This window comes from Aeromonas sp. s13 (assembly GCF_040907905.1).
Lineage (GTDB): Bacteria > Pseudomonadota > Gammaproteobacteria > Enterobacterales > Aeromonadaceae > Aeromonas > Aeromonas veronii.
Window position 1 is genome coordinate 1 of record NZ_JBFOCS010000026.1, and the last position, 45760, is coordinate 45760.

The 45760-nt window shown below is 59.4% G+C and carries 41 protein-coding genes and 1 riboswitch; of the genes, 13 read left to right on the forward strand and 28 right to left on the reverse strand.

Annotated elements, in window-relative coordinates:
- Positions 1-151: 151 nt before the first annotated feature.
- Positions 152-1426: an amino acid permease gene (locus tag AB5Y82_RS03365; RefSeq protein ID WP_368173652.1), complete on the reverse strand. Its 1275-nt coding sequence runs from the start codon at positions 1424-1426 to the stop codon at positions 152-154.
- A 471-nt stretch (positions 1427-1897) separates the two neighbouring features.
- Entirely contained in the window at positions 1898-2788 is an 891-nt protein-coding gene (locus AB5Y82_RS03370) for a diguanylate cyclase (protein WP_368173653.1), read from the reverse strand.
- Between the two features lie 348 nt (positions 2789-3136).
- Here AB5Y82_RS03370 and AB5Y82_RS03375 point away from each other — a divergent pair, with 348 nt between their 5' ends.
- From AB5Y82_RS03375 to AB5Y82_RS03395, 5 genes are all read left to right on the forward strand, one after another.
- Positions 3137-3454, forward strand: a complete 318-nt coding sequence (locus tag AB5Y82_RS03375) for a hypothetical protein (RefSeq protein ID WP_368173654.1) — start codon at positions 3137-3139, stop codon at positions 3452-3454.
- A 23-nt stretch (positions 3455-3477) separates the two neighbouring features.
- The gene (locus AB5Y82_RS03380; protein ID WP_368173655.1) at positions 3478-4113 is read left to right on the forward strand and encodes a Vat family streptogramin A O-acetyltransferase; all 636 of its coding nucleotides are present in this window, start codon (positions 3478-3480) and stop codon (positions 4111-4113) included.
- A 28-nt stretch (positions 4114-4141) separates the two neighbouring features.
- Positions 4142-4567, forward strand: coding sequence for a GNAT family N-acetyltransferase (locus AB5Y82_RS03385; RefSeq protein ID WP_368173656.1), 426 nt, complete (start codon positions 4142-4144; stop codon positions 4565-4567).
- Between the two features lie 512 nt (positions 4568-5079).
- Entirely contained in the window at positions 5080-5667 is a 588-nt protein-coding gene (locus tag AB5Y82_RS03390) for a hypothetical protein (RefSeq protein ID WP_368173657.1), read from the forward strand.
- Positions 5668-5810: 143 nt separating this feature from the next.
- Positions 5811-6923, forward strand: a complete 1113-nt coding sequence (locus AB5Y82_RS03395) for a PIN domain-containing protein (RefSeq protein WP_368173658.1) — start codon at positions 5811-5813, stop codon at positions 6921-6923.
- Between the two features lie 186 nt (positions 6924-7109).
- On the opposite strand, the gene thiH is transcribed toward AB5Y82_RS03395, so the two are convergent.
- From thiH to AB5Y82_RS03440, 9 genes are all read right to left on the reverse strand, one after another.
- Positions 7110-8339, reverse strand: coding sequence for a 2-iminoacetate synthase ThiH (gene thiH, locus AB5Y82_RS03400; protein ID WP_216995396.1), 1230 nt, complete (start codon positions 8337-8339; stop codon positions 7110-7112).
- Positions 8340-8356: 17 nt separating this feature from the next.
- The gene (locus AB5Y82_RS03405) at positions 8357-9124 is read right to left on the reverse strand and encodes a thiazole synthase (RefSeq protein ID WP_368173659.1); all 768 of its coding nucleotides are present in this window, start codon (positions 9122-9124) and stop codon (positions 8357-8359) included.
- Between the two features lie 85 nt (positions 9125-9209).
- Positions 9210-9416, reverse strand: a complete 207-nt coding sequence (thiS, locus tag AB5Y82_RS03410) for a sulfur carrier protein ThiS (protein ID WP_139735910.1) — start codon at positions 9414-9416, stop codon at positions 9210-9212.
- Positions 9413-10207, reverse strand: coding sequence for a ThiF family adenylyltransferase (locus AB5Y82_RS03415; protein WP_368173660.1), 795 nt, complete (start codon positions 10205-10207; stop codon positions 9413-9415). Before AB5Y82_RS03415 ends, thiS begins: the two co-directional genes overlap by 4 nt.
- Positions 10197-11804 carry a thiamine phosphate synthase gene (gene thiE, locus AB5Y82_RS03420; protein ID WP_368173661.1) on the reverse strand — a complete coding sequence of 536 codons (1608 nt, stop codon included), beginning with the start codon at positions 11802-11804 and terminating at the stop codon, positions 10197-10199. Before thiE ends, AB5Y82_RS03415 begins: the two co-directional genes overlap by 11 nt.
- Entirely contained in the window at positions 11801-13792 is a 1992-nt protein-coding gene (gene thiC, locus AB5Y82_RS03425; protein WP_368173662.1) for a phosphomethylpyrimidine synthase ThiC, read from the reverse strand. Before thiC ends, thiE begins: the two co-directional genes overlap by 4 nt.
- 280 nt (positions 13793-14072) lie before the next feature.
- A riboswitch (TPP riboswitch) is annotated at positions 14073-14185 on the reverse strand.
- Between the two features lie 252 nt (positions 14186-14437).
- Positions 14438-15901: an aerolysin AerA gene (aerA, locus tag AB5Y82_RS03430; RefSeq protein ID WP_162838993.1), complete on the reverse strand. Its 1464-nt coding sequence runs from the start codon at positions 15899-15901 to the stop codon at positions 14438-14440.
- 260 nt (positions 15902-16161) lie between these two features.
- A complete protein-coding gene (locus AB5Y82_RS03435; protein WP_201943963.1) occupies positions 16162-16647 on the reverse strand; it encodes a hypothetical protein in 486 nt (161 codons plus the stop codon).
- Between the two features lie 86 nt (positions 16648-16733).
- Positions 16734-17156 carry a hypothetical protein gene (locus tag AB5Y82_RS03440; protein ID WP_005340092.1) on the reverse strand — a complete coding sequence of 141 codons (423 nt, stop codon included), beginning with the start codon at positions 17154-17156 and terminating at the stop codon, positions 16734-16736.
- 88 nt (positions 17157-17244) lie between these two features.
- Here AB5Y82_RS03440 and AB5Y82_RS03445 point away from each other — a divergent pair, with 88 nt between their 5' ends.
- Positions 17245-17913, forward strand: coding sequence for a response regulator transcription factor (locus AB5Y82_RS03445; RefSeq protein ID WP_111900303.1), 669 nt, complete (start codon positions 17245-17247; stop codon positions 17911-17913).
- Positions 17910-19154, forward strand: a complete 1245-nt coding sequence (locus AB5Y82_RS03450) for a sensor histidine kinase (RefSeq protein ID WP_368173663.1) — start codon at positions 17910-17912, stop codon at positions 19152-19154. The genes AB5Y82_RS03445 and AB5Y82_RS03450 overlap by 4 nt, the downstream gene beginning before the upstream one ends.
- Positions 19155-19249: 95 nt before the next feature.
- Here the strand turns inward: AB5Y82_RS03450 and rimK are convergent, their stop codons facing one another.
- Entirely contained in the window at positions 19250-20146 is an 897-nt protein-coding gene (gene rimK / locus AB5Y82_RS03455) for a 30S ribosomal protein S6--L-glutamate ligase (RefSeq protein ID WP_005340088.1), read from the reverse strand.
- Between the two features lie 231 nt (positions 20147-20377).
- Positions 20378-24073 (reverse strand): methionine synthase, encoded by a 3696-nt coding sequence (metH, locus tag AB5Y82_RS03460; protein WP_368173668.1) that lies wholly within the window; start codon positions 24071-24073, stop codon positions 20378-20380.
- 216 nt (positions 24074-24289) lie between these two features.
- Between metH and AB5Y82_RS03465 the strand changes: the two genes are divergently transcribed.
- Together AB5Y82_RS03465 and AB5Y82_RS03470 are read left to right on the forward strand one after the other, a co-directional pair.
- The gene (locus AB5Y82_RS03465) at positions 24290-25567 is read left to right on the forward strand and encodes a sodium:proton antiporter (protein ID WP_021231596.1); all 1278 of its coding nucleotides are present in this window, start codon (positions 24290-24292) and stop codon (positions 25565-25567) included.
- A 505-nt stretch (positions 25568-26072) separates the two neighbouring features.
- Positions 26073-26249 (forward strand): hypothetical protein, encoded by a 177-nt coding sequence (locus tag AB5Y82_RS03470; RefSeq protein ID WP_005340085.1) that lies wholly within the window; start codon positions 26073-26075, stop codon positions 26247-26249.
- Between the two features lie 153 nt (positions 26250-26402).
- On the opposite strand, the gene AB5Y82_RS03475 is transcribed toward AB5Y82_RS03470, so the two are convergent.
- The gene (locus AB5Y82_RS03475) at positions 26403-26900 is read right to left on the reverse strand and encodes a GNAT family N-acetyltransferase (RefSeq protein ID WP_064338887.1); all 498 of its coding nucleotides are present in this window, start codon (positions 26898-26900) and stop codon (positions 26403-26405) included.
- A gap of 128 nt (positions 26901-27028) precedes the next feature.
- Positions 27029-27850: an HDOD domain-containing protein gene (locus tag AB5Y82_RS03480; protein ID WP_019446506.1), complete on the reverse strand. Its 822-nt coding sequence runs from the start codon at positions 27848-27850 to the stop codon at positions 27029-27031.
- Between the two features lie 169 nt (positions 27851-28019).
- Here AB5Y82_RS03480 and AB5Y82_RS03485 point away from each other — a divergent pair, with 169 nt between their 5' ends.
- On the forward strand, positions 28020-28286 hold the full coding sequence (locus tag AB5Y82_RS03485; protein ID WP_005348674.1) for a hypothetical protein: 267 nt from the start codon (positions 28020-28022) through the stop codon (positions 28284-28286).
- 73 nt (positions 28287-28359) lie between these two features.
- Here the strand turns inward: AB5Y82_RS03485 and aphA are convergent, their stop codons facing one another.
- Complete coding sequence (gene aphA, locus AB5Y82_RS03490; protein WP_368173664.1) at positions 28360-29079, reverse strand: acid phosphatase AphA; 720 nt, start codon at positions 29077-29079, stop codon at positions 28360-28362.
- Positions 29080-29185: 106 nt separating this feature from the next.
- The gene (locus AB5Y82_RS03495; RefSeq protein ID WP_139440820.1) at positions 29186-29860 is read right to left on the reverse strand and encodes an adenine nucleotide alpha hydrolase; all 675 of its coding nucleotides are present in this window, start codon (positions 29858-29860) and stop codon (positions 29186-29188) included.
- Positions 29861-30026: 166 nt separating this feature from the next.
- On the opposite strand from AB5Y82_RS03495, the gene AB5Y82_RS03500 reads away from it, so the two are divergent.
- The 3 genes from AB5Y82_RS03500 (at position 30027) to AB5Y82_RS03510 (ending at position 32569) form a co-directional block, all read left to right on the forward strand.
- Positions 30027-31346: an MFS transporter gene (locus AB5Y82_RS03500; RefSeq protein ID WP_005348661.1), complete on the forward strand. Its 1320-nt coding sequence runs from the start codon at positions 30027-30029 to the stop codon at positions 31344-31346.
- A gap of 137 nt (positions 31347-31483) precedes the next feature.
- Positions 31484-32206 (forward strand): MarC family NAAT transporter, encoded by a 723-nt coding sequence (locus AB5Y82_RS03505; protein WP_005348656.1) that lies wholly within the window; start codon positions 31484-31486, stop codon positions 32204-32206.
- Between the two features lie 159 nt (positions 32207-32365).
- The gene (locus AB5Y82_RS03510) at positions 32366-32569 is read left to right on the forward strand and encodes a hypothetical protein (protein WP_005340062.1); all 204 of its coding nucleotides are present in this window, start codon (positions 32366-32368) and stop codon (positions 32567-32569) included.
- 132 nt (positions 32570-32701) lie between these two features.
- Here the strand turns inward: AB5Y82_RS03510 and tldD are convergent, their stop codons facing one another.
- From tldD to AB5Y82_RS03565, 11 genes are all read right to left on the reverse strand, one after another.
- Positions 32702-34150 carry a metalloprotease TldD gene (gene tldD, locus AB5Y82_RS03515; RefSeq protein ID WP_042052567.1) on the reverse strand — a complete coding sequence of 483 codons (1449 nt, stop codon included), beginning with the start codon at positions 34148-34150 and terminating at the stop codon, positions 32702-32704.
- A 178-nt stretch (positions 34151-34328) separates the two neighbouring features.
- Entirely contained in the window at positions 34329-35135 is an 807-nt protein-coding gene (locus AB5Y82_RS03520; protein ID WP_335841747.1) for a carbon-nitrogen hydrolase family protein, read from the reverse strand.
- 19 nt (positions 35136-35154) lie between these two features.
- On the reverse strand, positions 35155-35742 hold the full coding sequence (locus AB5Y82_RS03525) for a nucleotidyltransferase domain-containing protein (protein ID WP_335841746.1): 588 nt from the start codon (positions 35740-35742) through the stop codon (positions 35155-35157).
- Complete coding sequence (locus tag AB5Y82_RS03530; RefSeq protein WP_335841745.1) at positions 35739-36071, reverse strand: Dabb family protein; 333 nt, start codon at positions 36069-36071, stop codon at positions 35739-35741. Before AB5Y82_RS03530 ends, AB5Y82_RS03525 begins: the two co-directional genes overlap by 4 nt.
- A gap of 34 nt (positions 36072-36105) precedes the next feature.
- Positions 36106-39999 (reverse strand): YhdP family protein, encoded by a 3894-nt coding sequence (locus AB5Y82_RS03535; RefSeq protein ID WP_368173665.1) that lies wholly within the window; start codon positions 39997-39999, stop codon positions 36106-36108.
- Entirely contained in the window at positions 40000-41469 is a 1470-nt protein-coding gene (gene rng, locus AB5Y82_RS03540; RefSeq protein WP_005340056.1) for a ribonuclease G, read from the reverse strand. It lies immediately after the preceding gene.
- A 95-nt stretch (positions 41470-41564) separates the two neighbouring features.
- Positions 41565-42152 (reverse strand): nucleoside triphosphate pyrophosphatase, encoded by a 588-nt coding sequence (locus AB5Y82_RS03545; protein ID WP_368173666.1) that lies wholly within the window; start codon positions 42150-42152, stop codon positions 41565-41567.
- 2 nt (positions 42153-42154) lie between these two features.
- Positions 42155-42640, reverse strand: coding sequence for a rod shape-determining protein MreD (gene mreD / locus AB5Y82_RS03550; protein ID WP_005340054.1), 486 nt, complete (start codon positions 42638-42640; stop codon positions 42155-42157).
- Positions 42640-43530, reverse strand: coding sequence for a rod shape-determining protein MreC (gene mreC / locus AB5Y82_RS03555; RefSeq protein WP_005340053.1), 891 nt, complete (start codon positions 43528-43530; stop codon positions 42640-42642). Before mreC ends, mreD begins: the two co-directional genes overlap by 1 nt.
- 42 nt (positions 43531-43572) lie before the next feature.
- Entirely contained in the window at positions 43573-44613 is a 1041-nt protein-coding gene (locus AB5Y82_RS03560; RefSeq protein WP_005340051.1) for a rod shape-determining protein, read from the reverse strand.
- Positions 44614-44817: 204 nt separating this feature from the next.
- A partial coding sequence (locus AB5Y82_RS03565) for a DUF6701 domain-containing protein (protein WP_368173667.1) occupies positions 44818-45760 on the reverse strand: 943 nt, incomplete at its 5' end.

A 45760-nucleotide genomic window follows, 5' to 3' on the forward strand; every position in this document is an offset into this window, starting at 1 on the left:
AGTAATCGCGCTGTGTCCGTTTCACACCTTGTCCCATCGGGTTCTCCATTTATTGGGGGGAAAGGTGTAAACCATATTCAGGACGGGACAACGCACAGAAAAAGGGCGACCAGATGGTCGCCCTTTTTGATTTGTGCGGGATACCGCCCGGTCAAAGCAGATCGTAGATAAGGGCCGAGATGGCAAGCAGCCCCATCACCAACACAAAAAGGGTACTCGGCCCGCGATAACGCTTGAGTGCGGGCAAGCGATAGATGGAGCAGGCCGGCAGCAGAAACAGGATCACCGCGATCAGCGGGCCACTGACGCGCTCGATGATGTCGAGCACGTTGGGGTTCAGATAGGTGATGACGGCGGTCACCATAAACAGGATCACCGATGACACCCGGGCGATGGTCGACTCCTTGAGGGAGAACCCCAGCCCCTGACAGGCACCGCTCACCATGCTCACCGTCCCCTCGCTCACCCCCATGGAGGTGCCGAGGAAGGATTTGGACATGGCCAGAATGGCGATGAGCGGCCCCACATAGGCGATCAGCGGGTTGGAGAACTTGTTCGCCAGCGCCGATAGCACCGAGATATTGTCGGTGCGGGCCAGCGCCATCTCCGCCTGACTCAGACTCATCACGCAGCTCACCACGAAAAAGAGCACGCTGCCGCAAATCAGCATGCTGCTGTACTTGATGATCCGCTTGGCACGCAGGTCGGCACTCTCCTGACAGCGCTTCTTCTGCGCCGCGCTGAAGGAGGAAATAATAGGCGCATGGCTGAAGGAGAAGACCATCACCGGCACGATCAGCCAGAGGGATTTCCAGAACGCCGGATCACGCCAGTCCACTGCTTGGCTCTCGCTGAAATAGGAGAGGCTCCACTGGGGCAGCAAATAGATGGAGAGGCCAATCAGAAAGGCAACCATCGGCAGTGCCAGCACGCTGATGGCCGACACCACGATCTGTTTGCCGGCCAGCAGCACCAGATGCAGGCCCAGCATCACCCCCAGCACCAGCAAGCCGCGCGGAAGCTCGGCATCCCCCAGCTGGTGAACAACGAAGCTCTGGATCGCGTTGGTGATGGAGATGCTGTAGACCAGAATGATGGGGTAGAAGGCCATCAGATAGACCAGCATCAGCAGTTTGCCCGCCTTGGCACCGAAGTGCTCCTCCACCACATGGGTGATATCCCCTTCCCGATGGGAGCTGGAGAGCACAAAGCGGCTCAATGCCCGGTGGGAATAATAAGATAGCGGAAAAGCCAGCAATAAAATAAACAGCAAAATAACCGGAGAATTACTGCCAACTGTAATAGGGAGAAATAACGTACCGGCACCGACAGCTGTAGCATATAGGCCCATGGTCCATACCGAATCGCTTTTCTCCCATTTCAATTTTGAAACAGGGTTACTCTTTTCAGCAATAGAAACACTCATTGCAATATATACCTTATTAGTCTGTCATCATTATTTTTATTGGCCCGAATAACAGGCTGGAGATATGTCGTTGCATATCGCCATGCACATGAAAAAACAACGCCGCCAGCGGCCAACAGGGCCACCGGAGAGAAACGGAGCTGCCACGCTACCATCGTTGAAATCGCTATCCGGGTCAAGGTTAATAATTCATGACTGTTTGAATCGGAATGTTTCAAAAGACAACAGGATGTATCACATTCGTCACCCAAAACCAGATTCACGCCTGTTTGATAACATACCGATAAAACCTCATGCTGTTGCCCAACAACACAAATAAGACCAGCGATCAGGCCGATAATATTAACACCTTAAGCTGTGGAATATGAGTTAAATAATACGGCCAACTTTTCTACTAATTGACAGTGATGTCAGCCAATTTATTCAGAGTAAAAGCGCAGGCTATTTCCGACAGCGACCGGAGCGGCACTTTCAACCTGCCGAGCAGTGCGCCACCCGGTTGCGGCCTGCCCGCTTGGCCCGATAGAGCCACTCGTCGGCCCGGGCCAGCGCCTGATTGATCTCCTCCTCCGGCTGCACCAGGGTTGTGCCCAGACTGACCGTGATGGCGACCGGATCGGCAGGCAGCGCTTCGACGGCGGCACGGATCTGCTCCGCCATCTGCAGCAAACCGGCTTCATCGATCCGCGGCAGCAGGATCAGAAACTCCTCGCCACCACTGCGCACAAAGAGGTCATCCGCCCGCAACAGGGCATCGATACAACTACTGAAGCGCTGCAAGGCCCGATCTCCCTGCTGATGGCCGTAGTGATCGTTGATCTGCTTGAAGTGATCGATGTCGAGCATGATAAGACCACAGGGCGCATCTCCTGCCCGCAACGGCTGGCAGTGCTCGAAGAAGAAACGGCGGTTATGGAGGCCAGTCAGCTGGTCGGTTTCACTCTGGCGCAGCAGTCGCTGCTGCAACTCGTACTGGCGGGTGATATTGCGGGTCACCCAGGCCACCGCCCGCTTGCCGTCATAGAGGGAGGGCAGCGGCGCAATCTTGCCCTCAAAACGCTGTATCCCTTGCGGCCCGGCGGCGGCATTAATCCCCCCCACCTCGGCGGCGGAGAGCTCATACTCCACCACCCGCACCTGACCGCTCGCCAGCGACTCGGCCACCTGCGCCTTGACCCACATGGCCATCTCGGGTGGCAGCACATCGGCCAGCTGCTTTCCCGCCAGCGGATTGCCGTCGTGATAGGATTGCTGCTCCATGCCGCCGATATATTCCACGTAATAGCCATCTTCACTGAGGATAAAGACGGGATCTGGCAGCTGGGCCATCACTTCATAAAGCTGGGTTACCGAAAGCGCCACGAAGACTCCTGTACTTCAACGTCAAACAGGGGGGAGATATTCTGCCTCAAGAGGACTCACTCGCCCTCATCGTCAGCGCAGAAAAATCTGCGGCCACAGCCAACAATCCTTTACATCTAGCAGCCTGCCAGCCTCTCGGCCACCACAGGTGGCCAGCGCGTTGCTACTCCCACCACTGCGCTCGCTCACGGCGGCGAAAGCCCCCTCCCCCGGTCGTGCATATCCCATTGTTTCAACTCACAAGTTCATTTACGCTGGCCGTCCTGAGTCCAGTTTTCACCTCATCAGCCATCAGGGAGCCAGCCACCCGCAACCGCAGGGGCTGTACCACGGAAAAGGAATCACCAGATGAAAAACGCCATAGTTACCGCCCGCTTCGACGCCATCAGCACCGAAGGGGAACAGCTCACCCTCAAGATCGCCATCAAGGCCCCCGAGCCGGATCCCAAGTCCGCCAGCGGTGACTGGCGCTGCAAGGTGAAGCTGGCGGGGCTGAGCGACAAGACCTTTATCTACGGCATCGACAGCCTGCAGGCACTGAGCCTCGCCATCAAGTTTGTCGAAACCGAACTGCGCGCTTTCTCCGATGCGGGCTGGCAGTTCTATCTGCCGGGCTGCCCCGATCACTCCATCGACATGAGCGCCTGCTACTTCCCGGCGCTCTAGCCCGGCCCATCCAAGGAGACCAGATGCACGGACCCGATCCCGCCAATCCCCACCCCATGAACGGATTTCCCCAGGTGTGCTTTATCAAGAACACCATCAAGGGGCCCAATATCGAGGTGGGTGACTACACCTATTACGACGACCCGGAAGATTCGGCAGGCTTCGAGCGCAACGTTCTCTACCACTTCCCCTTCATCGGCGACAAGCTGATCATCGGCAAGTTCTGCGCCATCGCCCGCGGGGTGAAGTTCATCATGAACGGCGCCAACCACCAGACCTCCGGCTTCTCCACCTACCCCTTCTTTATCTTCGGCAACGGCTGGGAGAGCGCCGCCCCCGCCCCGGGCAGCCTCCCCTACAAGGGCGATACCGTCATCGGCAACGATGTCTGGATTGGCTATGACGCCCTGATCATGCCGGGGGTAAAAGTCGGCAACGGCGCCATTATCGCCGCCCGCTCTGTGGTCAGCGGTGACGTGCCCGCCTACGCCGTGGTCGGCGGCTATCCCGCCAAGGTGATCCGCTACCGCTTCGACGACGACACCATCGCCCGTCTCAACGCCATCGCCTGGTGGGACTGGCCGGTGGAGCAGATCAGCCGCAACCTGCCGCTTATCAGTGGCGGCGAAATAGCCGCGCTGGAAGCGGCAGCCCCATAGAGACAACCACCATCAAGCAGGAAGCACTATGCAACTAACCCCACCCCAACCGCCTCAGGACGATGATGTTGAAGCGCTGCGCATTGGCCTGACGGGCTACAACGTAAGCCAGGCAGGCCCTCAGCTGTACGAACTTCGGCGCGAGCGGATCGCCAGCTTTATCAAGGATAAAGAGGGCAAGGTACACGGCGGCATCATCGCCGACATCAAGTGGGGCTGGCTGCACGTCGACTGGCTCTGGATCGACGAAAGCATCCGCCGCGACGGCTGGGGCGGCCGCCTGCTCGGCGCCATGGAGCAGTACGCCCAAAGCAAAGGCATCACCAACTACCATCTGGAAACTACCAGTTTTCAGGCCCTCCCCTTCTATCAGAAGCAGGGTTACGAAGTCTTTGGCCAGCTGCCCGATATGCCGCCGGGGCATATCAGTTACTTCCTGAGGAAGATGATGTGATGAGTTACTAAAATCATCACATCATACGCTTCAGAGCCCAGAAACAAGTGGGCGGAAAATGTCGGAATCGACGATGAGCCCCTCATCACGTCCTGTGTGAAAGCCGGAAACGACACCATCATAAACATAAGCTCCGCACCCCCATCACCAGTGATGCTCCTATATACACGATCGTCGGCAACCCCATCAGGCCGATCAGCTACCGCTTCGATGACGGCACGATAGTCCGTCTCAATACTCTCGCCTAGTAAAATTGGTCAATGGCGCAGATTAATCTGAAGCTGATTAGCGACGGGAATATTACTACGTTGTGGAAAAAACATACAGAAACTCATTGCGACATAAATGATACAAACCCAGAGGCTCTGTCATTAGACTGCCCTAATAGAAATTAAAGTGCGGGGCATCACACCTTTAAACCAACAGGCTTCATACAAAACCCAATTAGGGTTAGACTGCCTTACCCATTAAAATAGGTATACCCGTAGTCACTTAAGAGTGAGGCTAATTCAATGAAATGGTGGGAAAAAACGGTTGAATACACATTTGTCTTAGAGGCAGCCCAAAAGGGCATATTTAACCTTTTTATGCCTTTAGATGGTGATGTTGAGTCAATCGGCGACACGGTTGTATGTACAAATTCTAAATACTTTATTCTGGAGTTTAAAAAAACTCTCTCTGACCTTTCTGGAGAATACAAGAAATATGAGGGAGGTAAAGCAGGTTTCTCTAAGGCTGCGAATGAACTAAAAGACATGCCAGCTTATCAAGCTCATTTTTTGATAGGAGGAAAAATAGGGACAAAAAGGCATTTAGAAATTCAAGTTAGTCATTATTTTGAGCATGCTATCACAGATGGTATCTTTAGTAATACCTTTCAGAAAGGAGTATCTCTTAAGGAAATGAAAGAATATTCAGAGAAATTAACAACACTAAAAACATTAGGAACAGAGACTGATACTAATGGTAGCTCATCTGGTGGATTTTATTATGAAAGTGTTCTAGCCATTTCAATGTCTGGCAAAACGGCGACGTTGATCCCTCTTAAATATTTCAAAAACTTCAATCTCACTAAAAAATATACTTTAAGTCCTAACTGACCATGAATTTACATCAATCTACAACATTACAGATATTGGCCACACTATAATATACCTTATATAACTCAATTAGCCTGACTACAACCTAAAATAAAAATATGTAAATGTAGTATGGCACCTAACAAAAATAATTTGGTGACACAATGTTTGACAATATAATTTTGGATACCAACATACTTCACAAAGATTATAACCTTAGGTCTAACGACCTGAAGAAAATTGTTAAAATTGCAGGGATATACAAAACAAATATCTGCATCCCTCAAATCGTAATCGATGAGTGTCTTGGTCAATATGCCAAAGAGTTCAATAAAACACTAAGAGAACTCAGTGATATTCAAGCCAAGTTATCAAGAATACTCCTCGACAAAAAAGCTAACAAAGTTGCATTTGATAAATTACTTTCCTCAATAAAGAAAAGGGAGTCAGAATATAAAATATGGCTTGAGAGCTTTATAAAAGATAAGAGGATAGATATTATCCCATACAGTTCAGCATCGCATCAAGATATTGTTAATGCCATTTATTCCTTGAGACATCCATTCACTGAAAATGGTAAAGAACAAGGATATAAAGATTACATGCTAGCTTTATCTGTAATGGAAAAATACCCAAATTCAAAAAGTATAATTTATACAAAAAACATAAAGGATTTTGCAGGAACGAAACAAGAAAAATCGATAATTGTTGGATTACATCCTGACTTTTCGTTCGATAACTGTAAAGTAACTGATAACTTGCCATTATTAATTCAAGCTTTGCATAAAAATAATAACAACTTATCAAAATCAAATATTTCCGAGATACAAATTGAAACATTTATAGAGCTATTGGTTGAGGATTTATTAGAAAACATTCTTTATAAGGATGAAGTATATGGGGAGCTGACATTTGCTCCTGTCATAAATAAAAACACTTTATATCATCAGGTACTTGATGAACTGATTATAGAAAGTGACAGTGAAAATGATTTATTTTCAATGTCAGGAAAACTATCAATAGATTTCACGTGCAACTTTGAAATTGATAATTATGACATGATGATGTTTGACGAAAACTTCGTTTTTTACGACATTGTCGAAAAGATGGTATCAAAAAAACATAAGGATGACGAAGAATGGAAAATTAACCTATACGACATTAGATACAAGGCAACCTTCGAGTTCACTTATGATTTATTTGATGCTGGCAAGTCGCCTCTAGATAAATACGATGAATATTCCCTAATAATAAATAGACTAACCGTGGATGTTTGAATACACTCTTGTTGACACCATGTAAGCATGGTGTTGCGAGGTGCAATAAATAACATCTCATATGTTGGGCTTCTCTACGCTCAGCACCAACCTACCACAACAGATGTATGTTGCGAAGCCCAACATTTACCGCGAATAGCTATTGTGTTCCGGCATCACTTGCGTATGGCAAAGGGAAATCACCCTCTATCTCCCCAAAAACGGCTCCCAATCCTTGAACACTGGCTGCAACCCGGCCTGTCGCACGGCGGCGGCCACTTCCCCCACCGGGCGGTCGTCGTGGATGGCAAACTGCTCCAGCTCCTCTGCATCCCCCTCGGCATAGCCACCCGGCTGGGTGCGCGACTCGGCGGACATCTGGGTAATGCCAAGGCGCACCGCACCGTTGCGAAAGGTGGCCGACTCGCGGGTGGAGAGGGACAAATCCAGCGTCGGCGAGAAGAGGCGCCAGGCGCAGATAAGCTGGGCCAGCTGGCGATCCGACATGACCACGGCAGGCTCCAGCCCACCGGTGCAGGGGCGCAGGCGCGGGAAGGAGAGCGAGTAGCGGCTCTGCCAGTGGTGGCGCTCAAGCCAGCTCAGGTGCTCGGCGACAAAGTAGCTGTCGGCGCGCCAATCCGAGGAGAGGCCGATGAGCGCCCCCAGCCCGATTTTGTCGATACCGGCGCGGCCGAGCCGATCCGGGGTGGCGAGGCGCCATGCGATGTCCCGCTTGTTGCCGCGCAGATGGTGGCGGGCGTAGGTGGGGGCGTGGTAGGTCTCCTGATAAACCATGACGGCATCGAGGCCGAGGCTTTTCAGCTCGGCATATTCGGCCTGCGAGAGGGGCTGTACCTCCATCCCAACCGTGCTGAAGTGGCGGCGGATGATGGGCATCACCTCGCGAAAATAGGCGAGCCCCACCTTGTGCTCGTGCTCGCCAGTCACCAGCAGCACGCTGTCAAAACCGCGCGCCTTGATGGCCAGACACTCGCGCTCAATCTCCTCTGCATTCAGGGTCTTGCGCTTGAGGCGGTTGCTCATGGAGAAGCCGCAGTAGGTGCAGTCATTGGCGCACAGATTCGACAAATAGAGCGGCACATAGAAGCCGATGGTGTTGCCAAAGCGCTGGCGGGTCAGCCGCTCGGCCTCGGCCGCCATCTGCGGCAGATACGCCTCGGCAGCAGGGGAGATCAGCGCCATAAAATCGGCCAGGGTGCGGCGGGGTGAACCCAGCGCCCGTTCGACATCGGCGGCGCTCTTGGCGCGGATCTGCATGCCGATATCGTCCCAATCCAGCTCCTGCCATCGGTCGAGAAAGGTAGGCTCCTTAGCCCTCACCCCCGGCGCCCTCACCCCCAGCCCCTCTCCCAGAGGGAGAGGGGGGCTATCACTCGGACGCACCTGAGGTTGTGCAAAAGGCTCGAAGTCACTCATCGCACCAGCATCATGACTCATAACGCCCCCAGAAAATCGGTGAGCGGGCTGGAGGCTTGGGCCTGCAGGGCGCGGGCGCCGAGGCCTGCCTCATAGGCGCTGCGACCGGCAGTGCAGGCCAGCGCAAAGGCGCGGCCCATGGCGACCGGATCGCCGCTCACCGCGATGGCAGTGTTGACCAGCACGGCGTCGGCGCCCAGCTCAAAGGCAGCGGCGGCGTGGCTCGGCGCACCTATGCCTGCATCCACCACCACAGGCACATTGGCCTGCTCGACGATGATGGAGAGAAACTCCCGGGTCACCAGCCCCTGATTGGAACCGATGGGCGCGCCCAGCGGCATCACGGCGGCGCAGCCCACCTCTTCCAGCCGCTTGCAGAGCACGGGGTCGGCGCCGCAGTAGGGCAGCACCACAAAGCCCTCTTTCACCAGCTGCTCGGCGGCTTTCAGCGTCTCGATGGGGTCTGGCAGCAGATAGCGCGGGTCGGGGTGGATCTCCAGCTTCAGCCAGTTCGTCCCCAGCGCCTCGCGGGCGAGGTGGGCGGCAAACACCGCCTCGGCGGCAGTCTTGGCGCCGGAGGTGTTGGGCAAGAGCTTGACCCCGAGTTGCAGCAAGGGGCTCAGGATATCGTCGTGGGCCTTGCCCGGTTCGAGCCGCTTGATGGCCATGGTGACCAGTTGGGAGCCGCTCGCCTCGATGGCGGCGACCATCAGATCAGGGCGGGCAAACTTGCCGGTGCCGGTAAAGAGGCGCGATGAGAAGGTGTGATCGGCAATTTTCAGCATGTCAGCCTCCGGCCACTGCGGTAAGAAGAGGTGAGGCCCCGCCGCAAGGCAGAACGCTCGAATATGGGACTGTGAGCATCATGGGTCAGCCTCCCGCTATGGCGGTGAAGAGGTGAATTTCGTCCCCGTCATTAAGACGGGTCTCGGCCCAGCGGCCACGGGGCAGCACGGCGCCGTTAAGGGCCACCGCTACCCCTTGAGGATTAACGTCTTGCGCCGCCAGCAGATCGGCCACACTCTGCCCTGCCGCCAGCGGCTGGGCTTTATCGTTGAGTCGAATGGTGAGGGTCATGGGGTGATCTCCTTATCGTCTGTCGGGCATCGGCGCTGTCCGCAAACCGGGCAATCGGGATCGGGGGCCAGCGTGAGGGTCTGCCACTGATGGGTCAACGCATCGAAACGGCGCAATGTGCCAGCGACCGGGCTTGCCATCCCGAGCAGCAGTTTCAGTGCCTCCAGCGCCTGCAAAGAGCCCATCACCCCGACCAGTGGGCCGGTGACGCCGCTGGTCTCGCAGCGCTCGGCGATCTTGGTATCCAGCGGGTAGAGGCAGGCGTAGCAGGCATGATCCGCACCTGTGCGCACCATCAGTTGCCCCTGCCACCCCACTGCGGCGGCGGAGATCCAGGGCTTGCCCTGAGCCACGCAGGCAGCGTTGATGGCATGGCGGGTGGCGAGGTTGTCGCAGCAGTCGATCACCAGATCTACCTCGGCCACAAACTCCGGCAGGCTGGCGGCATCGAGCCGCTGGTTGATGGCGATCAGCTCCACCAGCGGGTTATGGGCCGCCAACCGCTCACGGGCCAGCTCCGCCTTGGAGTGGTTGACCGCCTCGCTATCGAACAGGATTTGGCGCGGCAAGTTGCTGGAATCGACCGTATCGCCATCGGCCAGCCACAAGGTGCCCACCCCGGCCCCGGCCAGATAGAGGGCCAGCGGCGAGCCGAGCCCGCCCAAGCCCACGATCAGCACGGATTTATCCTTGAGCCGCGCCTGACCGGCCTCCCCCACTTCCGCCAGCATCAGCTGGCGGCCGTATCGCAGATACTCTTTGTCACTAAGAGAAGCGGCATCAGAGCGCATGTTCAGCCTCCCGTATAACGGTGGCCGAACGCGGCTCATCCCCCGCCCCCACGGCGGCAAGCAGCCGCTCGGTCGCCCCCTGCCAGTCGTCGCTGGCGGTAATGGCCGAAACCAGCGCGATACTGCCGACCCCGCTTGCCTTGACCGCCGCCACCCGCTCCTCGCTGATGCCGCCGATGGCCACCGTCGGCCACTCCGCCATCAGGGCGCGGTAGCGGTGCAGCCGCACCAGCCCCTGCGGGCGCGAAGGCATCGCCTTGGTATTGGTCGGGAAGATATGACCCAGCGCAATATAGGAGGGGGCCAGCTCGCGGGCCCGCATCAGCTCGAAGTAGCCGTGGGTGGAGATGCCAAGGCGCAGCCCGGCCGCCTGAATGGCGGCGAGATCGGCGGTCTCCATATCCTCCTGCCCCAGATGCACGCCCCAGGCGCCCGCCTCGATGGCCTGCTGCCAGTAGTCGTTGATAAAAAGCCGCGCCCCATGACGGCGACCGAGCTCTACCGCATCGCGAATGGCCGGTGCCACCTGAGCGGCGGGCAGATTCTTGATCCGCAGCTGAATGGTCTTGACCCCCTGCCCCAGCAGGCGGCGCAGCCACTTGACCGAGTTCACCACCGGATAGAGGCCCAGATGCTGTTCGGTTGCGGCAAAAGGGCCATCCGGCAGGCGGGCGCTGCTTGTCTCATAAAGTCCGAAACGACGGTCGAGGGCAGACCCTGCCAGCACGGCACGGGGGAAGTGAGCAAGATCGGCTGGCCAGCCAAGATGGGCGATGGGGCCCGGGCCTGCGCCCACCCCCTGCGCCGCCGCCAGCCCCTGTTGCAGGTAGGCACGCGCGAGGGTGATGGCGTCTTCCACCGGATAATCCTGCGCCACCACGGCGGCGATGGCGCTGGCGTAGCAGCAACCGGTGCCGTGACCGTGGCGGGTATCGAGGCGCGGCGCCGCCAGCCAGAATTCGCGGGTCTCGTCCTGGTAGTAGTCGAGGCAGAGCTCACCGCTCCAACCCAGATGGCCGCCCTTGACCAGCACGGCGCGAGCGCCTAGTTCGCGCAGCCGCTGGGCGGCGAAGCGCACCAGCACAGGGCTGGTCGCAGGAATGCCGGTCAGGGCTTCCAGTTCGGGGCCGTTGGGGGTGATGAGCGACAGACGTGGCAACAGCTGCTCGCGCACTGCCTCCAGCATATTGGGCTCCGCCATCGGGGTACCGGTGCTGGCGATGGCCACCGGGTCGTAGACCACGAAGGGGGCCGGGGTGGCCGCCAGTCGACGGGCCAGCACCTCGACGTGAAGCCGGGTCGGCAGCAGACCGATCTTGATGGCGGCGGGCGGCAGATCGACGCCAAGGGCGTCGATCTGGGCGGTGAAGGTCTGCATCAGCACGGGGTCAACCATCTTCACCGCCACCGAGTTCTGGGCTGTGATGGCGGAGATGACCGAGCAGCCGTGCACGCCAAGGTCGTGCAATGTGTGCAAGTCGGCCTGAATGCCGGCGCCACCGCCGGAGTCTGAACCGGCGATGGTCCAGACAACTGGGCGAGAGTCCGTCGCGGGCGACAGATCTGCGGGGCTGACAGCCCCGCTTGCGCTGCTCACGCCTCCTCCCCTGCGGCCTGTTTCAGCGCCGCCGCCTGATGGTAGATCTCGCCGCCGGTCTCCTTGAAGGTCTCCGCCATGCGGGCCATGCCGCTCTCTACCTGAGCTACCACCTGCTCCTGCTGACCATCCATGCCGACCAGCTTGATCTCCACCGCTTCAAGCTTGGCTGCGTAGTCGCGCACGTCCTGAGTGATCTTCATGGAGCAGAACTTGGGCCCGCACATGGAGCAGAAGTGGGCCACCTTGCCGGACTCCTGCGGCAGAGTCTCGTCGTGGTAAGCGCGAGCGGTGTCAGGGTCGAGCGCCAGATTGAACTGATCCTCCCAGCGGAACTCGAATCGCGCCTTGGACATGGCGTTGTCGCGGATCTGGGCACCCGGATGCCCCTTGGCCAGATCGGCGGCGTGGGCGGCGATCTTGTAGGTAATCAGCCCCTGCTTCACATCCTCCTTGTTGGGCAGGCCCAGATGCTCCTTGGGGGTGACGTAGCAGAGCATGGCGCAGCCGTACCAGCCGATGAGCGCGGCACCGATGCCGGAGGTGAAATGATCGTAACCCGGTGCAATGTCGGTGGTGAGCGGGCCCAGCGTATAGAACGGCGCCTCGTGGCAGTGATCCAGCTGCTCGGTCATGTTGCGCTCGATCATGTGCATCGGCACGTGACCCGGCCCCTCGATCATCACCTGCACGTCGTACTCCCACGCAATTTTGGTCAGCTCGCCCAGAGTGCGCAGCTCGGCGAACTGGGCCTCGTCGTTGGCGTCATAGACTGAGCCCGGACGCAGACCGTCGCCCAGCGACAGGGCCACGTCATAAGCGGCGCAGATCTCGCAAATTTCTCGGAAGTGCTGGTAGAGGAAGTTCTCCTTGTGGTGGGAGAGGCACCACTTGGCCATGATGCTGCCACCACGGGAGACGATGCCGGTGAGGCGCTTGGCGGTCATCGGCACGAAACGCAGCAAGACGCCGGCATGGATGGTGAAGTAGTCCACCCCCTGCTCGGCCTGCTCCAGCAGGGTGTCGCGGAACAGCTCCCAGGTGAGCTCTTCGGCGATGCCGTTGGTCTTCTCCAGCGCCTGATAGATGGGCACGGTACCGATGGGCACCGGGCTGTTGCGCAGGATCCACTCGCGGGTCTCGTGGATGTAGCGGCCGGTGGAGAGATCCATCACGGTGTCGGCGCCCCAGCGGGTCGACCAGACCAGCTTTTCGACTTCCTCTTCGATGCTGGAGGTGACCGCCGAGTTGCCGATGTTGGCGTTGATCTTCACCAGGAAATTGCGGCCGATGATCATCGGCTCCGCTTCCGGGTGGTTGATGTTGCTGGGGATAATGGCGCGACCGGCGGCCACCTCATCGCGCACAAATTCGGGGGTGATGTTCTGGGGCAAACGGGCACCAAAATCGCGGCCCGGATGCTGGGTGCGCAACAGTTCAGAGCGCACCCGCTCGCGCCCCATGTTCTCGCGAATGGCGATAAATTCCATCTCGGGGGTGACGATGCCGGCGCGGGCGTAGTGGAGCTGGGTGACCCGGCGGCCCGGCTTGGCGCGGCGCGGTTTCGGCAGATGCTCGAAGCGCAGGTGGTCGAGCCCCTCGTCCGCCAGACGCTCCTGAGTGAAGGTGGAGCTGAGCCCCGGCAGTTCGTCGGTATCATCGCGCTCCAGCACCCAGTTCTCCCGCAGGCGCGGCAGGCCACGGCGCACGTCGATGGCGACCCCCTCCTCCCCGTAACGGCCAGAAGTGTCGTAGACCGGGATCGGTTCGTTGGGTTCGAACTTGGGATCTTCTTTGGTGCCGCCGACGAAGGTGTCGGCCAGCTGGATTTCCCGCAGGGGTACACGGATATCGGGGCGGGAGCCTTCGATAAAGATGCGGCGGGAGTTGGGGTGAGCCATCCCCTTGAGGCTGTCGATAAAGGCCTGAGCGCTGGAGCGCTGCTCGCGGCGGCTGGATTTGGTGGTATCAGATACGGAAGTAGACATAGCAAAACTCACATTAACTGGTTGAAGTTATGGGTATTTGCTTGTCTGGAGTTCGAGGAGAAGATGAACTTGCGGCGGGGTGTTTATCTCAGGAGGGAGTGCGCGCAGGATAGATCTCCGCGCTGCTGTACTGCCCCTTCCCGCTCTCTGCACGCTGTGGGCAAGGCGCCCCACGTGCTGGACAATCGGACGGGACAGACTCCCTCCTGTGCGCCCTGACCCATCGAGGGTGATCCCTTCGATGAGCGGAAGAGGCTTGTTCCTCCTCCGGCGCGGTAACCCGCAAGTTACCCTTGTTCCCTTCGCAGGTTTTAACCTGATCAGGTTCCACGGATCCCGAATTAACGGTCTCAGCTTCGCGTCGTTCGACGGTCAGCACTCCGACAAGATGGCGCCAGTATAAGGGGGAAAATCTAAAGCACAAGCCATTAACAATCTGGCCAACACGCCTCTTTCAACAAATGAGTGAACGATGCCTCGCTCACGGGGCCACCCCAAGTACAGGTCAAACCTGCGTAGGCATCACCTTGGCAAGCCATAGCTTCCTGTTGTGATCATTCAGGGACAAGAGGAGAAAAAGAGGGAAAATCGAGGGGCGCAGGGCAAACAGAAACAGGCCCCTATGAAAGGGGCCTGCGAGTGAGGTTATTGAACCGGAACTATGGTCAGGGATACATTGCCAAACCCTTCGTTGGCAAGGGCCTCGCTGTCCAGATCCACACCGGTAAGCGCCACCTCATCGGCAGAGGCACTGCGCAGCTGGGCAGCCTTCGCGGACCGAGTCTGGGGCTGACCAATCTCGATATCGCCGGCAAACTGGCTCTCGGCATAGAAGTCACCGGTCACCGCCGAACGGATCGGGCGCAGCACACGACCCAGGTTATTCTGCATGGTCGACAAACCATACTCGCTGATGGTCCAGTTCCAGTCCCACCACTTCACTTCACCCGGGATATAACGCTTGTCCCACTGGTAGCGGATGCTGCTCGCTTTGTCGCGGAACGGGCCGACGGCAAAGGTGTGCTCCCAGGTGGGGCGATTCTCCGGATGGGTATACCAGGCATTGCCGCCCCAACGCAGGAAGCCCTTCATGGTCAGGTCATAATTGACCTCGGCCTTGAACTCGTAGGGGTAGGAGATGTTGGACTTGTAGAGGGCAACCCGCACCGGCAGGCTGGAGTGAGGCGGCACCGTGGGGCGCGCTTCAACCGAGACGGTCTCGGTCGTCGAGCCCCCTTTCTGGGAGGCCCAGCTCTGGCTCGCAGCGATCTCGATGGCCAGTTCGGTTTCCCCCACCAGCGGCCACTGAAACTTGTTCTTGGTGGTCACCTTCTCGCTCAGGCTGTAGGTGTCGGTCTTCGACCAGTTGGTGGCCTTGTCGTACTTCAGGGTCACCACCACCTGCTGAGGCAAGTCGGTGTAGTTGGTCGCATTGGCCGTGATGGTCTTGACCAGCTGCTTGCCGCTCTCGGTGACCTGACCGTGGCTGAAGGAGTCGGGTTCCAGAGTATATGAGAAGTTGCTTACCTTGATGGAGCTCTTCTCCCCGCAACGATATCCGGAGCAACCGCCGTCATTATTTCCCTTTATCAGCCAGCCATCGCCAACCCGGGTAACATCCATATCTTCCCCGACATAGGGGCTATGATTTCCACCCACCCAGGCGTATCCCAAATAATGGGCGAGATAACTGACTGGCTTGATAAAATAATCATTGTCGTGGACAAGCCGCCATTGTACATCGACCTCATCACCCGCTGGAATATTCCAGTCAGAGAGCGTTGGTATTTCTCCGGAAACCGGTGAATTGGGATAACACCAGGTTTCTCCGGCAGTGCCCTGTTTGATTTCGCCATTATATCCAGGCCCCATAATCACCCAGCGATCCGCCAGCCCGGTGATCTGCCACTGCCCCATGCGGCTGACCAGATTACCCTTGATACTCATGGCTTCATCGCGGGTCAGAGGACGGTAACCACTGGCACAGACGCCCGTGCCAAGACCCGCCCACTTGACCTGATCAGGGTAGACAGGTTCAGCCGCCTGAACCTGAGCGAGCATCAATGAAGACGCCAAAAACGCCAGATTGGCGGTAATTATTCTATTCATCATTTATCCCTCTTTCAGACATACGATAATTGTTATTGTGTAGAAATATCCTTTTTCATTTGACAGGTATGGACTCCGACAAAACCTGACACAAATAAAATAAACCACCAAAAAACATCCATGACAAACAAAATAATGGTGATACAGGAAAATAATTAGAGCGATGACTTTATTGAGGGATAAATCATAAATATTGTGGCAGCCATTATTTAATGGCTGCCACAATATGGTGAAACCATATTAAATAAGAAGATGCTGAATTACTCTTCAGGATTGATCACTTCAATTCCCTGCAATATTCCATCCGCCGAACGGATCAATACCAGCTCGCTCCCGGCGTGCAGATCGGCGACCGAGCCGTTGACCCAGCGCACCTGCGAATTGAGTGGCACTGTGCCCAGGGTGGCCAGCGTGAGCTGCCGATCATCGAAGGATTGCAGGCGATCTTGCGCCCGCTGCCAGGGCTGATTGGCCAGCGGGGCTCTGGCGGCCAGCAGCTCAATGCGGGTGGCAACGCCATCGGCCACCAGCAGGGCGAGCTGGTCGCCGGGTTTGAGTGGCTGCGGCCAAATCTCCCCCTGCCGCCAGATGGCGGCACTGCCCTGCTCCACCTCGGCCCCCTGAAATTGCAGGCGGATGCCGTCGCTGTGCTCCAGCTCCACCAGCCACAATTCGTCGGCTCCCGCCTGCGCCGCCCAGAGCGGCACACCCAGCATCCATGCACACCACTTTCTCGATTGTTCCATCTTCGTTCGTCCCTGAACAAAAAGCCCATGCTGGACAAGCATGGGCTTCATTCGGGAGCATTTCTAATCGGAACGCAGAGATCGGATCAGTCATCCTCGCGGCAACGGCTCAGGCGCATGCCGTCAAACTTGCACTCCAGCTCGAGCCAGCGCCCTTCGAACGGCGCCAGACTGTTATCCGAGGTGGTGTAGCCCCAGATCCGCCCCCCTTCGACCGGCCCCTCCAGATCCATCTCATCCTTGTCATCTTCGTCGAGGGCTTCAACCTTGCGCACATAGCGCACGCCGTTCTCCACCACCCCCTTCATCTCGACCCAGGTACCGCCGAGATCATCTTCGTTGAGCCAATCCTTGAAGCGGGTCTGGTCGTCGATCACGAACGGCATGCCGTTGACCATCAACTGGCCAAGCTGCCAGGTGGTGCGGCCGGTCAGTTTGAATTCGGTCGCCTGTGCGGTGCCAAGTGGCAACAATATCAGCAGCAGAAGGGCGCAGAGAGACTTCTTCATCAGGGATCCTCGGGGTTACACTGGCAAACAGGATGCCGAATCCGGTGTGAAAAGAGCGTGAAACGCTCGCCAACCAGGAGAGCAAAGCATGAAGATTTTGGTAGTGGAAGACAATCCTCAGGTGGCGGAAACCATCATGGATTATCTGGAGCTGGCCGGTCACCGCCTCGATTGTGCCTATCACGGTCAGGCGGCGCTGCAACTGCTGGAGGATCAGCGTTTCGACGTCATCATCATGGATGTGATGATGCCGCGCCTCGATGGCCTCAGCACAGTGGCGCGCCTGCGCGAGCAGGGGATTGCCACTCCCGTGCTGTTTCTCACCGCCCGCGACAGCCTGGAAGACAAGCTGGCAGGCTTCAAGGCGGGAGGGGATGACTATCTGGTCAAGCCGTTCGCCATGGAGGAGCTGGAGGTGCGACTGCAAGCCCTCAGCCTGCGTGGCCCGCGCGGCGATGTGGGGGCCATCAGCTTTGGTGATCTGACGGTCGATGTCGCCAGCGGCCGCGCCACCCGCGCCGGTGAGCCCCTCAAGCTCGGCAAGATCCCGTTCCAAATCCTCGCCCTGCTGGCCCGCCGCGCCCCCGCCATCGTCAGCCGTCAGGAGGTGCTCGACACCGTCTGGGGGGATGAGGAGCCCGACTCCGATGCCCTGCGCAGCCATATCTATGCCCTGCGCAACGCGCTCGACAAACCCTTCCCCACTCCCATGCTGGAGACCCTGCACGGTCAGGGCTATCGACTGGTGAGCGCATGAGCCTGCCGAGCCTGCGCCGCCGCCTGATCATGGCGCTCGGCGGCGCCGGGGTAGTACTGCTGATCCTGCTCTCCGGCCTGATGCTGGTGGCCGAGGACAAGATGGAGGAGCTGAGCCTGCGCCACTGGCTGGAGGCGGAAGTGACCCGCTACGGCGATGACTGGCTGCGACTCGGCCCAGCCGCCGCTGCCCCGAGCCCCAGACAGTTCTCCAGCTACTGGACCGAGGCGGGCCGCTTGCCCAAGTGGTTGAAGCCCTACCAGACTCCCGGCTTTTTCGAGCACCAACTGGGCAAGGAGGACAAACACTTTCTGGTGGCCCGTCACCCCTCCGGCGAGGGACTGCTCTATCTGGTCTTCAACGACGACGCCGACGACTACCTCGACCCCTACGAAGACAAGCTGCATCTGGCCACCCGACTGATCGGGGTGACCCTGCTGCTGGGCTGCCTCGGCTTCGGCATCTGGCTGGTGCGCCATATCACAGGGCCGCTGCAACGGCTGCAACAGAGGGTCGCCCACCTCACCCCGGATCAGGCGGATTTCGAGCCCGACGCCCCCTGGCAGGAGCTGCGGGACATCGAGCTGGCGTTGCTGGCCGGCAAGCAGGAGGTGAGTGCAGTGTTCGCCCGCGAACAGGAGTTCAGCCGCTTCGCCAGCCACGAGCTGCGCACTCCCAACATGGTGATCCAGGGCTCGGCGGCACTGCTTGGCAAGGTGACGGACTTGCCCGCACCGGCCGCCCGCGCCACCACCCGCATCCGCGCCGCCGCCGACGAGATGGCGCTGCTCACCGAGACCTTCCTGCTGCTGGGCCGCAAGGAGGCAGTGGAGCGACCGCTACAACAGGTCACCCCGCTGATCCGTCAGGAGCTGGCCCGCCTCGCTCCGCTGTTGCAGCGGGAGGCCCTCGATATCCGGCTTAATCTGGACGAGAGCAGCGAAGTCAACGCCCCCCTCTCCCTGCTCGCCATCGCCCTCGGCAACCTGCTGAAAAATGCCCTGAGCTATGCCGAGGGACATATCGACATCGAGCTGTGTGGCCCAGTGCTCACCATCAGCAACCCGACGGCGGCGGCGCCGGATCAGATCCTCGGCTACGGCTGTGGCCTCACCATCATTCAGCGCATCTGCGAGAAGCTGGGCTGGCAGATCGACACCCGGCTGGAGAATGGCGTATTCAGCGCCCGGCTGGCGATGATCACTGCCGAACAGTTCCCTCTCCCTTTGGGAGAGGGCTAGGGTGAGGGCGCAGTGGCACCGCCAACCCACCAGCCAGATAGCAACAAGGCGCCCGAGGGCGCCCTGTTTCTATCTGACGGCTGCAAGCCTGAGGCTCACTCCGCCGGTTTGTTCTTGCGGCTCGCCTTGAGTTCGAGGAACTCGATGATCTTGCCCGCCACATCCTTGCCGGAGGCGGCTTCCACCCCTTGCAGGCCGGGGGAGGAGTTGACCTCCAGCACCAGCGGGCCACGGGCGCTGCGCAGGATATCGACCCCCGCCACATCCAGCCCCATGATCTTGGCGGCCTGCACCGCGGTAGCGCGCTCTTCCGGAGTGATCTTGATCGCCTCGGCGGTGCCGCCACGGTGCAGGTTGGAGCGAAACTCCCCCGGCTGGGCCTGACGGCGCATGGCGGCCACCACCTTGCCGTTGACCACCAGACAGCGGATATCGGCGCCATTGGCCTCGCGAATATACTCCTGCACCAGAATGTTGTTGTTGGTCTGGATAAAGGCCTCGATCACGCTCTCGGCGGCCTTCTGAGTCTCGCAGAGCACCACGCCAATCCCCTGGGTTCCCTCCAGCAGTTTCACCACCAGCGGCGCCCCGCCCACCATGGTGATGAGGTCGGGCACGTCGTGGGTGCTGTGGGCATAGCCGGTGATGGGCAGGCCGATGCCATGGCGGGAGAGCAGTTGCATCGCCCGCAGCTTGTCGCGGGAACGGCTGATGGCCACCGAGCTGTTGAGGGCCATGGTGTTCATCATCTCGAACTGGCGCAGCACGGCGGTGCCGTAGGCGGTAATGCTGGCCCCGATCCGCGGGATCACGGCGTCATAACTTCCCAACTCCCCACCCTCGTAGTGAATGGAGGGGTTGTGGGAAGCGATATTCATATAGCAGCGCAGGGTGTCGAGCACCTCTACCTGATGACCGCGCGCCTGCGCCACCTCGACCAGACGGCGGGTGGAGTAGTTTTTCGGCTCACGGGATAAAATGGCGATCTTCATGACAATTCCGCTAGAAGGCTATGCCTGGGCAGGATGGGGCGGGAGAGTATAAGGTGCCACAGCGCCAAGACAACGCCAATTGTTTATCCTGACAACAAGACAAACCACACCAAACAGCACTCTAACCTGTCACTATGACCAACAGGTTAAACGGCGGCTCTGCGCAGGTTGTTCAACCCAAGCAAGGATGCCGCCGTTTCTCGTTAAAGATCAACCGATGTCACGCGGGAGTCAGTTCAGGTTTGGCCCCAACCAGCGCTCGGCCTCTGCCAGCGTCATCCCCTTGCGAACAGCGTAATCTTCCACCTGATCTTGCTGGATCTGCGCCACCGCGAAGTATTTGCTCTCGGGATGAGAGAAGTACCAACCCGATACCGCCGCCCCCGGCCACATGGCGTAGGATTCGGTGAGCTGCATGCCGATAGCCTGCTCCACCTCCAGCAGCTCCCAGATGCTCCCCTTCTCGGTGTGCTCCGGGCAGGCCGGATAACCGGGCGCCGGACGGATGCCCTGATAGTTCTCGCGAATGAGCTCCTCGTTGCTGAGGGCCTCGTCGGGAGCATAACCCCAATGTACCTTGCGCACCTGCTCGTGCAGATACTCGGCAAAGGCTTCGGCGAGACGGTCGCACACCGCCTGAATGAGGATGGCGTTGTAGTCGTCGTGCTGCGCCTTGTAGGCCTTAGCGATGGCCTCCTCACCGATGCCGCCGGTCACCGCGAAGGCGCCGATCCAGTCGGGCTTGCCGCTCTCTTTCGGCGCCACATAGTCCGCCAGACAGTAGTTGGGGAAGCCCTGCTTCTCGCTTTGCTGACGCAGGTGGTGCAGCACCTTGATCACTTCTGTGCGGGACTCGTCGCTGTAAATCTCGATGCTGTCCCCTACCGCGTTGGCCGGGAACAGGCCGACCACCCCGGCGCAGCGCACGCTCTGATCCTTTTCCAGCTGATCCAGCATGGCGTTGGCGTCGGCAAACAGCTTGGTCGCTTCCTCGCCGATGATCTCGTCCTCAAGGATGCGCGGATACTTGCCCGCCAGCTCCCAGCTGAGGAAGAACGGCGTCCAGTCGATGTAGGGGCGCAACACCGAAATGGCCACATCTTCGAACTTCTGCACCCCGAGCTCGCGGGGCTTGGGTGGCTGGTAGCCAACCCAATCCATCTGATGCCGGTTGGCGCGGGCATGGGCCAGACTGACCGGGCGGGAGCGCGGCTGCTTGCGGGCATGCTGATCCCGGGCAATCTCGTACTCCTTGTCGATGCGGGCGACAAATGCCTCCTTCAGATCCGGGCTGAGCAGGCTCTGGGCCACCCCCACCGCGCGGGAGGCGTTGGAGACATAGACCACTGGCTCCGAGTAGTTCTGTTCGATCTTCACCGCAGTGTGCGCCTTGGAGGTGGTGGCACCACCGATCAGCAGCGGCAGCTTGAAGCCCTGACGCTCCATCTCTTTGGCCACGTGCACCATCTCGTCCAGCGACGGAGTAATGAGACCCGACAACCCGATGATATCGGCGCCGACCTCCCGCGCAGTCTTGAGAATGGTCTCGCAGGAGACCATGACCCCGAGGTCGACAATCTCGAAGTTGTTGCACTGCAGCACCACCCCGACGATGTTCTTACCGATGTCGTGCACGTCCCCTTTCACGGTCGCCAGCACGATTTTGCCATTGCTGGAGCCGCCCGATTTTTCCGCCTCGATATAGGGCTGCAGGTAGGCCACCGCCCGCTTCATCACCCGCGCCGATTTCACCACCTGCGGCAGAAACATCTTGCCCGCGCCGAACAGGTCGCCGACCACGTTCATGCCATCCATCAACGGCCCTTCGATGACGTGCAGCGGCTTCTCGGCGCCAGCGCGCGCCTCTTCGGTATCCTCTTCGATAAAGTCGGTGATCCCCTTGACCAGTGCGTGCTCCAGCCGCTTGCCCACCGGCCAGCTGCGCCACTCCTGATCCCGCGGATCCTCAGCCTGTGCACCGGCACCGCGATACTTCTCGGCGATGGCCAGCAGCTCCTCGGTGGCGTTGTCATTGAGGTTGAGCACCACAGCCTCGACCTTCTCTTTCAGCTCCGCCGGAATGTCTTCATAGATGGCGAGCTGACCGGCGTTGACGATCCCCATGTCCATACCGTTCTTGATGGCGTGGTAGAGGAAGACGGCGTGAATGGCTTCGCGCACCGGCTCGTTGCCGCGAAACGAAAACGAGACGTTGGAGACGCCGCCGGAGATCATGGCGTGAGGCAGATGCGTCTTGATGTCCTTCACCGCCTCGATGAAGTCCACCGCGTAGTTGTTGTGCTCGTCGATGCCGGTCGCTACCGCGAAGATATTGGGGTCGAAGATGATGTCTTCCGGCGGGAAACCGACCTGATCCACCAAGAGCCGGTAGGCACGCTGGCAAATCTCGAACTTGCGGGCACGGGTATCGGCCTGCCCCGCCTCATCGAACGCCATCACGATGACGGCGGCACCGTAGCGGCGCAGCAGTTTCGCCTGCTGAATGAACTTCTCCTCCCCCTCTTTCATGGAGATGGAGTTGACCACCGGCTTGCCCTGCACGCACTTGAGGCCCGCCTCCAGCACCTCCCACTTGGAGGAGTCGATCATCACGGGCACCCGGGCGATATCCGGCTCACCGGCGATGAGGTTGAGGAAGCGCACCATGGCCGCTTCGGCGTCCAGCATCCCCTCGTCCATATTGATGTCGATGATCTGGGCGCCGTTCTCTACCTGCTGCTTGGCAACATCGAGCGCCTCGTCGTAGAGCCCCTCCTTGATCAGCCGCTTGAACTTGGCCGAACCGGTGACGTTGGTGCGCTCCCCCACGTTCACGAACATGGATTCAGGGGTAATGATCAGCGGCTCAAGACCCGACAGGCGGCAGGCCACCGGCAGCTCGGGCAGTACGCGCGGCTTGATGCCCGCCACGGCGTTGGCCATGGCGCGGATATGGGTCGGGGTGGTGCCGCAGCAGCCACCGACCAGGTTGAGAAAGCCGCTTTGGGCCCACTCGCGGATATGCTCCGCCATCTCGACGGCATCGAGATCGTACTCGCCAAACGCATTGGGCAGACCGGCGTTGGGGTGGGCGCTGACGCAGGATTCGCTGATGCGCGACAGCTCCTCCACATACTGGCGCAGCTCATCTGGCCCAAGCGCACAGTTGAGGCCGAACGAAATGGGTTTGACGTGGCGCAGCGAGTGGTAGAAGGCTTCGGTGGTCTGGCCGGAGAGGGTACGACCGGAGGCATCGGTAATGGTGCCGGAGATCATCACCGGCAGGCTGTAGCCCAGCGCCTCGAAGACCCCTTCCACCGCGAAGGCGGCGGCCTTGGCGTTGAGGGTATCGAAGATGGTCTCGATCAGGATGATGTCGGCGCCGCCCTCGATCAGGGCATGGGTCGATTCGGTGTAGGCGGCCACCAGCTGGTCATAGGTGACGTTGCGCTTGCCGGGATCATTCACATCCGGCGAGATGGAGGCGGTGCGGTTGGTGGGGCCCAACACCCCTGCCACGAAACGCGGCTTGGCGGGATCTTTTGCCGTCCACTCGTCTGCCACGGCGCGGGCCAGACGGGCGGCTTCACGGTTGATCTCGGCCGAGAATTCTTCCATCTCGTAATCGGCCATGGCGATGCGAGTGGCGTTGAAGGTGTTGGTCTCGAGAATGTCGGCCCCGGCAGCGCAATACTGCTCGTGGATCTCGCGGATCACAGCCGGACGGGTCAGCACCAACAGATCGTTGTTGCCCTTGATGTCGGTATGCCAGTCGGCAAACCGCTCACCACGATAATCCGCCTCCCCCAGCTTGTAGCCCTGGATCATGGTGCCCATGGCCCCGTCGATGATCAGGATCCGCTCCCGGAGGCAGGCTTCCAGCTTCTTTGTTACGTCCGACTGCTTGCTCGGCTCTCTGCTCGACATTACGTTCGACACCGCGTGTTCCTCTTACATCCATGCAACTGCGTAAACAGCATCCTAACAGCAAACAAATAAAATGGAAATCTAGCCGTCTATCAGTCCAAATGCGCCACCATATACTCATTTATGGGTAATGAGTAACATAGGGCCCGAGAGTAACCTATGCCCGTCCTGCATAGGGATACGTGCTTGCTGTCTACCAACGAGAAAAAAATAACTATGAGCGTCTACTACACACTCTGTTTTCTGGCAGCGTTGGCGATTTTTATCGCCTTTGCCAACCAGTATGTTGTGAAGATCCAGACCACCATCGCCATTACTGCGGGCTCCATGCTGATCTCCGCACTGCTGGTGCTGTTTGGCAAACTGGGTTGGTTCAATCTGGAACCTCTTGCCGTCAAGACCATGGAGAGCATCGACTTCCAGAACTTCCTGCTGAAGGGGATTCTGGGCTTCCTGCTGTTCGCCGGTGGCCTCGGCATCAACCTCAAGGCGCTGCGTAGCCAGAAGTGGGAGATCACCATTCTGGCCATCATTGCCACCCTGCTCTCCACCTTCCTCATCGGCTACGGCTTCTGGTTTATCGCCAAGCTGCTGGGCTGGGAGTTGCCGCTGGTCTACTGCATGCTGTTCGGCGCGCTGATCTCCCCCACTGACCCGATTGCCGTACTGGCCATCGTCAAGAAGATGAAAGCGCCGCCCCAGATCGCCATCCAGATCGAAGGGGAATCCCTGTTCAACGATGGTGTTGGCCTCGTCATCTTCGCTACCGTGTTTGCCGTCGCCTTTGGCGGTGTCGAGCCCACCTTCGGTAGCGTGGCCGGTCTGTTCCTGCACGAAGCCCTCGGCGGCATCCTGTTCGGCGCCGTGCTGGGTCTCATCGCCCACGTGATGATCAGCGCCACCGATGACGGTTCATTGGAGCTGCTGCTGACTCTCTGTATCCCGACCGCCGGTTTTGCCTTTGCCAACATGATCGGCGTCTCCGGCGCACTGGCCATGGTGGTCACCGGCATCATGATCGGCAACTGGACCCGTCACTCCGGCTTCTCCGAGCAGAGCAGCCATCACCTGGATCACTTCTGGGAGTTGATGGACCAGTTCCTCAACGCCCTGCTGTTCCTGCTGATCGGTCTGGCGCTGGTACTGCTGGATCTCGCCTGGCGTGACTGGATCCTGCTGGTCATTGCGGTGCCGCTCTGCCTGGGTGCCCGCTTTATCAGCGTGTCGCTGCCCTATGTGGCTTTCCGCCGATTCCGCAATTACAACACCTTCTCGGTGCGGATCCTCACCTGGGGTGGCCTGCGCGGTGGTCTGGCGATGGCGATGGCACTGGCACTCCCCTCCGGTGTCATGATGATCCCGGAACATGGCGTCGACCTGCGTCAGGTCATCCTGGTGATGACCTACTCGGTGGTGATGTTCTCCATCGTGGTGCAAGGCATGACCATCACCCCGATGATCACGGCTGCCAAGAAGGCCTGTGGCGACTACTGAGTCGGCCCCCTGTGCTGATTGCAGAATGAGAGAGGGCTCCCGTCGGGAGCCCTCTTTTTATGGCGGATAGTTGCGAATATTTGCTGCTGATAGCACCTTGATTACACAGAGGAAAAGCGTACTGACTTCAACATCGGCAAATTATTGTTTGCTTTTTATTCATTTCGAGGAGAGAATGCGCGTCGGCTAGTTAATCAGCCTGTTTATGTTTGCCCTGCAATGCTTCACCTCACGATGAATCCTGCCAGTACCCGCATAACCTTCTTCTGATTTACTCGCCTTGAGAACCGTCAGGCTGTCTGCCTGCGTTGCCCGGCTCTCACGGTGCAGACCCGATCTGCCCACCCAATTTGATTTATGCATCAGCATATTCCTTGAAAGTGCAGACGCCCCTTAACCGGGCTGGGTATTCCTGCGCGCTTGTCGTTCACCCAATCGACCGCGCCCATTGACCTGACATTTGCCAATACAAGGAGCAAACACTTAATTTATATAGAGAAATACCATGATGAAAGCAGTACAAACACACAAGCCCCTGCGTCGCAGCAAACCCATCAACCTGCCTGTGCAAGAGCACGACAATGATGCGTTTCTGATCCAGTTCAGCACCCGCTTCAGCGGCGGTTTCGCCATCTCCTGTGATGGTATCGCTGGCGAGTTCTCCATCGAAGACCTCAACTGATCCTGCCTGCCCTCCGGCAGCGCCCGATGCAGACAGGCCGCAACTCACGGCGGCCTCTTTGCTTCTCTCACGCCTTTCGCCAGACCCGGCCTCTTGCTTGTCACTCAGCCTGACAGCCACCTCGCCATTCGCTTTTCAGCTCTCTGACCTTGATCACTGCTCCAGCAGCAGGCACTCATCGGCATCTTCGCTCAATTTGACCAGTCGACTGCGCACCAGCCCCAGCTTGGCCAGCAGGCCGATGGATCGCTCGTTGCCCGGGGTGACGATGGCAACTACCTGCCCGATCCCCAACCGGCTTTTGCCATCGGCAAGGGCGGCCTGCGCCGCTTCAATGGCGTAGCCCTGACCGCGATATTGCGGCAGGAAGGCATAACCGATATCGACCTGCTCCAGGGTATCTCGCTTGATCAAACCGCAGATACCGAGGCTGGCACCGTCCTCCTTGCGCTCCACCAGATAGAGTCCGTGACCATAGCGGGCATAGCTGACCGCCGGCCCCTGCTGGATATACTCCTGCGCCTGCTCCAGGGTGCGAATGCCCCGATCACCGATGTAACGATAAAAGTCGCCGTCATTGAGCAGCTCAAGGATGAAGGGGGCATCGGTGGCGATCATTTCGCGCAGGATCAGGCGGGCGGAGGCAATCATGGCAAGGGCTCTCAAACGGAAAGTGAAGGGCAAAGAGTGCCCCGTCACTCCCGGGCTGGCAAGCCTGTGGCACCATCGGCCATGAAAAAGGGGCCATGTTGGCCCCTGATGAGATGGGATAAACGGGCTCAGGCAGCCAGCAACCCGGCATAGCCATTACCCTGCTCGCGCAGCGCAGTGAACTGGGCAGCACAATCGGCCCAGCTCAACCCCAGCGCATCTGCCACCTTGTGGGGCCACTCGGGTGGCGCCTCTTCCCCCACATCGGATTGCGCAGCCAGCACGATCGCCAGATGGATCAACCCGGCCTCGGGAGAGAACTCCTTGGCCAGCATGGGGTTGTAGTGATACTCCACCGCATTGCTGATGGTCTCGGGGAACTTCCAGTAACGTGCCATGGCCGCCCCGACTTGGGCATAGTTGAAGCCGACCACCAGCTCTTCCGCCTTGGCCCGCCCCTTGTGCAGCTCCAGATCGTGAATGTGGTGGACAGTGTTTTCCGGCAGGCCCACATGCATCACCAGTCGGCCGAGATCGTAGAGCAGGGCGCAGGTAAAGACCTCATCCCCCTTCATCCCCTTCTTCACCGCCAGACGACGGGCCAGCTCCGCCACATTGAAGACGCAGCCCCAGAAATGTTTGAGGTCAATGCCGGGCACCGCAGTGACCGATTCGGTGAGCCCGCAGGCCAGCACCATGTTGCGCACCATCGCCAACCCCAGCCGCACCGCGGCTTCATTGACGGTGCCGATCTGACGACTGCTGCCGAATTTGGCCGAGTTGGCCAGCCGCAGCAACTTGGCGGAAATGACAGGATCCTTGTTGATCAACTTGCTGATCTTTAGCAGATCCGGATCCTTTTCATTGAAGGTCTGGATCAAATCGCGCATCACTTCCGGGATCTGGGGCAGTAGCTTGGGCTCGGCCAGCAGGGAATCTATCGTGGGCATAGGCGTGTCCATCCATGTTATCTGTGTTCCAACCTGTTTGCCTTGGCAAACTCCTCCTAATTATGGGTAACAAATGGCCTCCCCATCGGATTGTTTATTCGCAGGCTGTTCAAGGTGTTAGCCCCATTCAGGCTATACTGGCCGCCACATTCACTGTTGCGGATATCCCATGAACGACACTCAGGAATTTTTTGATGAAGACGCGCTGCTGGAGATGGTGGAGAACCAGCTCAACGACGGTCACCCGCCCCATGTGAAGGCGACTCTGATGCGACTGGTGATGAAGGGCACCCCGCGAGAAGAGGCGCTGCAATATATCGCCTGCGCCCTCGGGGCCGAGCTGATGGCGATGGAGGCCGATCAGGGCCCCTTCAATCTGACCCGTTACGGCGAGTTCCTCGATAGCCTGCCCGAGATGCCGTGGGCAGACGACTGACCCGAGCTGGATGACGGATGCAAAAAGGGCGGGTGCCAATGGCCCCGCCCTTGTCGCATAGATCAGCTCCGGATCAGAACTGGGAGTTGATGATCACCTCTTCCCCCAGCGCCCCTGCCAACGGCAGTGGCCGATAGCTGGAGTTGGCGGCCCGCAGTAGACGAATGCCGCGAATGCCAACCTCCTGCGCCGCCTTGATATCCCCGTCGGCGTCGCCATAGAAGAGCTTCATCTGCTTATCCTTTAGCCACTGCACCTTGGTGTTCTGGCCCGGCTGATCACCGGCGAAGATCACCGGATTGAGCTGGTCGGCCGGAATATTCATGGTCTGCTGCAGAGTCTGGCTCACGGTTTCGGTCTTGGTGGCCGAGCGACCGGTGACGAAATAGATGTGGTCGCCGCGCTTGAGGTGCATGGCGATGAGCGCCTTGCCCACCTCTTTCGGCATGCTGAACGCATCCCAGCCATTGTTCATCTTCTCCCAGAAGGCAGGGTTCTTCAGATAGCTCTCGTCGTTGGGCGAGAACTCCTGCTTGCCGCGATAAAAACCCGGACTGGAGAAGAGCAGGGTATCGTCGATATCAAACCCGACCGCCATCGGGGGCAGGCCATCCAGACTCTTGGCAATCTGCTCCACTGACACCCAGTGGATCGGCGCCTGCAGGGCCAGAGTGACTGTGGTGACACCGGCAGGGACCGGCTGAACGGTAGCGGCTTGACCCGCGACGGCAGGCAGAGAGAGGGCAGCAGCCAGCAAGGAGGCAAGCAGCGCCGGACGAGAGATGTGTTTCATAAGGCAGGTTGTCATCTTGAATCAAAAGAGGGGGCCAATAGTGCCCCCATCCCGCCTCTCAAATCTGTGAATGCTCCTGCAAAAGGGAGCATTTGACGCCTGATAATTAATCCTCGATTGGCAGCAGATCGGTAAAGACAAAGCCGTCGCGCAGCACTGTCTCGCCGACCCGAAGGCCGAGCGGGCGGGAGAACATGGGGCCATCATAGGCCAGGGTGTGAAACTCGCCGTTCTCGCCACATGGGTCAACGCCCTCCGGCAGCGCCGCCAGCAGTGCCTCGTCAAAATCGTGACCCCCCAGGCTGGCATCCAGCTTGTTTGGGTCGAGAGCACTGATCCGCGCCTTCAATCCAGCGGCCACCATCTGCGGCGCCAGTTCACGGGTATTGCTGCCCCACAGCGGGAACAGTGGTTCGATGCCGGTACCTGCCAGCTGCTTTTCACGGTAGGCGCGCACATCCTCGAGGAACAAGTCGCCAAAGGCCATATGGCGGATCCCCTGTGCCACCACATCAGCGATAAAGCCGGTCATGATGCGGGCGTAATCCTCGTTGCTGCAGGGCCAGGGCAGATCGATGGTGGTGAGGGGCAGCCCGACGCAGGCGGCCTGCTCGGTCAACAGCTGCTTGCGCACCCCGTGCATCGCCACCCGCTCGAATGCCTGATTGAGGGTGGTAAACAGCCCCACCACCTCGATGGCGGGATCTTGCCGCAACTGATGCAGTGCCCATGCGCAATCCTTGCCGCTGCTCCAGGAGAGCAGTACCCGTTTCTTTTCCATCATTCCTCCGCCAGCGGGGCATTCGGATTGCCCCAAAAAGATGCAAGACAGTGTTGCGAATTGCGCGATTTACACACAAGAGGCAGGCAGCATACTCTCGATCACCTGTATATGCCCCTTGCACGGGGTGACAATAACTAAAAAAACCGATGGGAAACATACGGATATGACCACAAGCACACAACAGCACGATCACGCCCGCCCCCTCAATCGACAGGATTACAAAACCCTGAGTCTGGCTGCCCTCGGCGGCGCGCTGGAGTTTTACGACTTCATCATCTTCGTCTTCTTCGCCGTGGTCATCGGCGAGCTGTTCTTCCCGGCCGATATTCCCGAGTGGCTGCGCCAGTTCCAGACCTTCGGCATCTTCGCAGCCGGTTATCTGGCCCGCCCACTCGGCGGCATCATCATGGCCCACTTTGGCGATCTCATCGGTCGCAAGCGGATGTTCACCCTCAGCATCATCATGATGGCGCTGCCGACCCTGTTGATCGGTCTGCTACCCACCTATGCAGTGCTCGGCATCGGCGCCCCCATCGCCCTGCTGGGACTGCGGATCCTGCAAGGCGCTGCCATCGGCGGTGAAGTGCCGGGCGCCTGGGTATTTGTCGCCGAGCACGTCCCTGCCCGTCGGGTCGGGGTCGCCTGCGGCACGCTCACGGCGGGATTGACGGCCGGCATCCTGCTTGGCTCCCTCATCGCCACCGCGGTCAACAAGAGCCTGACACCAGCCGAAGTGAGCGACTGGGGCTGGCGAGTGCCCTTCCTGCTCGGTGGTATCTTCGGCATCGTCGCCATGTACCTGCGTCGCTGGTTGCACGAAACCCCGGTCTTCGCCGAGATGAAAGCCAACAAGACCCTGGCCGATGAGCTCCCCCTCAAGTCGGTGCTGCGCAACCACAAGAGCAGCGTGGTGGTCTCCATGCTGCTCACCTGGCTGCTCTCCGCCGGTATCGTGGTGGTGATCCTGATGACCCCCACCTATCTGCAGAAGGTCTATGGCATCAGCCCGGCTGACGCCCTGACCGCCAACTCGCTGGCGATCGTTGCCCTGACCCTCGGCTGCATCGTCTATGGCCGACTGATCGACCTGCTGGGCAGCGGTCTCACCTTCATGTTCGGCTCCCTGCTGCTGGCGGGCTCCAGCTACGCCTTCTATCACGGTCTGGCGGCCGGTACGAGCCAGCTGGTGCCGCTCTATATGCTGGCAGGCTTTGCGGTCGGGATTGTCGGTGCCGTGCCTTATGTGATGGTCAACGCATTCCCGCCGGTGGTGCGCTTCTCCGGTCTGTCATTCTCCTACAACGTGGCCTACGCCATCTTCGGCGGCCTCACCCCGATGGCGGTGACCCTCTGGATGAAGAGCGACATGCTGGCCCCCTCCCACTATGTGGTGAGCTTGTCTGTACTGGGTTTCGCCATCGGTCTCTGGCTCTGGTTCCAGCAACGGGCCATCCGGCAGCAGCAAGCACCGCAAGCGGCCTGACCCGAACAACAAGCCCCGGTATCTGCCGGGGCTTTTTTGTACTGCTTATGTTCAGTTTCGCCAGCATAAGATAGCCTCCCTCTGGGGCCTGCCACCCGCATCGCCCCATGGCTCCAACTCTTTATCCGAGGCTCAAGATGTTCTTTCAGGTCGTATTACTCACCTTGCTGGCGCTGCTGCCCATGGTCAACCCGCCCACCACGGCCACCCTGCTGCTGGGACTGAGCAAGGGGATGTCGCGCGAACACGTGCGCCGTCAGGTCAATCTGGCCGCCATCTATCTGTTCTGCACCCTCTGCATCACCTTCTTTATCGGATCCTCGATCCTGGATCTGTTCGGGATCTCCATTCCGGGCTTGCGCCTGGCCGGTGGTCTCATCATCGGCTTTATCGGCTTTCGCATGCTGTTCCCCGCCCCCAGCCAGCAGAGCGGGGTCGATATAAACCAGAGCATTGCCTTCGTACCGCTCACCATGCCCAGCATGTGCGGGCCGGGCACCATGGCGCTGGTAATAAGCGGGGCAGCCCAGATTGCCGAGCTGCCTGACGAGTACAACCGCCTCACCATCTACGCCGGTGTGGTAACGGCGTTTGCCCTGATGAGCCTGATCAGCTGGGGGGTATTGAAGCTGGCGGATCCGGTCTGCAAGATCCTGGGCGCCACCGGCATCGATGCCATGACCCGTATCATGGGCTTCCTGCTGGTCTGCATGGGTATGCAGTTTTGCATCAACGGCATCAAGGAAGTAGCACAGGATCCGGTATTCCACGGCGGCCAGACCGTGCAAACCGCACCGGCGCTACCAAAGGCTTCCGGCACGTTTGATCAGTTGCCGCAGAAGCCCACCGGCTCTGATTGAAAACGGTATCAAAAAGTCCCTGACGATCTGCACTGATCTTGTTCCTGATCATGTTATTGACACACAAATGAGTTAGTTTGTTTTTCATACAGACTGTATTCAGATGGACGCTGATAGGTTTGTTGATGAATACCCACTCAACTTCAGGAGAGTATGCAGATGGACAAGATGCTGACCGAAATAGGGAGCCATAGCCTGTTTCACGAGTACCTGAACGTGGTTGGGATTGCGAGCCCATCCCTCGCCAAGATCGAGCAACGCTGGGAATATAAAGATCAAGAGCAGCTGGTTGCCAAAATTCAGATCGACAAACAGGGTAACGCTCGCTATTTCATCGACGCCCGCGCCATATCCGTCAACTGATACCGAATAACCCGCCAGCCCCGGTCCAACGACCGGGGCTTTTTGTTGCCTGTGGTTCCCTGAATAGCCAAACCCCGGCAAGAGCCGGGGTTTGAATGCGTCGGGTTACGCCGCTACGCGGCTAACCCAAACCTACGAAGTGCCACCCACGGTGAGCTGATCCAGTTTGAGGGTGGGCTGGCCGACACCGACCGGCACGCTCTGCCCCTCCTTGCCGCAGATGCCAACCCCGCGATCCAGCGCAAGATCGCTGCCCACCATGGAGACCTGGCTCATCGCCTCGGGGCCGTTGCCGATCAGGGTCGCGCCCTTGATGGGAGCGGTGATCTTGCCATCCTCGATGAGGTAAGCCTCGGAGGCGGAGAAGACAAACTTGCCGGAGGTGATGTCCACCTGGCCGCCACCGAAGTTGGGAGCATAAATGCCCTTCTTCACCGAGGCGATGATCTCGGCCGGATCGTACTGACCCGCCAGCATGTAGGTGTTGGTCATGCGCGGCATCGGCATGGCAGCGTAGGATTCGCGGCGCCCGTTGCCGGTGAGCGGCACCCCCATCAGGCGAGCGTTCTGCTTGTCTTGCAGATAACCCTTGAGGATACCGTTCTCAATCAGCACGTTGTAGCCACCCGGTGTCCCCTCGTCATCAATGGAGACGGAGCCGCGCCGACCCGGCAGGGTGCCATCATCGACGATGGTGCAGTGCTTGGAGGCCACCTGCTCGCCGATGCGACCAGCAAATGCGGAAGATCCCTTGCGATTGAAATCCCCCTCCAGACCATGACCTACCGCCTCGTGCAGCAGCACGCCAGGCCAGCCGGAGCCCAACACCACTGGCATGGTACCGGCTGGCGCGTCAATGGCTTCAAGGTTGACCAGTGCCTGACGCACAGCTTCACGCACATAGCCAAAAGCGCGGCTCTCCAGCCCGTCCAGTTCGAGGAACCAGTCGTAACCAAAGCGCCCGCCGCCACCGGCACTGCCACGCTCGCGGCGATCGCCCTTCTCGGCGATCACAGTCACCGACAGACGCACCAGCGGACGCACATCGGCGGCCAGGGTGCCGTCGGTGGCGGCCACCAGCACCTCTTCGTAGACGCCGCTGATGGAGGCCATCACCTGATTGATGGCGGGATCCAGACTTCTGGCGAACTTGTCCATCTGCTCCAGCAGGGCGATCTTCTGATGCTTGTCGAGGGTCTGCAGCGGATCCATGGCCGGATAGAGCAGGTTTGCGGAGGTTCTGGCCCACGCCTTCACCTTGCCGTGAGCACCTGCGGCGGCGATGCCGCGAGCGGCAGTCACCGACTGTTGCAGGGCCAGCAGGCTCAGCTCGTCCGAGTAGGCGAAGCCGGTCTTCTCGCCGCTGACGGCGCGCACACCGACACCCTGATCGATGTTGTAGCTGCCATCCTTGACGATGCCATCTTCCAGCATCCAGGACTCGTGCCAGCTGCGCTGGAAATAGAGATCGCCGAACTCCACCTGATGGCTCATCAAGCTGCCGAGCAACTGCTGCAGGCGCCCTTCGTCGAGGTCGTTCGGGGCCAACAGGGAGGCACTAACCTGGCTCAATAGACTCAATCTTCTTCTCCAATCTCGACGTGAGATGTCGTAACGGTTAATTCATCCGGTGTGGCCCGGTGTTCAGTTCGTATTCGCAGGGTGCAATGGGCGCCGTGAATGGCGCCGCCAACCCCAAGATCGGCACAGGTGCAATGCGCTTCGCTTGTTGCACCCTACGTCGATCAACACCCCGGGATCACAGCAACCGGGCATGCCTCAGCACTGGCATGGTGCGTTTCAATTCATCGATAAGCCCGGGCTCCATCTTTGCCAGCACTGTGCCGCGCCCGGACTCTTTGCTCGCCAGCACCCGACCCCAGGGGTCGATCACCATGCTGTGGCCCCAGGTCTGGCGCCCTGTCTCGTGAGTGCCGCCCTGATTGGCAGCGACTACGTAGCACTGGTTTTCGATAGCGCGAGCCCGCAGCAGCGGCTCCCAGTGCGCCTCGCCGGTCACGGCGGTAAAGGCGGCAGGCACCAGCAGCACGCGGGCACCGGCACGGGCCAACTGACGGTAGAGCTCGGGAAAGCGCAAATCATAACAGATCGAGAGGCCGAGGGGACCAAAGGGAGAGTCCACCAACACAGGCTCTTCCCCCGGGCTGAAGGTCTCCGACTCACGGTAGCGACCGTGATTATCCGCCACATCCACGTCGAACAGGTGGATCTTGTGGTAGTGGCCCCTGAGCTCACCGCTTGGGTCAAACACCAGCGAGCTGGTGTGGATATGGTCGGAACCAGAGATGGTGGTCGGCATGGCTCCGGCCACCAGCCAGATGCCGTAATCGCGAGCCCATTCAGCCAGTTGCTGCTGGATCGGGCCCTCACCTATGGCCTCAGCCCCATCCAGATAACCCTGCCGCTCGCCAAACAGGGCAAAGTTCTCCGGCAGCAGCACCAGCAGCGGCCGATCCTTGGGCAGCATGGCCAACTCGGTGGCGATCTGCTCCCGGTTATCCTGCCAGTGACGGTCAGATACCAGCTGTATTGCGGCTAACCACATGACGTTCTCCTTGTCCGCATTAATCGCGATCCACAATATTCGGGTCTTTATCCATCTCGCCCAGCAGCTTGCGAAGATGATGCCTGACCAATCCCCGCTGGCCACGCTCCGCCCATTTGAGGCAATCGAACAACTCCCAAACCAGGCCATCCCCTTCGGCCATATAGGCAGGAAAGTCCCAATGGCTTGGGGCAGGGCCAGATACCTCCAGCGCACCAAGGGAGGAAGTTTTATCGAACAGTGGCAAATAAGGTTTGGCAAGGGGGAACTCAGCCCCCCGATCAAGGATATGGATCTCGATGCTGGACATATCGAGGAAGATGACGCGCCAGTATGAACAGACCTCTTCATGTCTTCCTTGCCAGCAGTGAAAGATGGGCCGATCCCCCACAATGGTGCGCACCAGTTCGTCTCCCTGCTTATGGAAGCCCGGCTCGGCCAGCAGCAAGAGATCGACGTCGGATACCCTGTCTGCCTTGCCCTTGGCGAGCGACCCAACCACTACCCCAGCATCAATCGCAGGATGAGCTGCGCCATGTTTCATAACCGATTCCAGCAGTGCGCGCTGCAGTGGCGGGATGGCAGCCCAGTGCTCATCCACCATCATAACGGCCCCTCTGACACAACCCGATCCCCCGCCTGCAGGGTGTAATCCAGCACTATGATGCGCTCCAGCACCGGACGGAAGATGGCCTTGAGGGCATCGTGATCCGGGTGGGGCAGATAGCGCTGGCGGGCCGCTTCGTCGGCGAAGGTCATCAGCACGCTGTGGGTAAACCCCTCGGCTCGCCCCTCCGGGCTGTCATCACGACCCCACTCCACGGCGGTCACGCCGCTGACCTGATGGGGAATTGTAAGAAAGGCGGTACGCACCGCGTCTATCTGGGCAGGCTGGGTGCCCGGCTTGAAGGCGATCAGCAGGATATGTCGGATCATGGCTCACTCCTTGTGATGATGCCGGGCCGCTCGTTCAGCGCTGAGCGGGCCCCGCGTGTTTGGGGCTCAGCAGGAAAGGGGTCACCTCTTGGGTCGGCAGGCTGGGAGCAACGGCATCTACCGCCTCTTTCTGCTGCTGGTTGAGCTTGATGCGCGCGCGATCTCGTCCCGCCTCGATCAGCTTGGGTGCGTCGAGCGGGCCCGAGATGCGAAAATCGATACGGGTCACCACATCCACTACCGGCTCCAGCAGTTTGGAGAGGGCCAGCACATAGAGACCCGTGACCGGCGTGATGGAGAAGGCCGCTACCACCGGCAGGGTGCCCCCCAGATTGGGGGAGAAGCTCAGCTCGTAGTCGAGCTGCCAGCGCACCAGATCGGCGATCCCCTCGCCGCGCAGGTTGCCTGCCGCCCCCTTCATATAGAAATCATCGTTGCTGACCTGCCCCTGCTTGATGGTGGCAGAGGCGGACATGGATTCGAAGTAGAAGCCCTTGTCGAACACATCGCGAAAATCGAGCCGCAGTTTGCGCAGCAGGGAATCGAGGCTGAGCAGGGAGAGCAGCCGTGCCCCCTTGTCGTTGACCTCCCGCAGGGTGCCGCCCTCCAGCTGATAGTTGGCACTTCCCCCCAGAGTCGGCAGGTTCGGACGATAGGGCACATCCTGCCAGTTCAGATCAAAAGCGAGGGAGCCGGGGGCATCGCCGATGGGCGAGGTGTAGCCGAGCCGCTTGAGCAGCAGCTCGCTGTTGTTGCTGGTCAGCTTGCCACGAGCGCGGGTCTGCATCCGGTTGCCATTGGCCAGCCAGTCGACGCTGCCGGTGAGCTGACTCCCAGCCAGCCGCACATCCAGCCCCTTGAGGGTCACCTTGTTGGCGCCGGGCACCAGCTCCCCTTTCACTTCACCAAGAGGCAGCTCGCCAAAGCGGCAATCGACACAGCTCACCTTCAACCAGGGGATGGATGCCATGATGGCGTTGTCCTGCTGCGCATCGGGATCCGGGCTGAGATCCGAACTCTTGCCGGACCAGTAGATACGGGCAAACTTGGCATCCACCGGACGATTGGCTACTGCAGGCAGGCGGATCACCCCCATCACATCGGGGCTGTCGATCATCACTTCGGTCGCCTGATTGGTCGGCCCCACGGTGAAACGCGCCGCCTTGAGGGTGGCACTGCCGATATAGGCGCGAGCCAGCTGTCCATCCACCCACCACTCCTGCGGCAGGAAGGCGGGGCCAACCACCGCATTGCCAGTCTGGTTCTGCGCTGGCAGCCACTGCTTGAGTCGCGCCAGCCAGCCACCGACATCGGCCTCCTGCTGGTTGATGGCAAGCAGCATGGGGGCATCGCGCATTACCCGGGCGCCCGGCTGACCCACATCGACCCGCACCCGGCTGAGATAAGGCACCCCTTCGCCGTAGACCAGTCGGGTCTGCATATCCACATCAGCCCCCAGCACGGCACGAATGTCGGCGCTGCCATCCCGGCCACGAGCGATCACCTTGAGCGGCAGCCGGCTGGCACTGCTCTTGGCCAGCGGCAGCGGCAGATCCAGCCCCATCCCCTGCAGGTTGGAGTCGAGCGCCAGCTGGAAGCTGAACGGCTTGCTCTCGGGCAGGGTCAACCCGAGCTTGCCGCCCCAGTTGCTGCGACCGTTGAGGATACCGTACGAGGAGATGGCAGCGGGCTGGCGCCGGCTATCCCACTGCCCCTTGAAATCGAGGTCGACCTGATAGTGATCCGGATGCTGGCGCCCCTGATAGTCGAGGGTCAGCGGCTGGTTCCACAGGCTCGCCTTGAGGTTGCTGAAACGGGTCTGCTCGTTGTCATATTCGAGGCGCCCCTGCACCTTCTCCAGCGGCAGATCCAGACTGGCAACCCGCACCTTGTTGTTGCTGAAGGTGGCATCGCCGCTCGCCTTCACCTCGCTCTCGCCATCGAGAGGAATATCGAGCTTGACCGAACCGGCCATCGGGCCGCGGATCTCGATCTCCCGCAGCGCCTGTCCCACCGAACTACCCAGCGGGGAGTCCTGCAGGTAGTCGCTGATGGCCTTGCCCTCCCCCTGCACCTTGGCATCCACATAGAGGTGGGCGCCGGGGGAGAGATCCGGGATCCAGGCATGCACCGAGTCGGAACTCGCCTTGCCGAGTTTGGTGGATCGGCTGCGCATATCGAGACCGGCATTCTGGAACAAGAGATCGATCTGCAGGTCGGTGAGCGGTTGCCAACCGGGGAAAAACTCGTAGGTGGCCTGCTCCAGCGGCACCGCCACCTGGAAGATGCCCTTGCCGTTGTCGTAGGGAAAGTCCCTGAACGCGCCATACCAGAGCAGGTCGGCCCCCTTGGCCTTGCCCCCTTTGATGGCGCCGCTCAGGTAATCCACCAGCCCCTTGTCCATCGCCTGCAGCGGGAAGTAGCGATCCGCATGGCCTGCATTCTTCACATCGATGCGGCCGGTCAGGGCGAGGAAAGGGTGCTCGAACAGATCGAGGCGGAAACGGCTGGACAGGGTCAGATCCGGGTTATCCAGCGCGATATCCTGCCCGTAGAGCACCCAGCCCTGTTCCTCGCGCCACCAGTCGAGGCGGGCCGAGAAGTTGTCGACCGGGATCGGCATCTTGAAGTGACGGGCGGGATCCACCTTGTCGTTCGCCAGCGCCAATCTGGCGCTACCGCCGGTCGGGGTAAGCCAGAACTCGCCGTTGAGATCCTGCATCCCGGGTATATCCTGCCAGGCCTTGAGACGCACCTTGCTGAAGCGGCCACTGAGGGAGAGCTCCTGCCAGTCGGCATTGGCCAGCAGCGTCAGCTCCTGCACCGACCCCTGCGGATTGGTCTGGCGCAGGGTCTCGCAGAGTGTGGGGTAGAGCGCCGAGACCAGCTGACTGATCTGGGTGATCTTGTCGAACTCTATGCTGGGCAGATAGCCCTGCACCCGATCCCCGATCCGCTCCAGCTGCAAGCGGCTCTGCAACCAGGGTTTGCCATCCTGCTTGAAGGTGACGTTGTGGCTGGCCAGCTGCCAGTCGGTGCCCTCACGGCGCAGCTGGATCTTGCCACCATCGAGGCCGAAACGGTGCATCTCCCCTTTCTTGGGATCCTTCCAGATCAGGTAATTGTTGCCAAAAGCCAGCAGAGTATTGCCCAGCTTGCCGCTGTCAAACTCGCTCCAGAGCTGGAAGTCGAGCTGACCGGCAACCTTGGGTTCGCCCGCATGGATCTTGGCCAGGGTCGGGGTGATATCGAGCTGGCGGGCCCCCAGATAGAGTTGCCCCTTGAGGCGATCGAGCCGGGCAGTCGGGGCGTCCACATCCAGAATCAGATCGAGGGTGCTCTCGCCCACCCCGTTGATGAGGTAGGCCTTGCCGACCCCCTGATGGCGCTTGCCACGGTTCTGCCAGCGCAGCTGGGCGATGTCGAGGGCGCGCAGATCACCGAGGGAGGTGGTGACGCTGAGGCGGGTGTTGTGCACATCGAAGGTGGAGAGCTGGGTCAGCAGAAAGCGCAGCAGGGCGCCCTGCTGGGGATCGCCGGAAGGGCTGTCGTCAGCCGGTTGGCGCAAGTCGATGGTGATATCGCCATCGCTCAGGATCAGCTCGCCAAACACCGGCTTTAGCTCGTTAATGGTGCGCCAGAAGTCGAGATGCACCCAGGCTTTACCGAGCTGTACGGTAAAACGCCCCGAATCCGGGGCGATGGCGAGTTGCTGCAGTTCGAGGGCGGGCCCGGACTGTGTCCAGTCCAGCCCCACTTGCTCCACGCTGACCTTGAGTTGTGAATCACCCAGCAGAGTGTGGATCAGACTCTCCCGGTATTGATTCAGCAAAGGGCCCCCGACCCGTACCAGGGTGACCAGCATGGCCATCAGTACGAACAGAACCCCCAGGGCCAACCAGCCCCGACTCAGCCAGCGATAGACCAATTACATCATCACCACGTCGAACTGCTCCTGACCACAGAGGGGTTCGCTCACTACCCGCACCTGCTTGCCGATGAACACTTCCAGCTCCGCCAGACTGTGGGACTCCTCGCCATGGAGGTAGTCGGCCACGGCCGGGGCCGCGTAGACGGTGAACTGATCCGCATCATAGGCGCGATTGACCCGGATGATCTCCCGCAGGATCTCGAAGCAGACCGACTCCACCGTCTTGACCCGGCCGCGCCCTTTGCACTCGGGGCACTCGGAGCAGAGCACATGCTCCAGACTCTCGCGGGTGCGCTTGCGGGTCATCTCCACCAGACCGAGCTGGGAGAAGCCGTTGACGTTGGTCTTGGCGCGATCCTTTGAGAGCGCCTGCTCCAGACTGTGCAGCACCCGACGGCGGTGATCTTCCGACTGCATGTCGATGAAGTCGATGATGATGATGCCGCCAAGGTTGCGCAGGCGCAGATGACGGGCGATGGCCGCCGTTGCCTCGACGTTGGTGTTGAAGATGGTCTCTTCCAGATTGCGATGGCCGACGAAGGCGCCGGTGTTGATATCCACCGTGGTCATGGCTTCGGTCTGGTCGATGATGAGGTAGCCGCCGGATTTCAGCTCTACTTTGCGCTCCAGCGCCCGCTGGATCTCGTTCTCCACGTCGTAGAGATCGAAGATCGGCGACTCGCCGGGATAATACTCCAGCTTGCTGGCCAGCTCAGGCACGTACTCTTCGGTGAAGCGCTTGAGCTGATCGAAGCTCTGGCGCGAGTCAACGCGGATCTTGTCGAGCTCGGCGCCGACGAAGTCGCGCACTACCCGGAATGCCAGACTGGGATCCTCGTAGAGGATCTTGCAGGGTGGATACTTCTGCTTGCGCTCGAGGATCTTGCGCCACAGCCGTTTCAGGAAGGCAGCATCCTGCTCCAGCTCCTGCTCCCCCACCCCTTCGGCAGCGGTGCGGATGATGTAACCACCCAGCTCGTCCACATAACCGGCTACGGTGCGCTTGAGGCGCTCGCGCTCGGCTTCGGACTCGATACGCTGGGAGACACCGACGTGGGCACTGCCCGGCATAAAGACCAGATAGCGGGATGGCAGGGTGATATCGGTAGTGAGACGGGCACCCTTGGTACCCAGCGGATCTTTCACCACCTGCACCATGATGTCCTGCCCCTGACGCACCAGCTCGGCGATGTTGCCGACCTGGAACTGCTCCTTCTCCTTCACCGCCACACACTCGGTGTGGGGGACGATATCCGAGGCGTGCAAAAAAGCTGCCTTGTCCATGCCGATATCGACGAAGGCCGCCTGCATGCCGGGCAGCACCCGACTGATCTTGCCTTTGTAGATATTGCCCACGATGCCGCGTTTGGCCTGACGTTCTACATGCACTTCCTGCAGCAGACCGTTTTCGACCAGAGCGACCCGGGTTTCGGAGGGGGTAACGTTAACCAGCAGTTCTACCGACATAAGTAACCTTGCCTGTTCCAGTTTTGAATTCTATAGAGCCAATCCGGTACAACGCGCGCAAGGGAGAAACGCAGCAGAGCACAGCTGACGGGAAATTATTTGAGCTGTTCCAGATAATGCTTGATCAGCAAGTCTGTCTCCAGCAGGGGCAGGCCGACCACGGCGCTATAGCTCCCCTCGATGCGGCTGACAAACTTGCCGGCAATACCCTGAATGCCATAAGCCCCGGCCTTGTCACAGGGCTCACCGGTCTGCCAGTAGGCCTCGATCTCGGCCTCGTCCAGCTTGCGAAACGCCACGTTGGTGGTGACCAGACGCACGTCACAACGATCCTTGCTGGCCAGCGCCACCGCCGTCATCACCTGATGCACCTTGCCGGAGAGGGACTCCAGCATATCTTTGGCATCAAGCAGATCGGACGGTTTCTCCAGTACCCGGTCGCCCAGCACCACTATGGTGTCGGCACCCAGCACCGGCAACGCCGTCGGCGCACACGCCACGCCCGCCATCGCCTTGTCACGGGCGAGGCGGCAGACGTAATCCTGCGCCTTTTCACCCTCTTCCCGCTGCTCGGGCACATCCAGTTTCAGCACCTCGAAGCGGTAGCCAATCTGGGTCAGCAGTTCACGGCGACGGGGAGAAGCCGAGGCGAGATAGAGTTGTGGTTCGTTGTTTTTGTTCATATTTACCTGATATTGAAGCGGCGCCGCACCTTGCGCAGCACCAGAAACACCCAGGGCCATATTAGCATCGTCGTCAACGTCGACCAAAAGTAGGAGAAGTTGAGACTGGCCTGGCTAAACAGATGCTCGGCCCAGAATACCGTCATTTTACCCACCAGCGAGAGGCCACCGATGATCAGTGCCTGCTGCCAGAGGGAGAAGTTGCGGATCTTCTGGAACTGGAAGGCCGCCAGATAGGTGGTGATGGCCATCGCCATCGCCCGCACACCGAGGGTGCTGCCAAGCAGCACATCCAGCAGCAGGCCCGCCACCCAGGCGGTGCCGACGTTGGTCCGGTGCGGCAAGGCCAGTGCCCAGTAGATGAGCACCATGGCCAGCCAGTCCGGGCGGAAGGGGTCAAATTCGAAAGGAAGCGGCAGGATCGACAGGCTCAAGGCCAGCAGGATCGAAATCCAGATCCAGATCCTGCCGCTGGCGGGTTCTAGCATCAGCGAGTGGCTCCTGCGGCGGACGCAGCGGGAGCCGCCCGTTCGCCATCCTCATCATGTACTTCAGGCTTCTTGTCGGTCCACAGCAGCAGCAGATAACGCAGCCTGTCCAGCTCCACCAGCGGCTTGGCCTCGACCTGAGCGAAGGGCTTGCCTTCCACATACTCGGAGCGGGTCACAGTCGCCACCGGATAGCCTTCCGGGAAACGACCACCCAGACCTGAGGTGACCAGCAGGTCACCCACCTGAATATCGGTGTTGCGCGGCAGGTTGCGCAGCTCAAGCTTGTCGAGCTCGCCACTGCCGGAGGCAATGGCGCGCAAGTCGTTGCGCAGCACCCGCACCGGAATGCCGTGGCTGGAGTCGGTGATCAGCAGCACGCGACTGGTGGTGGAGCCCACGTGGAGCACCTGACCAATCACGCCCTGATCGTTGATCACCGCCTGACCGTTGTAGACGCCATCCAGCGCCCCCTTGTTGATCAGCACCTGATGGCTGAAGGGGTCAGAATCCACTGACAGCAGCTCGGCCACCATCTTGCGGGACTCCTTGTGCACCGGCGAACCGAGCAGCTCACGCAGCCGCTGGTTCTCGTGCTCCAGCTGATCCATTTTGAGCAGACGGGCACGCAGGGTAAACAGCTGTTGCTCCTGCTGTTTGGTCTGCTCGATGAGATCGGCGCGGGTCTGCACCTGGGTCGACATGGTGTCGAGCAGGGTACCCGGCGCATTGGCCATGTATTGCAGGGGACTGACTAACGAACTGAGGTAGACGCGGACATGGGTAAACACACCGAAGCGGGAATCCGCGACGATGGCAGCGATGGAGATGATGACGGCGAGAAACAACCGTAACTGAAGCGAAGGGCCTCTACCAAAAATGGGTTTCATGGGTCGTCAAAAAAGAGCCGGCACGCTGGCCGGCTTTGGGTCTTATTCGTAGTGGAACAGATCGCCACCGTGCATATCGATCAGCTCCAGCGCCTTGCCGCCGCCACGGGCCACACAGGTGAGGGGATCTTCGGCCACGACGACAGGAATGCCGGTCTCTTCCATCAGCAGACGGTCGATATCTTTCAGCAGTGCGCCACCACCGGTCAGCACCATGCCGCGCTCGGAGATGTCGGAAGCCAGTTCCGGCGGAGACTGCTCCAGCGCCACCATGACGGCAGCCACGATACCGGACAACGGCTCTTGCAGCGCTTCCAGAATTTCGTTGGAGTTAAGGGTGAAGCTGCGCGGTACACCTTCAGCCAGGTTGCGACCACGGACTTCAATCTCGCGCACCTCTTCGCCCGGATAGGCGGAGCCGATCTCGTGCTTGATGCGCTCGGCAGTCGCTTCACCGATCAGGCTGCCGTAGTTGCGACGGACGTAGCTGATGATGGCTTCGTCAAACTTGTCGCCACCGATACGGACGGACTGGGAGTAGACCACACCGTTCAGAGAGATGATGGCCACTTCAGTGGTACCACCACCGATATCCACCACCATGGAACCGGTCGCTTCGGATACCGGCAGGCCGGCACCGATGGCAGCAGCCATAGGCTCGTCGATCAGGTAGACCTCACGGGCACCGGCGCCCAGTGCGGACTCCTTGATGGCGCGACGCTCAACCTGAGTTGAACCGCACGGTACACACACCAGCACACGCGGGCTGGGGCGGAAATAGTTGTTGTCGTGAACCTGCTTGATGAAGTGCTGCAGCATCTTCTCGGTCACGTAGAAATCGGCGATCACGCCATCTTTCATCGGGCGGATTGCGGAAATGTTGCCCGGGGTACGGCCCAGCATCTGCTTGGCGGCATGACCGACAGCAGCGACCGATTTGGCGTTCCCGCGCTCTTGGCGAATGGCGACAACTGAGGGTTCGTTAAGGACGATCCCTTGATCTTTTACATAGATCAGGGTGTTGGCAGTTCCCAAATCGATCGACAGATCGTTGGAAAAGACGCCTCTGAGCTTTTTGAACATGGCTACGGGAAATCCTAAGAATTTGGAGGTGCAGAAAACCGGCTAACTTTACCAATGCCCACCCCAATCGGCAAGCGCTCAAACTGTCGCCAATCAATCAGGCGCGACAAAAATGCGAGTCATCACTCACTCGCACACGCTTGCAAACACTAATAAACAAGGATTTAGGGGGATGCTGTTGAGCCAGCCCCCCTTTCACATCATTTACTGCAATACTTCGCGCCGATAAATAATTCTGTCATTACCCCGGCTGGAGCCGAAAATGGCCTCACCTTGCAGGTTGCCGTCATTGGCACTCGTTGGGTCAGACAACCAGAGTGGCGATGATGGCTGTTTTGCCAAATCGACCTTGTAGGGGATGCGCACCGAGATGTCCGGCTTGGCAAAGTGGAACAGGATCTCCCCGTCTTTCGCCAGTGCAGCATCCCCACCCGGTGCAGAACTGCCCAACCCCAGCTTGATCTTGCGACCCGCCCCCAGATTCAGCTCGCGAGTCGCCGCATCAAAGGTGTGACTCGGATTGAGGAAAATGAACCCCTGATTGGCCAAAGAGAGCTGGGTACATTGATCTTCCTTGTTTTGCAGCCAGTTGCCCCCTTCGTAATATTGCATCTGCAGTGGAATGGCCAGCGGCGCTGAGGCCAGGCCGGCCGCCGTACCAGCCTGCAGGCGGCCGTACAACAGCTTTTGAGTACCCAGCAGCACCGCATTACACCCCGATCCTGAACATGTCCCAGCGACAGCAGTATTCATATTTGGATTAGCCAACCGTGTATTGCCGCCATCCTTATCATCGACTTTGAGACCAAAGCTCAACGTGGCGAAAGGTGCTTCTGGACTCGCTGCACGATCAAAGCGGGTATTCAGCCCCAAAGGTGACTGCTGATTTATACTGGCGACGCCACTTGCCCAACTGAGCGAGGGCGACAGCGTGATACGCTTGTCACGCGCAATGCCATCCAAAGCATTAGCCGCCACCATCTCAGCCACACCTTTAGCGAACGCCCCCTTATAGTTCTGTGTCGTCCCTTTCTGCAGATTGCGTGCAGTGAGGACAAAACCGCTGGCAAAGGGCTGGCTCATGTATGTAAAGGCATTGCAGGCAGGCGTGATAAAGCCATTACTCAAACTGTAATCCCAAGGGACA

Excerpts from the sequence above, each read along its gene's own strand:
- AB5Y82_RS03365 (WP_368173652.1), bottom strand. The coding sequence starts at position 1,426 with ATGAGTGTTTCTATTGCTGAAAAGAGTAACCCTGTTTCAAAATTGAAA.
- AB5Y82_RS03375 (WP_368173654.1), top strand. The coding sequence starts at position 3,137 with ATGAAAAACGCCATAGTTACCGCCCGCTTCGACGCCATCAGCACCGAA.
- AB5Y82_RS03380 (WP_368173655.1), top strand. The coding sequence starts at position 3,478 with ATGCACGGACCCGATCCCGCCAATCCCCACCCCATGAACGGATTTCCC.
- AB5Y82_RS03385 (WP_368173656.1), top strand. The coding sequence starts at position 4,142 with ATGCAACTAACCCCACCCCAACCGCCTCAGGACGATGATGTTGAAGCG.
- AB5Y82_RS03390 (WP_368173657.1), top strand. The coding sequence starts at position 5,080 with ATGAAATGGTGGGAAAAAACGGTTGAATACACATTTGTCTTAGAGGCA.
- AB5Y82_RS03395 (WP_368173658.1), top strand. The coding sequence starts at position 5,811 with ATGTTTGACAATATAATTTTGGATACCAACATACTTCACAAAGATTAT.
- thiH (WP_216995396.1), bottom strand. The coding sequence starts at position 8,339 with ATGAGTGACTTCGAGCCTTTTGCACAACCTCAGGTGCGTCCGAGTGAT.
- AB5Y82_RS03405 (WP_368173659.1), bottom strand. The coding sequence starts at position 9,124 with ATGCTGAAAATTGCCGATCACACCTTCTCATCGCGCCTCTTTACCGGC.
- thiS (WP_139735910.1), bottom strand. The coding sequence starts at position 9,416 with ATGACCCTCACCATTCGACTCAACGATAAAGCCCAGCCGCTGGCGGCA.
- AB5Y82_RS03415 (WP_368173660.1), bottom strand. The coding sequence starts at position 10,207 with ATGCGCTCTGATGCCGCTTCTCTTAGTGACAAAGAGTATCTGCGATAC.
- thiC (WP_368173662.1), bottom strand. The coding sequence starts at position 13,792 with ATGTCTACTTCCGTATCTGATACCACCAAATCCAGCCGCCGCGAGCAG.
- aerA (WP_162838993.1), bottom strand. The coding sequence starts at position 15,901 with ATGAATAGAATAATTACCGCCAATCTGGCGTTTTTGGCGTCTTCATTG.
- AB5Y82_RS03435 (WP_201943963.1), bottom strand. The coding sequence starts at position 16,647 with ATGGAACAATCGAGAAAGTGGTGTGCATGGATGCTGGGTGTGCCGCTC.
- AB5Y82_RS03440 (WP_005340092.1), bottom strand. The coding sequence starts at position 17,156 with ATGAAGAAGTCTCTCTGCGCCCTTCTGCTGCTGATATTGTTGCCACTT.
- AB5Y82_RS03445 (WP_111900303.1), top strand. The coding sequence starts at position 17,245 with ATGAAGATTTTGGTAGTGGAAGACAATCCTCAGGTGGCGGAAACCATC.
- AB5Y82_RS03450 (WP_368173663.1), top strand. The coding sequence starts at position 17,910 with ATGAGCCTGCCGAGCCTGCGCCGCCGCCTGATCATGGCGCTCGGCGGC.
- rimK (WP_005340088.1), bottom strand. The coding sequence starts at position 20,146 with ATGAAGATCGCCATTTTATCCCGTGAGCCGAAAAACTACTCCACCCGC.
- metH (WP_368173668.1), bottom strand. The coding sequence starts at position 24,073 with ATGTCGAGCAGAGAGCCGAGCAAGCAGTCGGACGTAACAAAGAAGCTG.
- AB5Y82_RS03465 (WP_021231596.1), top strand. The coding sequence starts at position 24,290 with ATGAGCGTCTACTACACACTCTGTTTTCTGGCAGCGTTGGCGATTTTT.
- AB5Y82_RS03470 (WP_005340085.1), top strand. The coding sequence starts at position 26,073 with ATGATGAAAGCAGTACAAACACACAAGCCCCTGCGTCGCAGCAAACCC.
- AB5Y82_RS03475 (WP_064338887.1), bottom strand. The coding sequence starts at position 26,900 with ATGATTGCCTCCGCCCGCCTGATCCTGCGCGAAATGATCGCCACCGAT.
- AB5Y82_RS03480 (WP_019446506.1), bottom strand. The coding sequence starts at position 27,850 with ATGCCCACGATAGATTCCCTGCTGGCCGAGCCCAAGCTACTGCCCCAG.
- AB5Y82_RS03485 (WP_005348674.1), top strand. The coding sequence starts at position 28,020 with ATGAACGACACTCAGGAATTTTTTGATGAAGACGCGCTGCTGGAGATG.
- aphA (WP_368173664.1), bottom strand. The coding sequence starts at position 29,079 with ATGAAACACATCTCTCGTCCGGCGCTGCTTGCCTCCTTGCTGGCTGCT.
- AB5Y82_RS03495 (WP_139440820.1), bottom strand. The coding sequence starts at position 29,860 with ATGGAAAAGAAACGGGTACTGCTCTCCTGGAGCAGCGGCAAGGATTGC.
- AB5Y82_RS03500 (WP_005348661.1), top strand. The coding sequence starts at position 30,027 with ATGACCACAAGCACACAACAGCACGATCACGCCCGCCCCCTCAATCGA.
- AB5Y82_RS03505 (WP_005348656.1), top strand. The coding sequence starts at position 31,484 with ATGTTCTTTCAGGTCGTATTACTCACCTTGCTGGCGCTGCTGCCCATG.
- AB5Y82_RS03510 (WP_005340062.1), top strand. The coding sequence starts at position 32,366 with ATGGACAAGATGCTGACCGAAATAGGGAGCCATAGCCTGTTTCACGAG.
- AB5Y82_RS03520 (WP_335841747.1), bottom strand. The coding sequence starts at position 35,135 with ATGTGGTTAGCCGCAATACAGCTGGTATCTGACCGTCACTGGCAGGAT.
- AB5Y82_RS03525 (WP_335841746.1), bottom strand. The coding sequence starts at position 35,742 with ATGATGGTGGATGAGCACTGGGCTGCCATCCCGCCACTGCAGCGCGCA.
- AB5Y82_RS03530 (WP_335841745.1), bottom strand. The coding sequence starts at position 36,071 with ATGATCCGACATATCCTGCTGATCGCCTTCAAGCCGGGCACCCAGCCT.
- rng (WP_005340056.1), bottom strand. The coding sequence starts at position 41,469 with ATGTCGGTAGAACTGCTGGTTAACGTTACCCCCTCCGAAACCCGGGTC.
- AB5Y82_RS03545 (WP_368173666.1), bottom strand. The coding sequence starts at position 42,152 with ATGAACAAAAACAACGAACCACAACTCTATCTCGCCTCGGCTTCTCCC.
- mreD (WP_005340054.1), bottom strand. The coding sequence starts at position 42,640 with ATGCTAGAACCCGCCAGCGGCAGGATCTGGATCTGGATTTCGATCCTG.
- mreC (WP_005340053.1), bottom strand. The coding sequence starts at position 43,530 with ATGAAACCCATTTTTGGTAGAGGCCCTTCGCTTCAGTTACGGTTGTTT.
- AB5Y82_RS03560 (WP_005340051.1), bottom strand. The coding sequence starts at position 44,613 with ATGTTCAAAAAGCTCAGAGGCGTCTTTTCCAACGATCTGTCGATCGAT.